This is a genomic window from Gallibacter sp. Marseille-QA0791, from assembly GCF_965119705.1.
GTDB classification, from domain to species: domain Bacteria; phylum Bacillota; class Clostridia; order Peptostreptococcales; family Anaerovoracaceae; genus Lentihominibacter; species Lentihominibacter excrementipullorum.
On the sequence record NZ_CBCPMH010000001.1, the window covers coordinates 1 to 56559 of the forward strand.

58 protein-coding genes and 1 pseudogene (1 of these 59 only partly in view) are annotated in these 56559 nt (G+C 49.3%); 44 read left to right on the forward strand and 15 right to left on the reverse strand.

Annotation, left to right across the window (positions count from 1 at the left end; genetic code table 11):
- From ACQY69_RS00005 to ACQY69_RS00015, 3 genes are all read left to right on the forward strand, one after another.
- Window positions 1–852: replication initiator protein A (locus tag ACQY69_RS00005; protein ID WP_428257549.1), on the forward strand; the 852-nt coding region annotated here is incomplete at its 5' end.
- On the forward strand, window positions 849–1691 hold the full coding sequence (locus tag ACQY69_RS00010; protein ID WP_002596233.1) for an ATP-binding protein: 843 nt from the start codon (window positions 849–851) through the stop codon (window positions 1689–1691). The genes ACQY69_RS00005 and ACQY69_RS00010, both read left to right, overlap by 4 nt.
- A gap of 14 nt (window positions 1692–1705) precedes the next feature.
- The gene (locus tag ACQY69_RS00015; protein WP_002596234.1) at window positions 1706–1900 is read left to right on the forward strand and encodes a transposon-encoded TnpW family protein; all 195 of its coding nucleotides are present in this window, start codon (window positions 1706–1708) and stop codon (window positions 1898–1900) included.
- A 64-nt stretch (window positions 1901–1964) separates the two neighbouring features.
- Here ACQY69_RS00015 and ACQY69_RS00020 read toward each other — a convergent pair whose 3' ends face one another.
- Window positions 1965–2165, reverse strand: coding sequence for a hypothetical protein (locus ACQY69_RS00020; protein WP_002596235.1), 201 nt, complete (start codon window positions 2163–2165; stop codon window positions 1965–1967).
- Window positions 2166–2390: 225 nt separating this feature from the next.
- Here ACQY69_RS00020 and ACQY69_RS00025 point away from each other — a divergent pair, with 225 nt between their 5' ends.
- From ACQY69_RS00025 to ACQY69_RS00065, 9 genes and pseudogenes are all read left to right on the forward strand, one after another.
- On the forward strand, window positions 2391–4007 hold the full coding sequence (locus ACQY69_RS00025; protein ID WP_002596236.1) for a recombinase family protein: 1617 nt from the start codon (window positions 2391–2393) through the stop codon (window positions 4005–4007).
- Window positions 4008–4094: 87 nt separating this feature from the next.
- Window positions 4095–4190 (forward strand): annotated as a pseudogene (locus ACQY69_RS00030) (Maff2 family mobile element protein); the annotation flags it as partial.
- Window positions 4191–4209: 19 nt separating this feature from the next.
- On the forward strand, window positions 4210–5079 hold the full coding sequence (locus ACQY69_RS00035; protein ID WP_428257552.1) for a VirB6/TrbL-like conjugal transfer protein, CD1112 family: 870 nt from the start codon (window positions 4210–4212) through the stop codon (window positions 5077–5079).
- A 45-nt stretch (window positions 5080–5124) separates the two neighbouring features.
- Window positions 5125–5565: a PrgI family protein gene (locus ACQY69_RS00040; protein WP_428257553.1), complete on the forward strand. Its 441-nt coding sequence runs from the start codon at window positions 5125–5127 to the stop codon at window positions 5563–5565.
- Window positions 5477–7912, forward strand: coding sequence for a VirB4-like conjugal transfer ATPase, CD1110 family (locus ACQY69_RS00045; protein ID WP_428257555.1), 2436 nt, complete (start codon window positions 5477–5479; stop codon window positions 7910–7912). The genes ACQY69_RS00040 and ACQY69_RS00045 overlap by 89 nt, the downstream gene beginning before the upstream one ends.
- Window positions 7909–8868, forward strand: a complete 960-nt coding sequence (locus tag ACQY69_RS00050; protein ID WP_428257556.1) for a DNA-methyltransferase — start codon at window positions 7909–7911, stop codon at window positions 8866–8868. Before ACQY69_RS00045 ends, ACQY69_RS00050 begins: the two co-directional genes overlap by 4 nt.
- A gap of 344 nt (window positions 8869–9212) precedes the next feature.
- On the forward strand, window positions 9213–11069 hold the full coding sequence (locus ACQY69_RS00055; protein WP_428260971.1) for a CHAP domain-containing protein: 1857 nt from the start codon (window positions 9213–9215) through the stop codon (window positions 11067–11069).
- A 30-nt stretch (window positions 11070–11099) separates the two neighbouring features.
- On the forward strand, window positions 11100–11381 hold the full coding sequence (locus ACQY69_RS00060) for a DUF4315 family protein (protein WP_428257558.1): 282 nt from the start codon (window positions 11100–11102) through the stop codon (window positions 11379–11381).
- Window positions 11371–12108, forward strand: a complete 738-nt coding sequence (locus ACQY69_RS00065) for a DUF4366 domain-containing protein (protein WP_428257560.1) — start codon at window positions 11371–11373, stop codon at window positions 12106–12108. The genes ACQY69_RS00060 and ACQY69_RS00065 overlap by 11 nt, the downstream gene beginning before the upstream one ends.
- A 194-nt stretch (window positions 12109–12302) precedes the next feature.
- Here ACQY69_RS00065 and ACQY69_RS00070 read toward each other — a convergent pair whose 3' ends face one another.
- Window positions 12303–13439, reverse strand: coding sequence for a DUF3800 domain-containing protein (locus ACQY69_RS00070; protein WP_428257561.1), 1137 nt, complete (start codon window positions 13437–13439; stop codon window positions 12303–12305).
- A gap of 75 nt (window positions 13440–13514) precedes the next feature.
- Here ACQY69_RS00070 and ACQY69_RS00075 point away from each other — a divergent pair, with 75 nt between their 5' ends.
- The 4 genes from ACQY69_RS00075 (at window position 13515) to ACQY69_RS00090 (ending at window position 19565) form a co-directional block, all read left to right on the forward strand.
- The gene (locus tag ACQY69_RS00075) at window positions 13515–15620 is read left to right on the forward strand and encodes a DNA topoisomerase 3 (RefSeq protein ID WP_428257562.1); all 2106 of its coding nucleotides are present in this window, start codon (window positions 13515–13517) and stop codon (window positions 15618–15620) included.
- A 131-nt stretch (window positions 15621–15751) separates the two neighbouring features.
- A complete protein-coding gene (locus ACQY69_RS00080; RefSeq protein ID WP_428257563.1) occupies window positions 15752–18994 on the forward strand; it encodes an antirestriction protein ArdA in 3243 nt (1080 codons plus the stop codon).
- 2 nt (window positions 18995–18996) lie between these two features.
- Window positions 18997–19203, forward strand: a complete 207-nt coding sequence (locus tag ACQY69_RS00085) for a transposon-transfer assisting family protein (RefSeq protein WP_428257564.1) — start codon at window positions 18997–18999, stop codon at window positions 19201–19203.
- Entirely contained in the window at window positions 19200–19565 is a 366-nt protein-coding gene (locus ACQY69_RS00090; RefSeq protein ID WP_428257565.1) for a cysteine-rich VLP domain-containing protein, read from the forward strand. Before ACQY69_RS00085 ends, ACQY69_RS00090 begins: the two co-directional genes overlap by 4 nt.
- Before the next feature lie 169 nt (window positions 19566–19734).
- On the opposite strand, the gene ACQY69_RS00095 is transcribed toward ACQY69_RS00090, so the two are convergent.
- The gene (locus ACQY69_RS00095) at window positions 19735–20217 is read right to left on the reverse strand and encodes a hypothetical protein (RefSeq protein ID WP_428257567.1); all 483 of its coding nucleotides are present in this window, start codon (window positions 20215–20217) and stop codon (window positions 19735–19737) included.
- 216 nt (window positions 20218–20433) lie between these two features.
- Between ACQY69_RS00095 and tnpB the strand changes: the two genes are divergently transcribed.
- From tnpB to tnpC, 3 genes are all read left to right on the forward strand, one after another.
- Window positions 20434–20943 (forward strand): IS66 family insertion sequence element accessory protein TnpB, encoded by a 510-nt coding sequence (gene tnpB / locus ACQY69_RS00100; RefSeq protein ID WP_428257568.1) that lies wholly within the window; start codon window positions 20434–20436, stop codon window positions 20941–20943.
- 77 nt (window positions 20944–21020) lie between these two features.
- A complete protein-coding gene (locus ACQY69_RS00105) occupies window positions 21021–21437 on the forward strand; it encodes a hypothetical protein (protein ID WP_428257569.1) in 417 nt (138 codons plus the stop codon).
- Complete coding sequence (gene tnpC / locus ACQY69_RS00110; RefSeq protein WP_428260973.1) at window positions 21374–22324, forward strand: IS66 family transposase; 951 nt, start codon at window positions 21374–21376, stop codon at window positions 22322–22324. Before ACQY69_RS00105 ends, tnpC begins: the two co-directional genes overlap by 64 nt.
- Window positions 22325–22806: 482 nt before the next feature.
- Here the strand turns inward: tnpC and ACQY69_RS00115 are convergent, their stop codons facing one another.
- The 4 genes from ACQY69_RS00115 to ACQY69_RS00130 all read right to left on the reverse strand — a co-directional run bounded on the left by ACQY69_RS00115 (window position 22807) and on the right by ACQY69_RS00130 (window position 26097).
- Window positions 22807–23748, reverse strand: a complete 942-nt coding sequence (locus tag ACQY69_RS00115) for a DDE-type integrase/transposase/recombinase (protein ID WP_428257570.1) — start codon at window positions 23746–23748, stop codon at window positions 22807–22809.
- Between the two features lie 105 nt (window positions 23749–23853).
- The gene (locus ACQY69_RS00120) at window positions 23854–25197 is read right to left on the reverse strand and encodes a relaxase/mobilization nuclease domain-containing protein (protein ID WP_428257571.1); all 1344 of its coding nucleotides are present in this window, start codon (window positions 25195–25197) and stop codon (window positions 23854–23856) included.
- On the reverse strand, window positions 25158–25487 hold the full coding sequence (locus tag ACQY69_RS00125; RefSeq protein ID WP_428257573.1) for a plasmid mobilization protein: 330 nt from the start codon (window positions 25485–25487) through the stop codon (window positions 25158–25160). Before ACQY69_RS00125 ends, ACQY69_RS00120 begins: the two co-directional genes overlap by 40 nt.
- Before the next feature lie 256 nt (window positions 25488–25743).
- Window positions 25744–26097, reverse strand: a complete 354-nt coding sequence (locus tag ACQY69_RS00130) for a helix-turn-helix domain-containing protein (protein ID WP_428257574.1) — start codon at window positions 26095–26097, stop codon at window positions 25744–25746.
- Window positions 26098–26288: 191 nt separating this feature from the next.
- Here ACQY69_RS00130 and ACQY69_RS00135 point away from each other — a divergent pair, with 191 nt between their 5' ends.
- The 21 genes from ACQY69_RS00135 (at window position 26289) to ACQY69_RS00235 (ending at window position 44612) form a co-directional block, all read left to right on the forward strand.
- Window positions 26289–26870: a TetR/AcrR family transcriptional regulator gene (locus ACQY69_RS00135; protein WP_428257576.1), complete on the forward strand. Its 582-nt coding sequence runs from the start codon at window positions 26289–26291 to the stop codon at window positions 26868–26870.
- Window positions 26871–26872: 2 nt separating this feature from the next.
- Complete coding sequence (locus tag ACQY69_RS00140) at window positions 26873–27637, forward strand: nucleoside phosphorylase (protein ID WP_428257578.1); 765 nt, start codon at window positions 26873–26875, stop codon at window positions 27635–27637.
- 19 nt (window positions 27638–27656) lie between these two features.
- Window positions 27657–27842, forward strand: a complete 186-nt coding sequence (locus tag ACQY69_RS00145) for a cysteine-rich KTR domain-containing protein (protein ID WP_428257580.1) — start codon at window positions 27657–27659, stop codon at window positions 27840–27842.
- A gap of 83 nt (window positions 27843–27925) precedes the next feature.
- Window positions 27926–28750: an MBL fold metallo-hydrolase gene (locus ACQY69_RS00150; protein ID WP_428257582.1), complete on the forward strand. Its 825-nt coding sequence runs from the start codon at window positions 27926–27928 to the stop codon at window positions 28748–28750.
- A gap of 87 nt (window positions 28751–28837) precedes the next feature.
- A complete protein-coding gene (locus ACQY69_RS00155) occupies window positions 28838–29035 on the forward strand; it encodes a hypothetical protein (protein ID WP_428257584.1) in 198 nt (65 codons plus the stop codon).
- A 616-nt stretch (window positions 29036–29651) separates the two neighbouring features.
- Window positions 29652–31046 (forward strand): group II intron reverse transcriptase/maturase, encoded by a 1395-nt coding sequence (gene ltrA, locus ACQY69_RS00160; RefSeq protein ID WP_428257586.1) that lies wholly within the window; start codon window positions 29652–29654, stop codon window positions 31044–31046.
- A 548-nt stretch (window positions 31047–31594) separates the two neighbouring features.
- The gene (gene ltrA, locus ACQY69_RS00165) at window positions 31595–32878 is read left to right on the forward strand and encodes a group II intron reverse transcriptase/maturase (protein ID WP_428257588.1); all 1284 of its coding nucleotides are present in this window, start codon (window positions 31595–31597) and stop codon (window positions 32876–32878) included.
- 360 nt (window positions 32879–33238) lie between these two features.
- Window positions 33239–33763 (forward strand): RNA polymerase sigma factor, encoded by a 525-nt coding sequence (locus ACQY69_RS00170; protein ID WP_428257590.1) that lies wholly within the window; start codon window positions 33239–33241, stop codon window positions 33761–33763.
- Window positions 33747–34001, forward strand: a complete 255-nt coding sequence (locus tag ACQY69_RS00175; RefSeq protein ID WP_428257591.1) for a helix-turn-helix domain-containing protein — start codon at window positions 33747–33749, stop codon at window positions 33999–34001. The genes ACQY69_RS00170 and ACQY69_RS00175 overlap by 17 nt, the downstream gene beginning before the upstream one ends.
- Before the next feature lie 402 nt (window positions 34002–34403).
- Window positions 34404–34610, forward strand: coding sequence for an excisionase (locus ACQY69_RS00180; RefSeq protein ID WP_428257593.1), 207 nt, complete (start codon window positions 34404–34406; stop codon window positions 34608–34610).
- A 148-nt stretch (window positions 34611–34758) separates the two neighbouring features.
- Window positions 34759–35958, forward strand: a complete 1200-nt coding sequence (locus ACQY69_RS00185) for an integrase DNA-binding domain-containing protein (RefSeq protein ID WP_428257595.1) — start codon at window positions 34759–34761, stop codon at window positions 35956–35958.
- 163 nt (window positions 35959–36121) lie between these two features.
- Complete coding sequence (locus ACQY69_RS00190) at window positions 36122–36586, forward strand: low molecular weight protein-tyrosine-phosphatase (protein ID WP_428257596.1); 465 nt, start codon at window positions 36122–36124, stop codon at window positions 36584–36586.
- Entirely contained in the window at window positions 36583–37356 is a 774-nt protein-coding gene (gene pgeF, locus ACQY69_RS00195) for a peptidoglycan editing factor PgeF (protein ID WP_428257598.1), read from the forward strand. The genes ACQY69_RS00190 and pgeF overlap by 4 nt, the downstream gene beginning before the upstream one ends.
- Window positions 37357–37552: 196 nt before the next feature.
- Window positions 37553–37810: a hypothetical protein gene (locus ACQY69_RS00200; RefSeq protein ID WP_428257600.1), complete on the forward strand. Its 258-nt coding sequence runs from the start codon at window positions 37553–37555 to the stop codon at window positions 37808–37810.
- Window positions 37811–37875: 65 nt separating this feature from the next.
- Window positions 37876–38610 carry an ABC transporter ATP-binding protein gene (locus ACQY69_RS00205; protein ID WP_428257602.1) on the forward strand — a complete coding sequence of 245 codons (735 nt, stop codon included), beginning with the start codon at window positions 37876–37878 and terminating at the stop codon, window positions 38608–38610.
- A 12-nt stretch (window positions 38611–38622) separates the two neighbouring features.
- Entirely contained in the window at window positions 38623–39549 is a 927-nt protein-coding gene (locus ACQY69_RS00210; protein WP_428257604.1) for a SufB/SufD family protein, read from the forward strand.
- Window positions 39550–39588: 39 nt separating this feature from the next.
- On the forward strand, window positions 39589–40344 hold the full coding sequence (locus tag ACQY69_RS00215; protein WP_428257606.1) for an exodeoxyribonuclease III: 756 nt from the start codon (window positions 39589–39591) through the stop codon (window positions 40342–40344).
- Window positions 40345–40564: 220 nt separating this feature from the next.
- Entirely contained in the window at window positions 40565–40867 is a 303-nt protein-coding gene (locus tag ACQY69_RS00220) for a metal-sensing transcriptional repressor (RefSeq protein WP_428257607.1), read from the forward strand.
- Window positions 40868–40882: 15 nt separating this feature from the next.
- A complete protein-coding gene (locus tag ACQY69_RS00225; RefSeq protein WP_428257609.1) occupies window positions 40883–43438 on the forward strand; it encodes a heavy metal translocating P-type ATPase in 2556 nt (851 codons plus the stop codon).
- A gap of 59 nt (window positions 43439–43497) precedes the next feature.
- Window positions 43498–44322 carry a delta-lactam-biosynthetic de-N-acetylase gene (gene pdaA / locus ACQY69_RS00230; protein WP_428257610.1) on the forward strand — a complete coding sequence of 275 codons (825 nt, stop codon included), beginning with the start codon at window positions 43498–43500 and terminating at the stop codon, window positions 44320–44322.
- Window positions 44323–44450: 128 nt separating this feature from the next.
- Entirely contained in the window at window positions 44451–44612 is a 162-nt protein-coding gene (locus ACQY69_RS00235; RefSeq protein ID WP_428257612.1) for a hypothetical protein, read from the forward strand.
- Between the two features lie 491 nt (window positions 44613–45103).
- Here ACQY69_RS00235 and ACQY69_RS00240 read toward each other — a convergent pair whose 3' ends face one another.
- Genes ACQY69_RS00240 through ACQY69_RS00250 form a run of 3 tightly spaced genes read right to left on the reverse strand, consistent with a single transcriptional unit; the run spans window position 45104 to window position 47850 of the window.
- Entirely contained in the window at window positions 45104–46462 is a 1359-nt protein-coding gene (locus ACQY69_RS00240; RefSeq protein ID WP_428257613.1) for a PFL family protein, read from the reverse strand.
- 26 nt (window positions 46463–46488) lie between these two features.
- Window positions 46489–46752 (reverse strand): ACT domain-containing protein, encoded by a 264-nt coding sequence (locus ACQY69_RS00245; RefSeq protein ID WP_428257615.1) that lies wholly within the window; start codon window positions 46750–46752, stop codon window positions 46489–46491.
- 33 nt (window positions 46753–46785) lie between these two features.
- Window positions 46786–47850 (reverse strand): elongator complex protein 3, encoded by a 1065-nt coding sequence (locus tag ACQY69_RS00250; RefSeq protein ID WP_428257617.1) that lies wholly within the window; start codon window positions 47848–47850, stop codon window positions 46786–46788.
- A gap of 89 nt (window positions 47851–47939) precedes the next feature.
- Here ACQY69_RS00250 and ACQY69_RS00255 point away from each other — a divergent pair, with 89 nt between their 5' ends.
- Window positions 47940–49196, forward strand: a complete 1257-nt coding sequence (locus ACQY69_RS00255) for an immunoglobulin-like domain-containing protein (protein WP_428257618.1) — start codon at window positions 47940–47942, stop codon at window positions 49194–49196.
- Between the two features lie 2 nt (window positions 49197–49198).
- Here the strand turns inward: ACQY69_RS00255 and ACQY69_RS00260 are convergent, their stop codons facing one another.
- Entirely contained in the window at window positions 49199–51313 is a 2115-nt protein-coding gene (locus tag ACQY69_RS00260) for an FtsX-like permease family protein (protein ID WP_428257620.1), read from the reverse strand.
- Window positions 51300–52058 (reverse strand): ABC transporter ATP-binding protein, encoded by a 759-nt coding sequence (locus ACQY69_RS00265; protein WP_428257621.1) that lies wholly within the window; start codon window positions 52056–52058, stop codon window positions 51300–51302. The genes ACQY69_RS00260 and ACQY69_RS00265 overlap by 14 nt, the downstream gene beginning before the upstream one ends.
- Before the next feature lie 181 nt (window positions 52059–52239).
- On the opposite strand from ACQY69_RS00265, the gene ACQY69_RS00270 reads away from it, so the two are divergent.
- The gene (locus ACQY69_RS00270; RefSeq protein WP_428257623.1) at window positions 52240–52944 is read left to right on the forward strand and encodes a LytR/AlgR family response regulator transcription factor; all 705 of its coding nucleotides are present in this window, start codon (window positions 52240–52242) and stop codon (window positions 52942–52944) included.
- Between the two features lie 35 nt (window positions 52945–52979).
- On the forward strand, window positions 52980–54269 hold the full coding sequence (locus ACQY69_RS00275) for a sensor histidine kinase (RefSeq protein WP_428257625.1): 1290 nt from the start codon (window positions 52980–52982) through the stop codon (window positions 54267–54269).
- A gap of 67 nt (window positions 54270–54336) precedes the next feature.
- On the opposite strand, the gene ACQY69_RS00280 is transcribed toward ACQY69_RS00275, so the two are convergent.
- Window positions 54337–55080: a DUF6873 family GME fold protein gene (locus ACQY69_RS00280; protein ID WP_428257627.1), complete on the reverse strand. Its 744-nt coding sequence runs from the start codon at window positions 55078–55080 to the stop codon at window positions 54337–54339.
- 122 nt (window positions 55081–55202) lie between these two features.
- On the opposite strand from ACQY69_RS00280, the gene ACQY69_RS00285 reads away from it, so the two are divergent.
- Window positions 55203–55874, forward strand: a complete 672-nt coding sequence (locus ACQY69_RS00285) for a uracil-DNA glycosylase (RefSeq protein WP_428257628.1) — start codon at window positions 55203–55205, stop codon at window positions 55872–55874.
- Between the two features lie 17 nt (window positions 55875–55891).
- Here the strand turns inward: ACQY69_RS00285 and ACQY69_RS00290 are convergent, their stop codons facing one another.
- Window positions 55892–56209, reverse strand: coding sequence for an AzlD domain-containing protein (locus ACQY69_RS00290; RefSeq protein ID WP_428257630.1), 318 nt, complete (start codon window positions 56207–56209; stop codon window positions 55892–55894).
- Window positions 56209–56559, reverse strand: partial view of an AzlC family ABC transporter permease gene (locus tag ACQY69_RS00295; protein ID WP_428257632.1) — the 3' portion only. It continues 348 nt past the right edge of the window; the window shows 351 of its 699 coding nt (coding positions 349–699); its start codon lies beyond the right edge, outside the window — the gene reads right to left on this strand; it ends in the stop codon at window positions 56209–56211. Before ACQY69_RS00295 ends, ACQY69_RS00290 begins: the two co-directional genes overlap by 1 nt.

Here is a 56559-nt window from a genome sequence, read left to right on the forward strand (position 1 = left end):
GTGGGTGTCAAAGGGTACGCGATACATTTATCCTTTTCCCCCGGAAACGGCGTTTTAATGCGTGACAATACGCCAAAATCAACCCGAACACAGGGAGGTGATCCTATCGCTGATTATATCAGGGCAGACACGCGGCTGCCCGCCTATCTGCCGTATCCCCGTTTCCTGCTGAAAATGGAGATTTCACAGACCGCCAAGCTGCTGTATTCGCTGCTGTTAGACCGTTCCACCCTCTCCCAGAAAAACAAGTGGCTGGACGACGAGGGCAGGATTTATATTATCTATCCCATCGCGGAGATAGCAGAAATACTGGATAAAGGCAGCACCACCATCAAGGGGGCGCTTAATGAACTGGACACGGCGGGGCTGTTGGAACGGGAACGGGGCGGCTTCTCCGCACCGAACCGGCTTTATGTCAAAGTACCGCCAGTGCCACAGGTACAGTTTTCAGACCAACTGATGGCCGGAAGTCCGCCCCTCATAGAGCCGGAAAACCGTCCTACTGATGGTCAGAAAACCGACCTTATGATGGTCGGAAAACCGTCCCCTAACCAAACTACTATAAACAACCTTACAGAGAGCCAAACAAAGGGAGTGAGTGGGGGGCCGTCCGCGCCCTATGGCCGATATGGAAATATTTTTCTGTCACAGACCGAATACGACGAGTTGCAGGCAGAGTACCCTGACAGGCTGGAACGGTTCATCGAGGAAATGAGCCGCTACCTTGCCGCCAACGGGAAAAGCTACCAGAACTATGCCGCCGCCCTGCGGATATGGGCGGGGAACGACAAAAAGGAAGCCCCTAAAAAGGGCATACCAGACTACTCATGCAAGGAGGGCGAGAGTTTATGAAGAATGAAATCAACGCGGTTTTGGAGAATATGACGACCACCATCCCGGAGCCGGAGGACTACACCGGCGAGGACGGTTTACTGTACTGCGGCAAGTGCCGCAAGCCGAAAGAAGCCTATTTTGCGCCGGATAAGGCCGCTATCTTCGGGCGCGACCGCCACCCGGCAGAGTGCGACTGCCAGAGAACCGCCCGCGAGGAACGGGAAGCCGCCGAAAAGCGGCGCAGACACCTTGACACCGTGGAAGAACTGAAACGCCGGGGCTTTACCGACCCCACCATGCGGGACTGGACTTTCGAGAACGACAACGGCAGGAACCCGCAGACCGGGCTTGCCCGCCGGTATGTGGAGCATTGGGAAGATATGCGGACAGACAATATCGGCTGCCTGTTCTGGGGCGGCGTAGGCACCGGCAAAAGCTACCTTGCAGGCTGTATCGCAAACGCCCTCATGGAGAAAGAAATCCCCGTCCGCATGACGAACTTTGCTCTTATCCTCAATGACCTTGCCGCCAGCTTTGAGGGGCGCAACGAGTACATTTCCCGCCTTTGTCGTTATCCGCTGCTGATCCTTGACGACTTCGGCATGGAACGCGGGACGGAATACGGGCTGGAACAGGTGTTCAATGTGATTGACAGCCGTTACCGCAGCGGCAAGCCGCTGATCGTCACGACCAACCTTACGCTGGACGACCTGCACAACCCGGAGGACACCGCCCATTCCCGGATTTATGACCGCCTGCTTTCCATGTGCGTCCCGGTACGCTTTACCGGCGACAACTTCCGGCAGGAAACCGCCAAGCGGAAAATGGAGAGCATGAAGAAACTGATTACCGACTGAAAGGAGTATTGCCTATGGCAGATAACAAGCAGCACGACACCCGCACCACCCGCCGCCCTGACTGTGTGACGGAAATCCGCATGGGCAATTCCGTCCTTGTCGTGTCCGGCTATTTCAAGAAAGACACCACAACCACAGCCGCCGACAAAATGGCGCGGGTACTGGAAGCGGAAGCCGCTGCTACACAGGAGCCGACTTATCCGGCGTGAACCGGGGCATGGAAAAGCGGCCATGCCAGGGAGCATGACCGCTGGAACGAAAATCGGAAGTGCTTTAGCAATTCTTAATCTCATTCTCTATAAAATAATTTGCAATTTCAAAGGCTTTTATTCTTCTCTTTGCCAATGTGATTTGTGATTTATAACGCTCGGAATTATCCTTTGATTCAAATGTTTTTACTGTTTCTCTTAGCTTGTGCAGAGTTGAATCAATTTGCCTTTTGGCCGCGGTTAATTCATCTATTGTATACTTCATGTTTTCTCCTTTAACTTCTGATTTTTTTGTTAAATCAGAGTATACCACGGAGTTATGAACTTTTCTACTGCAAATATGGGACGACAACCCATACCATAAAAATCGGAAAATTGAAAAGCTGTAAAGAAGCAAATTTAACGCTTTTGCCGCTGTACAGCCCCCGCCGTTCCGTGGTACAATGAAACCACGGAATAGTGGGGCTGGCTGTCGGAAACGGAGGATTTTATGTTAAGACAAGCCACCCAAAACCTCATTACCGCCCTTTATCCGAGATTGTCCCACGAGGATGAATTGCAAGGCGAGAGTAATTCCATATCGAACCAAAAAAGGATACTCGAAACCTACGCAAAACAGAACGGCTTTACCAATCTGCGCTGGTACACCGACGACGGTTTTTCCGGCGCGAACTTCCAGCGGCCCGGATTTCAAGCCATGCTTGCGGACATTGAAGCCGGGAAAGTGGGTACGGTCATCGTCAAGGACATGAGCCGGTTAGGGCGAAACTACTTGCAGGTAGGGTTTTACACGGAAATGCTGTTCCCTCAAAAGGGTGTGCGTTTTATCGCTGTCAACGATAATGTGGACAGTGCCAGCGAGGGCATGGACAACGATTTTACCCCGCTGCGAAATCTGTTCAATGAATGGCTGGTGAGAGATACGAGCAAGAAAATCAAGGCAGTGAAAAAGTCAAAAGGCATGAGCGGCAAGCCTGTTACCAGCAAGCCGGTTTACGGCTATGTGATGGACGAGGACGAGAATTTTATTATAGACGAGGAAGCCGCCCCGGTGGTGCAGCAGATTTACCAGCTTTGCCTTGCCGGGAACGGCCCGACCAAGATTGCCCGTATGCTGACGGAGCAGCAAATCCCCACGCCGGGGACGCTGGAATATCAGCGGACAGGCAGCACCCGCCGTTATCACCCAGGCTATGAGTGCAAATGGGCGACCAACACCGTCGTTCATATCCTCGAAAACCGAGAGTACACCGGATGTCTGGTGAACTTCAAAACGGAAAAGCCTTCTTATAAGGTCAAGCACAGCATAGAGAACCCCGTCGAGAAGCAGGCCATTTTCGAGAACCACCATGAGCCGATCATCGACAAGGAAACATGGGAACGGGTGCAGGAGTTACGCAAACAGCGCAAACGCCCGAACCGCTACGATGAAGTGGGGCTGTTCTCCGGGATTTTGTTCTGCGCCGACTGCGGCCATGTGCTGTATCAGCAGCGGTATCAGAACAAAGACCGCAAACAGGACTGCTACATCTGCGGCAGCTACAAGAAGCGCACCCGCAACTGTACGGCGCACTTTATCCGCACCGATCTGTTGACCGCTGGTGTCCTGGCAAATCTCCGGCAAGTGACCGAATACGCAGCCAAGCATGAGAGCCGGTTTGTGAAACTACTTGTCCAGCAGAACGAGATCGGCGGCAAGCGAAAGACCGCCGCAGCCATCAAGCAGCTTGAACAGGCGCAGGAACGCATTTCTGAAATCAGCCGCATTATCAAGCGGCTGTATGAGGACAATGTAAACGGCAAAATCAGCGATGAGCGTTTCATGGAACTGTCGGCTGACTACGAAGCCGAGCAAGCGGAGCTGAAAAAGAGAGCCGCCGCCCTGCAAGCCGAACTGGACAAGTCACAGGCAGCTACCGTCAACGCCGAGAAATTTATGGGCATTGTCCGCAAGCACCTTGCCTTTGAAGAACTGACCCCCACTCTCTTGCGGGAAATGATCGAGAAAATTGTGGTGCATGAGTGCAGCTATGATGAGAACGGCACCCGCAGGCAGGACATTGAGATTTATTACAGCTTTGTCGGCAAGATTGACTTGCCCGAATAACCGCCCGACCTATCCGACACAATGGCCAAGTGTCGGATAGGAACGGCAAAATTTTTTGCACTTCTATTGCTTCTTTATCACACATAAGCAAAAAGCCAGGGCATGAAACAGCTCATGGCGGGCGGCGGCGTTGCCCTTATCGGTATGCTCCTTGTACCGCAGCTTGCAGGGCTTTTCGGATAAGCCGCAGGAGTAGCCGCCTATGCAGAGCATACTTGACGCGATTAACGAATGGATAAAGGGTATCTTAATCGGAGCCATTAACGGTAATCTGTCAACTATGTTCGGGGACGTAAACGAAAAGGTAGGCACTATCGCAAACGAGGTAGGCAAGACCCCGCAAGGGTGGAACGCGAATATCTTCTCCATGATACAGAACCTTTCGGAGAATGTAATCGTCCCCATTGCGGGGCTTGTCATTACCTACGTTCTATGCGTGGAGCTTATCAGCATGGTAACGGAAAAGAACAATCTGCACGACATTGACACATTCATGTTTTTCAAGTGGTTTTTCAAAGCGTTCGTTGCCGTCTTTCTGGTAACGCATACCTTTGACATCACTATGGCAGTCTTTGACATGGCGCAGCACATTGTTTCCGGCGCGGCGGGGGTAATCAGCAGCGACACGGCTATCGACGCTGCCGAAGCCCTTGCTTCCATGCAGGAGGGGCTTGAAGGAATGGAAATCCCCGAACTTCTCTTACTCATGCTTGAAACAAGCCTTGTGAGCTTGTGCATGAAAATCATGTCCGTACTGATAACGGTTATCCTTTACGGCAGAATGATTGAAATTTACCTATACTGTTCGGTATCGCCTATCCCATTCGCAACCATGACAAACCGGGAATGGGGACAGATAGGGAACAACTACTTAAAAGGGCTGTTCGCCCTTGGCTTTCAAGGGTTTCTCATTATGATATGTGTCGGCATTTATGCCGTCCTTGTAAACGACATGATTATCGCAGACAACCTACACAGCGCGATATTCTCCCTTGCAGCCTATACGGTTATCCTCTGCTTTTCCCTGTTTAAATCCGGCGCACTGGCAAAATCAATCCTCAATGCACACTAACACAGAAAACGCGGGGAGCTTCCCCCGCAGAAAGGAGGTTTTCACTTGGCGTATGTACCCGTACCAAAAGATTTATCCAAAGTCAAAACAAAAGTCGCTTTCAACCTTACGAAGCGGCAGCTCATTTGTTTTGCGGCAGCCTTAGGCGTAGGCTTGCCGCTTTTCTTTTTGCTCAAGGACAGCGCAGGGACGAGCCTTGCAGCTATGGCTATGATTGTCGTCATGCTGCCCTGCTTCCTCTTTGCCATGTATGAGAAACACGGGCAGCCCCTTGAAGTGATTGTAAAGAACATCATACAGACCCAGTTTATCCGTCCAAAGGAACGCCCCTACCGGACGGAAAACCTATACGCCGTCTTGGAACGGCAGAGAAAACTTGAAAAGGAGGTATCAGCGATTGTCAAAAAGACAGGCAGCACAGGCGCGGGCAGCCGCCCCCGCAAAGAGAAAAAGGAAGCTGACCCGCGCCGAAAAGAAACAGATTGAAAGCATTATAAGACAGGCAAAGGGCGACGGGAAAACCCACACCGCGCAGCAGACCATTCCCTACTTGCAGATGTACCCGGACGGTATCTGCCGGGTAACGGATAAGAAGTATTCAAAGAGTATCGCGTTTGAGGACATCAACTATCAGCTTGCAGGCAGCGACGATAAGACCGCTATTTTTGAAAACTGGTGTGACTTCCTCAACTACTTTGACGCAAGCGTGAGCGTGCAGCTTTCCTTTATCAATCAAGGCACACAGCGGGAGGAAGCGGAAAAAGCCATTGACATACCCCCGCAGGACGACGCTTTCAATTCTATCCGCAGCGAGTACGCGGGTATGCTGAAAAATCAGCTTAGCAAAGGGAACAACGGGCTTGTGAAGCACAAGTATATCACGTTTTCCGTGGAAGCCGACAACCCGGCGGCGGCAAAATCCCGCCTTGCCCGCATTGAAACCGACATACTCAACAATTTTAAAGTGCTTGGCGTGACCGCCCGCCCCATGAACGGGCAGGAACGGTTAAAGGTGCTGCATGGGGTATTCCACCCGGACGGGGAGCCGTTCGCGTTTTCCTATGACTGGCTTGCCCCGGCAGGGCTTGCCACAAAGGACTTTATCGCCCCGTCCTCTTTCCGGTTCGGGGAGGGTAGGTATTTCCGCATGGGGCGTAAAATCGGCGCGGTTAGCTTCCTTGAAATCCTTGCGCCGGAACTGAACGACCGTATGCTTGCCGACATTCTGGACTTGGAAACGGGCGTAATCGTCAACTTACATATCCGCAGTATCGACCAGACGGAAGCCATAAAGACCATTAAGCGGAAAATCACAGACCTTGACAAAATGAAGATTGAGGAACAGAAAAAGGCTGTCCGTTCCGGGTATGACATGGATATAATCCCGTCCGACCTTGCCACGTTCGGCAGCGAAGCGAAAAATCTCTTGCAGGATTTACAGAGCAGGAATGAAAGAATGTTCCTCTTGACCTTCCTTGTGGTAAATATGGCAGACACGAAGCGGAAACTGGAAAATGACGTTTTCGCGGCGGCGGGTATCGCCCAGAAATATAACTGCGCCCTTACCCGCCTTGACTATCAGCAGGAAGCAGGCTTGATGAGCAGCGTTCCACTGGGCGAAAACCTTGTCCCTATCCAGAGGGGATTGACGACGAGCAGCACCGCGATTTTCATTCCCTTTATCACGCAGGAGCTTTTTCAGACCGGGGAAGCCCTCTACTACGGGCTGAACGCACTTAGCAATAACATGATACTCTGCGACCGGAAGCAGCTCAAAAACCCGAACGGGCTTATCCTTGGAACACCGGGAAGCGGGAAATCCTTTGCGGCAAAACGGGAAATGACAAATGCGTTCCTCATTACCGACGACGACATAATTATCTGCGACCCGGAAGCCGAGTATTTTTCCCTTGTGCAGCGACTTAACGGACAGGTGGTGCGGCTCTCCCCGGCGGGAAAAGGCATGGACGGCAAGCCCCAGTATGTGAACCCTATGGATATAAACCTCAATTACAGTGAGGACGACAACCCGCTTGCTTTAAAAAGCGACTTTATCCTTTCCCTCTGCGAGCTTGTCATTGGCGGCAAGGAGGGCTTGCAGCCTGTCGATAAGACCGTCATTGACCGGGCGGTAAGGAACGTGTACCGACCGTTTCTTGCCGACCCCGACCCGGCGAAAATGCCTATCCTTGGCGACCTTTACAATGAACTTTTGAAGCAGCCGGAGCCGGAAGCGGCGCGGATTGCGGCGGCATTGGAGCTTTACGTTTCCGGCAGCCTTAACGTGTTCAACCACAGGACGAACGTGGAGCTTTCCAACCGCCTTGTCTGCTTTGACATTAAGCAGCTTGGGAAGCAGCTCAAAAAGTTAGGTATGCTCATTGTGCAAGACCAGGTATGGAACCGCGTTACCGTCAACCGGGCAGAGAAAAAAGCAACGCGCTACTACATGGACGAATTTCATCTTCTCTTGAAAGAGGAACAGACCGCCGCCTATTCCGTGGAAATCTGGAAGCGGTTCCGTAAATGGGGCGGCATACCGACCGCAATCACGCAGAACGTAAAAGACCTTCTGGCAAGCCGGGAAGTGGAGAACATCTTTGAAAACAGCGATTTTGTCCTCATGCTCAATCAGGCGCAGGGCGACCGGGCTATCCTTGCAAGGCAGCTCAATATTTCCCCGCAGCAGATGAAGTACGTTACCCACACCGAAGCGGGCGAGGGGCTTATCTTCTATGGGAACGTGGTGCTGCCCTTTGTAGACCGCTTCCCGAAGGACACGGAGCTTTACAGGGTAATGACGACGAAGCCGGAGGAAGTGGGCGAAGCATGAACGGACTGAAAGCAGACACCATTATCAACCGGGACGCACTGTATGCCCTGCGGGAGCTTCCCTCTGAAAGCGTCCATTGTGCCGTGACAAGCCCGCCCTACTACGCGCTGCGCGATTACGGGCTTACCATGCAGATAGGGCGCGAGGACACGCCGGAAGAATATATTGAACGGCTGACCGAGGTTTTCCGGGAACTGCGGCGGGTGCTGCGCCCGGACGGTACGCTCTGGCTGAATATCGCAGACACCTACTGCGGCACAGGCAGCAAGGGCGGCTATACCGACCCAAAATACCCACAGGGCAGGAACGGGCAAAGTGTGTCCGTCGCAAGGAAAACAGCAGGCTGCAAGCAAAAGGATTTAATCGGTATCCCGTGGCTCTTAGCCTTTTCCCTGCGCGCTGACGGGTGGTACCTGCGGAGCGACATTATCTGGCAGAAAGAAAACCCCATGCCGGAGAGCTGTAAAGACCGCCCGACCCGCTGCTATGAACATATCTTCCTGCTTACAAAAGAAAAGAAATACTACTATGACGCTGCGTCCATAGCTGAACCCATTTCCCCGAAAACGGCGGCGCGGTACCGCATGGGGCGCAGCATAAACAGCAAATACGCCGCAGAAGTCCCCGGACAGGGAAAAGTGCAAGGACTGAACAAGGCAAGGCGCGGCGGCTACTACGACGACGCGCTCATGCCGACCACAAGGAACCGCCGGGACGTTTGGACTATCAATACCGTTCCCTATAAGGGCGGGCATTTTGCCGCGTTTCCCCCGAAATTAGCGGAAACGTGCATACTGGCGGGCTGTCCGAAAGGCGGCATTGTCCTTGACCCCTTTTTCGGGAGCGGTACGACCGGGCTTGCAGCGAAAAGCCTTGACCGCCACTATATCGGCATTGAGATTAACGCAGAGTATTGCGTCCTTGCAAGGGCGCGGATTGGAGGTGGAAAGACATAAAACAGTATAAGCCCCGCGATAAAATCACTCAGAAAATGACCCGTGACGGGCTTGTGGAGGTAAACGAAACCAGACAGACCGCCGAACGGGTAAGCAGCCGGGAACGGGAAGCAGACTTTTCCGGGAAGAAAGAGCCGGAAGCCCCGCAGGGGAAACCCCACAGGCAGAAAATCCGGCATGACCCACGGGAGCAGCCGCAGGCAGAACCGCAGAAGCCGCAGGAGCCGGACAACCAGACGGCGCAGGAAGCGGCGCAGCCGTTTCCCGCTTCCCCCGACGCTTCCCCGCTGCCCCATGCGCCGGGAGCTGTCCCGAAGCAGGACACGGCAGCCGCCGAGCGCGTCATGGAGCATATCGACGCAGCCCATACCCGCAAGGCAAGCAAAAGGGCGGTAAGGAAAGCACAGGAGGAAGCGGCGGCACAAACGAAGTCGTCCCGTTTGCAGTTTACCGAAGAAGAACTTACCACCCCGGAACTGGAAAAGTACATTGAGAAATCCAACCGGGCAGCCGACCGCCTGGACGCGGCAAAAGCAGCTATCCCGAAACAGAAAAAACTTGTCAAGGAGCGCACCTTTGACGAAGCCACCGGAAAGGCAAAGACCCGCTTACGCTTTGAGGAACGGGAAAAGCCCATGCCCGGAAGCAAAAGCCATAAAAACCCGCTGTCCCGCCCCGCGCAGGAAGCGGGTATTTTCGTCCACAACAAGGTACATTCCGTAGAAAAGGACAATTCCGGCGTGGAGGGCGCACACAAATCCGAAGAACTGGCGGAAAAAGGCGCGAAATACGGGGCGCGGAAAGTGAAACAGGGCTACCGCAGCCACAAGCTCAAACCCTACCGGAAAGCGGCAAAGGCAGAGAAAGCGGCGTTCAAGGCGAACGTCAACTTCCAGTACCACAAGACGCTCCGCGACAACCCACAGCTTACGAGCAATCCCCTTTCCCGCTTCTGGCAGAAACGGCAGATTAAAAAGCAGTATGCAAAGGCAGCAGGGGCAGGCAGCGCAAAGGGTATCAAAGCCGCAGCGGAGAACACCCGGAAAGCGGCAGCCAAAGCCGCCGAGAAAACAAGGCAGACCATAGCGTTTGTGGCAAGGCACCCGGCAGGCGTTTGTATCGCCATAGCCGCGCTGCTCCTGATTATCCTTGTCTTTGCGGGGCTGTCGTCCTGTTCCGCTATGTTTTCCGGGACGATAAACGGCGTTGTGGGGACTTCCTACACATCAGAGGACAGCGACCTTGTAGCGGTGGAAAACAGTTATGCCGCTATGGAAAATGAGCTGCAAAGCGAGATTGATAATATCGAACGCACCCACCCCGGCTATGATGAATACCGCTACGACCTTGACACAATCGGGCATAACCCCCATGAATTAGCGTCCTATCTGACCGCCCTTTTGCAGAGCTATACCCCACAAAGCGCACAGGCAGAAATCGAGCGCATTTTTGGCTTACAGTACACCCTGACGCTGACCGAGGAAGTGGAAATCCGCTACCGGGAGGAAGAACGCACTAACACATGGACGGACGAGGACGGCAACGAGCATGAGGAAACTTATACGGTTCAAGTGCCGTATGAGTACCATATCCTCAACGTGGAGCTGACGAACAAGCCCATTTCCTCACTTGCGGAAGAACTTCTGACCCCGGAGCAGCTTGAAATGTTCCGCGTCTATATGGAAACAAGCGGCAATAAGCCGTTGATTTTCGGCGGCGGTTCCCCGGACACTTCCGCGTCGGAGGATTTAAGCGGCGTACAGTTTGTAAACGGCACACGCCCCGGAAACACCGCCCTTGTAGACCTTGCGAAGCAGCAAGTCGGGAACGTGGGCGGCTATCCCTATTGGAGCTGGTACGGCTTCAATTCCCGCGTCGAGTGGTGTGCCTGCTTTGTGTCATGGTGTTACAACCGGGCGGGCGTGAGCGAACCGAAGTTTGCCGCCTGCCAGTCGCAGGGTGTCCCGTGGTTCCAGTCGCGCGGGCAATGGGGCGCAAGGGGCTATGAGAATATCGCCCCCGGCGACGCTATCTTTTTTGACTGGGACTTGGACGGCAGCGCAGACCATGTAGGCATTGTCATAGGCACAGACGGGAGCCGCGTCTACACCGTGGAGGGCAATTCCGGCGACGCCTGCAAGATAAAAAGCTACGACCTGAATTATCAGTGTATCAAAGGGTACGGGCTGATGAACTGGTAAACCGACTAAAAATGAAAGGAGAAATTTTTTATGGCTATGAACAAGATTGAACGTATCGACCGGGAAATCCAGAAAACCCGCGAGAAAATCACAGAGTACCAGAATAAGCTGAAAGGCTTGGAAGCACAGAAAACCGAAGCGGAAAACCTGCAAATCGTACAGCTTGTGCGGGCTATGAAGCTGACCCCGCAGGAGCTTAACACAATGCTTTCCGGCGGCGGTATTCCGGGCATGGAACCCGCGCCGGACTATGGCGCAGGGGAAGCCGCAGACTATGACGAGGGACAGGAGGACGCAGAACATGAAGAATAAAATCACACGGACACTGACCGCCTTTTGCGCCGCCCTGCTCCTTATGGGCGGCTTTTCCGTTCCCGCTTTTGCACAGACCCCGGAGGACACACCCGACGTAACCAATGACAGCGGCGTTGTTGTGGAGGAACCGCAGGAAGCCGAACCCCTCACGCCGGAGGGGAACGCCACCCTTGTAGATGATTTCGGCGGGAATAAGCAGCTTATCACAGTGACGACCAAAGCCGGGAATTACTTCTATATCCTCATTGACCGGGACGACGAGGGGGAAAACACCGTCCATTTCCTCAATCAAGTAGACGACACAGACCTTTCCGCTCTTTTGGAGGACGGGGAAGCCACAGAGGAAACGCCTGCCGTCTGCACCTGTACGGAGAAATGCGAAGCCGGAGCCGTCAATATGAACTGCTCCGTATGCTCTACTGACCGTACCCAGTGTGCGGGCGCGGAAGCCGAACCAGAGCCGGAGGAACCGGAAGAACCGCAGGAGGAAGAAAGCGGCGGCAGCATGGGACTACTGCTTATCGTCCTTGTGCTTGCCGGGGCAGGCGGCGCGGCGTTCTACTATTTTAAGGTACTGAAACCGAAGAAGGACGCGGCAAAGGGAAGCGACGACCTTAGCGATTATGACTTTGACGACTACGACGAAGAAACCGAGGAAGAACAGCCGGAAGAACCGGACGGCGGGGAGGAAGCAGACGAGGGACAGGAGGATAAGGAAGTATGACCCTGTTCACAGACAGCCCCTATGAAAAGATGATGATACAGAAACCGGAGGACAGGAAGCGGGACAAATCCCCGCCCGCTTCCTTTTCCCCGCGCTGCGCGGGCTGCCCCTATAGGGGGGCAGTCCCCTTGTATTGGGTACTGTATAAAACAGGTTCAACAGAAAAAGGTAACTGAGCGTGAAAATTTAAAAGCCTAATTTATCAAAGCATTTCGTAGAATAAAACTACTAATATCATGTTCTTCTATGCTTTCTGTTGAATTTAAGAGTAGTTTGCTTAATCGTTCGGATTTTATAATGAGTTGAGCCAATACACGCAACGCTTTTCGTTGCCTATCAGAGAGTATTGTAAACAGTTGGTGAGCTTGATATATATCAATGCTATTCGTATATGTGTAGTATTTACCTAATAAACCGACAATACAATCTGACACTTGGACAAGAGGGTTATTTATAGAATTAACAAACTCATAATTTTCTAATTTGCTTTCACCATTATAAAATTCATACTCTGCAAATATTTCTTCAATTTTATATTCATTATCGAAAATGTGTTTAGCATGAGGGAAAACGCCTATTGGACGTGTATAAAAGGAAAAGTAGTTTTCAATAACGGTCTTTTCCATATTCCCTTGTAAAAAAGAAAGCTCTTTTTGTTTTCGTGCAGCTTTTACACCTTGTCGAAGTATTTCTAAATCAAACGGAATATCTACACATGAATTATCAATATACCCTAATATGTGAGTATAAAAATAATCAATATCTTTACTACTGACATTTGGGTAATTACAGCGAACAAGCAGACTATAAAAATCCCGATAATTTTTTCGCACCAATTTATATAACTCATTTTTCATTTGGTAGATAAACGGAATATAACCCGGTTCATCTATGCTATCTATAATATCGACTATCGCAAAATATAGATTATTGACATTTGAGAAATGAATATATAAATCACTGTCGTAAAGCCATTGCAAAAAGAAAAGTACCTTTTCTTCATTTAGACATTCTAAAAATGATTTTGCTTTGCTTATATGCTTGAATTTCATTTCCTTAGCAGACTTCTGTAATCGTAGTTTGGTTTTTAGGCTATCTACATCGGCCGTTGATTTATCTCCGAAGTACATTACACCACCTAAAACAAAATCACTATCTATTGGTGCGTTGAAGTCATTTTCATCTAACCATAATTTACGGATGTTATTGGATTCATCATAATAAAAGGTACATTTTCGATTGTCAAACACCTTTAACTCATTACTTATATCTTGAAAATCATCACTCATTAGTAAAAGGCGAAAAATGCTTAAATCCATTTTTTTTGCCACATTATCACTCCTTATGTTTTTTCCTATTATACAACCTTTATTAACGTATCACCATAACCGGAAGGAGGATTTTTATTGACTTCACATATCTTAGTAATCGCTGAAAAGCCCAGTGTGGCGCAGTCTATCGCCGCTGTCCTTGGCGCAAAGGAGAAAAAGGACGGCTTTATTGAGGGGAACGGCTACCTTGTTTCATGGTGTGTCGGACACCTTATCGGGCTTGCGGAAGCTGCCGCTTATGGGGAGCAGTACCAGAAATGGAGCTATGACAGCTTACCCATTCTGCCGCAGGAATGGAAATACACTATTGCCGCCGATAAGAAAGCGCAGTTTGACACCCTCAAAGACCTCATGCACCGGGACGACGTTTCCGAAGTCGTCAACGCCTGCGACGCAGGGCGCGAGGGGGAATTGATTTTCCGTTTTGTCTACAACACCGCAGGCTGCAAAAAGCCCATGCGCCGCCTTTGGATTTCCTCAATGGAGGACGAAGCTATCCGGGACGGCTTTTCCCACTTAATGGACGGGCGGGACTATGACCCCCTCTTTGCTTCTGCCCTATGCAGGGCAAAGGCTGACTGGATTATCGGTATCAACGCCACCCGCCTTTTCTCCTGCCTTTATAACCACACCTTGAACGTGGGGCGCGTCCAGACCCCCACCTTAAAAATGCTTGTTGACCGGGACGCTGCCATTACTACTTTCAAGAAAGAAAAATACTACCATGTGCGGCTCATGCTCTCCGGCGCGGAAGCCGTAAGCGTCCGGCTCCCCGCCGCTGATGAAGCGCGGGAACTGAAAACAGCCTGCGAAGCGTCGCAGGCCGTGTGCGCTTCTGTCGTGAAAGAGCAGAAAACCGCAGCCCCGCCGAAGCTCTTTGACCTCACTTCCTTACAGCGGGAAGCGAACCGGATTTTCGGCTATACCGCAAAGCAGACCCTTGACCTTGCACAAGCCCTCTATGAGAAGCGGCTCCTTACTTATCCGAGGACGGACAGCGCATTTCTTACCGACGACATGGGCGACACGGCGGCGGGTATCATCACAATGTTATGCGGGAAGCTCCCCTTTATGGAGGGCGTTGCCCTCACGCCGGAAGTGCCCCGGCTTTTAAATAGTAAGAAGGTGTCCGACCACCATGCAATCATTCCCACTATGGAGCTTGCCAAAACCGACCTTTCCGGGCTGCCGGAAACAGAACGGAATATCCTTACCCTCGCCGGGGCAAGGCTTCTCATGGCTGCCGCCGAACCGCACACCTTTGAAGCGGTCACGGCGGTTTTTGAATGTGCCGGACAGACCTTTACCGCTAAGGCAAGGACGGTACTTTCCGACGGGTGGAAAGGCTTGGAACGCCGCTACCGGGCGACCCTCAAAACAAAGCCCGACCCGGAGGACAGCGAGGAAAACGGGCTTCTCCCCGGTACGCTCTCCTTTGCCGAAGGGCAGACCTTTGACAGCCCCACGGCAAAGGTAACGGAGCATGACACCACGCCGCCGAAGCCACACAATGAAGCGTCCCTGCTCTCCGCTATGGAACGCGCCGGGAATGAGGAAACCGACCCGGACGCGGAACGTCGGGGGCTTGGAACGCCTGCGACCCGCGCCGCCGTCATTGAGAAGTTAGTCAAGGGCGGTTTTGTAGAGCGCAAGGGAAAGCAGCTTATCCCCACAAAGGACGGTATCAACCTTGTATGCGTCCTGCCGGAAGCCCTCACTTCCCCGAAGCTGACCGCCGAATGGGAAAACAACCTGACCCAGATAGCAAAGGGAAAGGCAGACCCGGACGCATTTATGGGCGGTATCGAGGAAATGGCAAAGGGGCTTGTGAAATCCTATCCCTTCCTTTCCGGCGAGAAAAAAGACCTGTTCAAGCCGGAACGCGCCGAGCTTGGCAAATGCCCCCGCTGCGGCTCCCCGGTCTATGAGGGGAAAAAGAACTATTATTGCAGCAGCCGGGAATGTACCTTTACCATGTGGAAGAACGACCGTTTCTTTGAGGAAAGGAAAGTAACCTTTTCCCCGAAAATCGCCGCCGCGCTCCTAAAGGACGGCAAGGTAGCCGTGAAAAAGCTCTATTCCCCGAAAACAGGCAAGACCTATGAAGGAACCGTCCTTTTGGCTGATACGGGCGGGAAGTACGTCAATTACCGGGTGGAGCTTCCGAAGAAACAAAAGTAACGCAGCAAGCATAGGAAAGGGGTACCCTTTCCGTAAAATCCCCGCTGTCCCTTACCGGGAACGACGGGGATTTTTGCTTGTTGGGAAGTATCCCAAACCCTCTATGAACCGCGCAGAAAGGAGGTTTTTGCATGGCAAGTTTGCGCGAAGCGATAAAGGAACAGCAGAAAGAATTACAAGGCGGTAACGCATGGGTGGCGTTCTGGAAAGAGGGGCGTTCCTGGCACAGCGAAGCGTTCCACCTTGATATGGGCGCGACCCTCTACCCGGAGGACGAATGGCGGCTGCGGGAAATCGAAGCGGCAGACCCCGCCGCTATCGTACTGAACGGATATTTGAGCGAGAACATGACCCTTGACGAGCTGACGACCTCTATCCGTTACCACTACGAACACCGCATGAACGGCATTACCGGATTTATCACGGAGTACAGCGACCGCTTATCCCCGGAGGAAATCGAGGAAGGACGGGCAGCCGCCCACGCCGCAGGACTTCCCTTTTCCGAAAAGCCGTTCCGGGACGGGGAAGATTTTGACCCTTATGTATATGACGGCAGCATGAGCATGGAGGACTACGAGCTTATGCACCGCATGATTGAGAAAGAAAGGAGTGAACGAATGGACGAACCGATTTTAAGCGGGTACCTGTCCAACCTTGGCGCATACACCGGGGGCAGACCCGCCGGGGAATGGGTAACATTCCCTACCACCACGGAACACATGAAGGAAGTCTTTGACCGTATCGGCATTGACTTGCAGAATAAAGAAACATGGCATTTTACCGAATTTCAGTCCCCTATCCCCGGACTGGCGGCGAAGTTAGGGGAACACGAACACCCGGACGAGCTGAACTATTTAGGGAAGCTCTTGGAAATGCAGTTTGACGACGACCGGGAGAAATTTGCGGCGGCTATCGCCCTTAACGACCACGCTTCCAGTGTGGAGGAACTTATCAACCTTGCACAGAACCTTGACTGTTACTGGATTTACCCGTCCGTCCACAATGAGGAAGAATACGGGCATTACCTTGTTGATGAACTGGAAGAACCGGAGCTGCCGGAGGAAGCCAAAAAATATTTCATGTATGAGGAATACGGACGGGACGCTTCTATCAATGACGGGGGCGCATTTACAGAATGGGGTTACGTCTACAACAACCGGAACACGTTTACAAGGTGGTATGACGGGCGGGACGTACCGGAGGAATACCGGGTAACGCCTGCCCCGCAGGAACCGGAACGCCCCGACCCGGAAAAGGTGGAAATGGACGCTGCCCCCGCAGGGCAGACCGCCGCGCAGCCAAAGGAGCAGGCGCAGGAGCCGCGCCCGGTTATCCCCATTGTCCTTACGTCCGAAAAACCCGCCGACAAGCTCAAAGAGATTACCGACCGTCTGGAACAGGGGATAACGGAGCTGTTTGAAAGCGAGCGTTACAAAGAATATCTGCGCGTCATGTCGAAATTCCACAATTACAGCTTTAACAATACGCTGCTTATCGCCATGCAGAAGCCCGACGCTTCCCTTGTGGCAGGCTTTTCCTCATGGAAAAATAACTTTGGACGGAACGTGATGAAAGGCGAAAAGGGAATTAAAATCATAGCCCCGTCGCCGTTTACGGTAAAGCAGGAAGTGGAGAAAACCGACCCGCAGACCGGGAAGCCCATTATCGGGAAGGACGGGAAGCCCGTTACCGAAGAAAAGGAAATCAAGGTACCTGCCTACAAGGTGGTATCCGTCTTTGATGTGTCCCAGACCGAAGGGCGGGAGCTGCCGGATATAGCCGTGGACGAACTGACCGGGGACGTTGACCGCTTCAAAGACTTTTTTGCAGCACTGGAACAGGCTTCCCCTGTCCCTATTGGCTTTGAGAAAATCGAGGGCGGCGCACACGGCTACTACCACTTGGAGGAAAAGCGGATTGCCATTGACGAGGGCATGAGCGACTTGCAGACCCTTAAAACCGCTATCCATGAAATCGCCCATGCGAAGCTCCACGACATAGACTTAAACGCCCCGAAAGAGGAACAAAAGCCCCGCGTTGACCGCCGTACCCGCGAGGTGGAAGCGGAAAGCGTCGCCTATACCGTCTGCCAACACTACGGGCTTGATACGTCGGACTATTCGTTTGGGTATGTCGCCGGGTGGAGCAGCGGAAAGGAGCTTGCAGAGCTTAGGGGTTCCCTTGAAACAATCCGCAATACTGCCGCCGAAATGATAAACGCCATTGACGGGCATTTTGCGGAGCTTCAAAAGGCACAGGAGAAAGAAAAGGCACAGCCGCAGCATGAGGACAATCCTCCGGAGCAGCCGGAAGCTGCCCCGCAGGAGAAAGCCGCCTTTACCCCCGAAACCATTTACCGGGTACGCCGCAACCCATACAGCGACAGGGAAGAAAACGCCTATCTGCTGCAAGCCTATGTCACACAGGAGAACGGGCGGGCAAAAATGGGCGAAGTGCTTTTCCGGGGGACACCGGAAAAATGCCGGGAACTTCTGGGACAGTTAAACGCCGGGGAGCTGACCGAGGGACAGGTAAAGGAACTGTACGCAAAGGCACAGGAGCAGCCGGAAGCAGGAAAAGACGACACTTTTTCCATTTACCAGTTAAAGGACGGGGACGGAACACGGGACTACCGTTTTGAGCCTTACGACCGCCTGCAGGCGGCGGGGCTTGCCGTTGACCGGGCAAACTATGAGCTTGTCTATACCGCGCCCCTTGCGTCGGGAACGTCCCTTGACGACATTTTTACCCGATTCAATATCGACCACCCGAAAGATTTCAAAGGACACAGCCTTTCCGTTTCTGATGTCGTCGTGCTTCATCGGGACGGACAGGACACCGCCCACTATGTAGACCGTGGGGACTTTAAGCAGGTACCGGAGTTTTTGCAGGAGAAGCAGCCGCAGCTTACCCCGGACGAATTGGAAACAGGCGAGAAAATCCGGACACCGCGCGGGACGTTCTATGTAACGTGCATGAGCCGGGAGCAAATGGAAGCAGCGGGCTATGGCGTTCATCATCAGTCGGACGACGGGAAATATCTGATTATGGGGAACGGGACGCGAGCGTTTGCCGTTGCCGCCGAGCAGGAAAACCCCTTAAAAGCCGCCGAGCAGACCACAGAGCAAAACTATAACATGATTGACGGACGGATAAACAATACCCCGACCGTTGACGAACTGGAAGCAAAGGTTAAGGCAGGGGAAACCATTTCTCTTGTTGACCTGGCTAATGCGGTCAAAGCGGATAAGGAGCGCGGCAAGGCGGCAAATCCAGAAAAGAAGCCCTCTATCCGGGCGCAGCTTGCCGCAGCCAAAGAGAAAACCGCCCCGAAAAAGGCGGCAAAGACCAGACAGAAAGAAATGGAGGTATGAGCATGACACAGTTTACCGTGGAAGAAATGAACCTTTTGAGCATTTACCATGAGGGGAGCCGTGAGCAGCTTAGGGAGAACATGAACGCTGCGCTGCCTTACATGGACGCGGAAATGCGGGAACTTGCAAAGCGTACCCTTTCCAAAGTGGACGCACTGACGGAAACGGAATATGCGGAGCTTGCCGTCTATGCCGCTGATGAAACATGAGCGCGGTCAAGCGGCTCACGCCGCCGCAAAGCCGGAAAGTCAATGCCCTTGTAAAGCGGGAGTGCTGCAACTGCGATAACGGACATTGTATTCTGCTTGACGACGGGGAGGAATGTGTCTGCCCGCAGCTCATTTCCTATTCCCTGCTCTGCAAATGGTTCCGTATCGCCGTACTTCCCGGCGACAAGCTACTCTATGCGGAGCTTTACCAGACCGAGGACAGGAAGAAGTGTACCGAGTGCGGCGCGTTCTTTGCTTCAAAGTCTAATAATGTCAAATACTGCCCGGACTGCCGGAAGCGTATCACGAACCGGCAGGCAGCGGAGCGCATGAGGAAACGCCGCGCTCATGTTACGCGATAAGGGCGAAAACAGCCTTAATTTGTGCGGCTCTCCGGGCAGAAAAACAGCGCAGCCGATACAGATTACCTTTTCCCTCAAAAATGGGGTTCTACTGCGTAACAAAACCATAGCAGTACCCACACAGACGCGGGGCGCGGTTAGCCTTTCCCGGCTTTCCGCGCCCCGTTTTTTAATCTACATCGATAATAAATTGATTAAAGCCATTTTTTTTACAATAATCATTATGATACTTTGCTAACCATTGATACTTGGGAAATACCCGTTCATCTTTAAGGTATTTCTGATAGGCTTTAAAAATTGCATTTTTCTGTTCTTTTAAACAAGATGAAAAATGCTCTATTTTGGTATGTTCCGGCATATCCGAATCGCGTATCAAACTATGACCTAAAGAAAGATAGTCAAGATAATATATTTCATTCTCTTGAGCTATACCCCACAATATAGGAGAGGGCTTTAATTCGTTGTCTATTACAATCCTTGGGTATTTTGCAACGCTACTTTCTAAAGTATATGCTTTGACTAATCCAGAACCAAAAACAAAGTGTAAATTTTCGTCGTAGTATAAGTTTCCTGCTGTTATTCCACCTCTAAAAAATATATCTTCTTTAGTATATCGTACAAGAAATTCACTTAATCCGTATAACAAATTCATATAAAGGTTATCCTTGTCGATTTCATTTTTATAAGGGGCAAAGAAAAGAATATTATCTGAAAAAAGCAGTGACCTAAATCTTGACAAATGTAAATTGTCATTTTGTTGGTCTATATAAATGTGCCTTTTTTCGTAAGGGTCAAAACATAGGCACATTGAAAAAAAGAGAACAAGGTAGTATGCTACTAAGTAGCAACTACAGGAGGAATAGCACATATGTGGCGAACATCGGATGAGTGGGAGAAAATAATCAAGGAAGCGTATACAAGTGACCTTCCCTTAAAAAGATGGTGCCTGGAACACAATATAAAAGATATTACCTTTAGAAAGGCCCGGGAAAGGCTCCTTCGAGAAGGGAAATTACGATTTATGGAAGAAAAAGTCCTGTTGCCCATAGATGAGAGTAGGAAGTGGGTACGATTGCCATCAGAAAACATCCGGGCAATTCTCGTTTTAGAACCTATCAGAGGGAATCTGTCTATGGAGTCCATGGCATCTATCATAGCGTTCGATCTGGATCTGCCCCTGATACCGGGGCAGATATTCTTCTTCATAGAAAAGAAATGGAAACAGATCTATGCGCTGAAGATATGCAAGAATGGATATTGCCTTTTCAGCAGAAAGCTCGAATACGGAACATTTTACTGGCCAAAATCTCACAGTTACGCCCGTGATTTCATGTACAGATATGAATATGACAGGCTTCTCAAAACCATTGAAAATTAATATGGAAGGATCCTTAAAACCATGGAATAGTCCTTAAAATCATTGAAATTTCAATGGTTTTTTGATATAATAAAGTCATGAAACAGATAGATCTTTCATCCATGACAAAAGCAGAATTGGAAAAATATGCACTGGACACCTCAAGAAAACTGGATGAGGTTTCAGCAGAGCTTGAATATTACAGAAAGATGTTTCGCCTTAGTCAGGCTAAGAGGTTCGGAAGAAAAAGCGAAAAGTCTTTAATAGATGACGGGCAGCAGGAGTGCTTTTTTAATGAAATAGAGAAAGAAGCCGATCTGAGGTTGCCGGAGCCAAAAGCGGAGAAAGCATGTCCTGTTCGCAAGATTAAACGAAAGGGAAAGAAAGACGCTTTTATCAGTGCCTTAAGAAAAACGGATCCTGTAGAATATGTGCTTACAGAAGAAAGCATATATACAGCTGCAGGAACTGTGAAAAAAACGGAACCGAAGCTACGATCATCGCCTCTCCAATGACGAGATCTCTGCTTCGTGGAAGCATTCTGTCACCGTCACTTGGTGCATACGTCATAACAAGGAAATATGAAAACCGTGATCCTCTGGATAAGATATCTAAAGATCTTAAGCGCTATGGTGTAAACATCAGCAAAGCAACCCTTTCAAACTGGATGATACTTCTTACGCAGAATTATCTTAAGGCTGTTTACGACAGGATGTACGAGAAGCTCCTGTCATATGATATCATCCAGGCTGACGAGACGAGCCTGTCGGTGCTGAGGGATAAGACGCGGGAAAAGAGCTACATGTGGATGTTCCGAAGCGGAAAGGGTATATCACCTATCGTGCTTTATCATTATGCGGATGGCTCTCGTGCAGGCTATGTCCCGGAAACATTCCTTAAAGAATATCACGGATACCTGCAGACAGACGGATATCAGGGCTACCTGAGTGTGAATGATGATATCATCCACGTAGGCTGTCTGGCCCATGCGAGGCGGTATTATGCAGACGCGCTAGAGGTGTTAAATGATAAAGGAAGTCCCGGGGCCTTAAAGATAAAGGAAGGGATCGTATGGTGTGATAAGCTGTTTCTTTTAGATGCCAAGTGCCATGAATTATCTACCGAAGAAGAACGAAGTGAATTCAGAAAGACCACGATGCGGAAGGTATTTGAGGGCTTCTTTGCGTGGGCGGAAGAAGAATCACAAAAGCCACTTCCCAAGGGGCTTTATCTTAAAGCGCTGAATTACACGATAAACCAGAGGAAACCATTGATGAATACCCTCCTTGATGAGAGGCTTGAGGTTTCCAATAACAGGAGTGAACGTGCGATAAAGCCGTTTGTGATACTGGCTGTTCTGCAATACGCCAAGAGGGGCAAAGTCAAGCGCAATTCTGTATAGCATTGTGGTAAGCGCCATAGAAAATGATCTGCTGCCATTTGAATATCTGAGCTATCTGCTTGACCAGCTCCGTAGGATCGATCTGAATGATAAAGAAGCCATAGACAGCCTTATGCCATATTCAGAGCAGTTACCTGATGAATGCAGAAGAAAAGAAAACGAATAAAGAAAAAGTCCCCTTGTTCACATCTCTGTGAACAAGGGGATTGTTTTACCTTGTGCCTATGTTTTGACCCTTACCTTTTTTCTATAAAACGAGATAAATTAGATATTATACTATGGATTTTATCCAGATAATAATTTTCCATCTGCTTGTCTTTACAATTTGATATTATATTTGAATATCCCAATATATCTAAGAATAATACAATATGATTTTGAACTTCCATAAGGCTCCACCTGCTCCTAATATAATAATTAGAATTATAGCATGATATTTTATAGTTTTCTATATTTTATCTAAAGAGCTTTTTTTCGTTCTCTTAGTTGTCAAGACATTTGTTACACTTTGAGAAATACTCCGCTACTACCTGATCAGGGCTTTTGAAGTTCAATACCGTCTTCGCTGTGCTGTTATATTTCTTCTCGTGTCTCGCTACTTTCTTCTTAAGCTCTTTCTCACTTGTGAATACTTCTCTGCCATACAGGATCTTCCCGTCTTCTCTGTGACTTCTCTCTACCTTCCCATTCTGCCATGGCGAATACGGTCTCGTCCTCTTAAGCTCCATATTCAGCTTTTTTACCGCTTTTTCAAACGCACTGTCCTTTTCCGTCTTATCATCGTCATTTACGAATTCCGGCCCGTTGTCTACCTGGATAGTCTCTATCTTGAATCCCATTCTCTTTCTCAGGCTCTTTATGAATTCCTTTGTCTCGTATGTGCTCTTCTCTTTTACTATCTTCAGCACTCGCTTCCGGCTGTATTCATCTATCGCCGTTATCTGATAATACTTATCTCCGTAACACGGGAACCTTATACATTCCTGAGGTACATATTTGATATCTACCTGCACCTTCTCTCCCGGGTATGTCCCCTGCATGTTCTCATATTTCGTATAGCTTTTCTTCTTTCTCTCTACTTTTCTGTATCCCCTGTTTCTTATCTGTCTGCACATGCTTTCAAAACTTCGGCTATATCCTCTGCTTTGACATCTTACATATACTTCTGCAAGACCATATCGTCCGTTTCTTCTAAGCATGTTCTTTATCAGCTTCAGTTCTTCTTCCGTATGCGCGTTCGGGCTGCGCTGAGGCCTCCTGGACCTCAGCGCAAGGCTCTGAACGCTTCCATCGTACTTTTCCAGTTGTCTATATACAAACTGCCTGTAGGTATGATATCTCCTTGCAGCCTTTGTTACGCCATGTTTTAAAGCATATTCACATAAACGCTGGCGAAATCTCATTTCTTCGGTTATACTTTTCATGAGAGATACTCCTTACTGATACTTGTTTTTTTGGTTGAAAACTATTGTATCAAAGTATCTCTCTTTTTTTATTTATTTCTGTAACATATGTCTTAGCACATTACATTATCTAAAGAGCTTTTTTTCGTTCTCAATCTCCCTTGGCTGCCGCAAAATGCTGTCTATGTTCTGTCTGATAACATCATATTCCTTAACCTGTTTTTTCAGCTTCCCATAGTCGGCGCGGAGGACTTCTTTCTGCTCTTGCAGCTTTTCATATTCCGCTTGCAGGGCGGCAAGGTTCGGCAGCTTGGAAATGCCAGCCGCTTTTAATGCCTTCGCCGCCGCTTCATGGAGAATGACAGTTCCTTCATGGGCTGCCCGGTATCGGTCTTTGTTCCTTGCTTTCCGGTAGGTATCATAGGCAGGCTTTGTCTTTTGGAACGTGGAAACATTCTTGATAAGCACCGCCATATCCGCAAGCCGCTTTTCCACTTCCTTTAGCGCGTCGTCTGCTTTTTCGCTTTCTGTCTGGATTTCCCTTATCTTTGCGATTAAATCCTCATACTGGCTTATTTGATGTTCCGTAAGAAAATTGAGCGTCTTTGCCGCCTGCTTCAGATTGTGGATTTTCGCCCACTGTTCATAGCCCCGGCTCTGCGCCGCCTTGATACTGTTCTCAATGTCGATAAGCAGGGACACACCTGTTTCACGCTTGGGAGCTTTGGCGGCTCTGGCACGCTTGCCCTCTATCCGTTCCCTTATGGCTTCCTCTGTATAGTCTGCGCCGAGGGTTTTCAAGCGGGTAAACCGTTCCTGCCCCGGAGCGCGGCAGGAAACGTATTTCCCCGGCTTTATCTCATAGCCTGCCGCTTGCAGCCGTGAAAGCAATTCTTCAAAACTGGATACCTGCGGGATAAGTGCGTCCACGGCGATTTTCAGCTTGCCTTTCCAACTGGTTCCGGTTTTCTCCGCGATATATTCCGCATAGCCTTTTCCCTTTCCGCCCTTTTGCGGGGCGACGACGGACAAGCCGTTTTCCCGGCACAGCCTGTCGCTCATGTTGCGTATGCCGTAATAGCTGCGCTTATTGGAATTATACTTGTGGTAGTCTACGAAATTAACAGCACAGAAAATGATGTGGTTATGAACGTGTCCCTTGTCTATATGCGTGGTAAGGATGTATTCGTATTTTCCCTTTGTTACCGCGTCGGCAAGCTGTTTTCCGATTTCATGGGCTCTCTGGTAATCTACTTCCCCCGGCTCAAAGGACTGTATCAAATGGTGGGCGAGGTTGTTTCCCCGGTTTAACGCCTGCGCTATAGTAAATTCAAATTCAATGTCTGCCGTTTCCGGCGAGCAGCCAAAGGAGGACACAAGCATTTTCCCGTCCGTTTTGTCCGGGTTCTGGATATAGTCAAGGGCTTTCTTCAACGTGCTTTTAATAGGCTTAATCTTTGTAACCGCCATATCTCCGCAAGCACCCCCTTTATTTCCTCTATGTCCTCTTGGTAGACGCTGCCCGTGGCGTTGACGCGCCGCGCTATCTGGTTGATGTTGACACCGATTTTCTGTATCTCCGCTGTCATGGCTTTTATATCAGTGTGGTCTATCTGAATGATGTACCCGTCGATTGCCATTTTTCGAAGATAGGCTTCCATGTTCCGGGTGGGGACGAGCTTCATTTTCTGCTCAATCAACGCCCGTTCTTCCTCTGTTACTCTGAATTTGATTTGCACCGTCCGTTTCCTGCCGTCCATGCGTTCACGCTCCTTTCCGTTTTTTAGAGGGTTTGGGACACTTCCCAACAAGCAATTTTTGACCGACGCGCGGCAGCGCAGGAGGGCGAAAATACGGAAAGGGTACCCCTTTCCTATGCTTGCTAAGAAACTTTTTCCCTTTATCCCTACTACGGAAGAAACCTTGATTTTGCCAAACTTACGCAAAAGAAAAACGCTGCAATCTGCAAAGATTACAACGTTTCCTAAAATCCATATTCAATTTTGCAGGACATTCTCATTCGTCCTCTTTTTCGACTTTCGCTATCTCTTTTGCGGTGGCTGTTACAATCCGAAGCCCCGTATCGCTTATGCCGTCGAGCAGCGCGTCAAGCTGCCGCCGCTGCGTGTTCTTTTCGGCGGGCTTATCTGAAAGGAACTGGTCTACGGATATATTGTAACGGAGCATAAGCTCGAAGAAAATCTGCAAACTGGGGTGTTGCCCGTTATTCTCTATATTCGCAAGGTAGCGGGGAGAAATATACATTTCGTCGCACACTTTCTTGCGGCTTTCCTTCCTGCCCGTTCGCGCTGCCTTTATCGCTGCTCCAAAAGCCTTGAAGTCATATTTTGGTACTGGTCTTTTTGCCATATTCATTCACCCAGTTACATTTTACTGTTCCTCTTTTCTCTTGGATATGTTTACACACTTCCTACTATGCACTAAAATAATTCCATATATTCTTTCGCTTGGCATTAGCACGAAAATTGAGATTGACAAAGCGACACGCGTGTCTTATAATTGTTTTAGCGACACAGATGTCGCAGAACGGAGCGGTTACAATGGGAAAAAAAGGAAACGAAACAAGAAGGTTTATTTTAGAAAAGGCTTTGTCCTTATTTGCAAAAAAGGGATTTAAAAATGTTACAATGAAAGACATTTGCATTGAAACCGGATTAAGTAGAGGCGGGCTTTATAGGCATTACGAAAGTACACATCAAATTTTTTCTGAAATTGTAGATATTCTTATGAGTAGACAAGATAACGAACTTTCCGAAAAAATGAAAAATGGAGTTCCTGCACCTATAATACTTGATGAAATTTTAGAACGATATAAAAAAGAAATGTTAGACGGTTCTGGTTCTTTAAGTATAGCAATACTAGAATTTTATAGTGAAAATCAATCGGATAACAATGATAATATGCTTTTTAAACAGTACCTCTATTCAAAAGATATGTGGAAAAATTTTATATCTTACGGAGTGGAACGAGGAGAATTTAAAAATGTTGATAGTGAAGAAATTATTGACTTAATTATTTTTTCTTATCAAGGGGTGCGAATGTTTACAACTATCTTACCGATTGATGAACAAATACCCGAACGGATAATCACTCATATGAAAAGGACACTTTTAGGAGGTTGATTATGGCAACTGTTTTTAGAAAATTTTCACATGAAGAAGTGGCGTTTATTAACCCAAAAGATACTACAAGACAAGACCCAAATTTCCCAGAGTTATGTGTATCTACATTTTCTGAAAAAATTATAAACAAGTTTACTTCTATAAAAAATGTAAAAGTAATAGGGTGGCTCTATTCTGCAAATGGGAACATCCCTATTTATGAAATATTGTATAAGAATACCCGAATTGCTTTTTTCTTATCTAGGGTTGGTGCGCCTGCATGTGTTGCGGGTATAGAGGAAGTCATTGCGTTAGGGGCAAAGAAGTTAGTTTTATTTGGCAGTTGTGGAGTATTAAATGAAGAAGTAGCTAATGGAAAAATCATAGTCCCAACAGTAGCAATTCGTGATGAAGGTACAAGCTACCATTATATAGAAGCGGCTGATGAAATTTTAGCTGACGAAAAATCGGTTGAAACATTAACTAAGTGTTTAAAAGAATGCGGTTATCCTTATGTAAAAGGAAAAACATGGACAACTGACGCTATTTACCGGGAAACAAAATCTCTAATCAGTGAGCGAAAAGCTGCGGGGTGTATTGCGGTTGAAATGGAATGTGCTGCTGCTTTAGCCGTAACTCAATTCCGTAAACTGCCCTTTGCACAGTTCTTATTTGGAGCCGATAATTTGGATACAGCTCAATGGGAACCGCGAGATTTGGTTGAATACGGATTGTCAAGCGCAGAAAAATATTTAGCACTGGCATTTGAATGTGTACTTGAATTATAGATTAAGAGAGGTGGTTGAAATGGGCGGAGAATGGATATTGTGTCCTGTATGTGGAAATAAGACGCGTTTGAAAATACGACCAGATACAATACTTAGAAATTTTCCTTTATACTGTCCAAAATGCAGACAGGAAACATTAATCAATGTTTGTAAATTGAATATTTCAGTTATCAAAGAGCCAGACGCTAAGACGCAGAGCCGATAACGCAACAATAAAATGTGGCTGTTATCGGTTCTGTTTTTCTATATGTGCAAGATAATAATTATTATTTGGAGGTGCTTACCGATATGAAATTAAAGATAGTTGGAAGCGGAGGAATGTTTCAAATACCTAATCCTTTTTGTAGGTGTCCGATTTGTGAAGAAGCACGCATAAAAAGGGGAAAATATGAACGGTTAGGGCCGAGCATTTACATTGAAGATATTCAAATGCTTATTGACACACCGGAAGATATTGGTGTTGCCTGCGATAGACAAGGTATTTCCGAGATAAAATATCTTTCTATATCACATAAAGACCCAGACCATACGAGGGGTATGCGAATTGTAGAGCCTTTAGGTTATGACTGTATAGCTGATAAAGGTACTCCTATACAGTTTATAGCGTTGCCGGAGGTTGTAGACGATATTAACGCATGGAACGGGGACGGCTTATATTATTACCAGAATATTCTTCACTGTATTTCAATCACTAAAACTGATTATATCAAAATCGGAAATATTGAAATCCATTTAGTGAATAATAAAACTCACCGTGGCAATATGACTTTTTACGTCATATCAGATAGAAATAAAAAGGTTATATATGCTTGTTGTGATGTGAAGCCATTTGTGCATAATGAATTATACTTCGACGCAGATATTTTAATTATTGGTCTTGTTTCTGATGACGGAATATTGAAAGGGGGAAATCTTCTTAAAAATGCTCCATTCAAAGATGATATGTTTACCATTGACGAGATAATGGCAATCAAGCAAAAATATAGGATAAAACAAGTTATTGTTACGCATATTGATGAATATTGGGGCAAATCTTATTCTGATTATCAAAAGATAGAAAAAACTTTAGATAATATCTCTTTTGCCTATGACGGTATGGAAATTTTATTATAGCAATATGTAAACCAATGAATTATTATGGCTTTGTTCGCTATGGCACTTAGCTATTGGCTAAATTGCAATTTTAAAGGAGGCAGAATTTTGGAATTGAAGAAAACAATTAGAAACTTGTTGCTAGCAATTTTAGTGTTAAGTACATTAGCTTTGTCTGGATGTATTTACTCACATAATTATGACGAAAATGGAGATGAAATGAATAAAGAACAAGTAGATGAAGCTATGGATAATATAAGAGAAAGTATTGAATCCGAAATCAATAATTCTCTTTCTTCGGACTGAAAAAACACATTTGCCATTCTACCTCTTAGAAATATGTTATGGCGTAAAAAAGATATATAAAGCACTATCACTGCCGGACGACCGCAAAAGAAAAAAAGCCGTCGCACAGCAGTTCTTTTCCTACGCCTGATTACATTACGGCGGCTTTGAATACATCAAGGCCGCCGTTTTCTTGTTGTGCGCCTGGCGGCGCACGTTTCTAACGGGTGAAAGTCCCGAATCCGCCCGGTAGTGGGAAGGATATAGCCGAAGGCAAGGGTGTTGCAGGTGACTGCAAATCTGAAGGAAGCCGGGTGTGGGGAAGCTACTAACCCACGGGCAAATCTCCGGTCTGACGAACAGAAATCGCATATTAGGCTATGCATGAGGGTAAGTCTGCAACACACGATGAAGCCCGATAGCTACACGGAATCATGCATGGTAAATGCGGCAGATAGATGGAGAGAAAGAAACGTGTGGTACCCAGGGAGGTCTGTGTGAGACGCCCTGAAAAGGGTAACCGCTATCGTAAGGTGGCGCTGAGCACACAGAAGTCAGCAGAGGTCATAGTAACTGAGAAGCGAAGGACCGAATCAATAGGAGTCTTAAGTACAACCTGGAAAGGAGGAATGAGCAAATGAGTGCAGAAAACGAGAAAGAAAGCTGCTCACAGAGAGATAGCGCGGAACGTAAAGGGTATGTGAGAGCGCACCGTTCATTTAACCGGATATGGAAGGAAAGAGACAGTGCAGAGCCGGACATCTTAGGTAAGATACTGGAAAGAGATAACATGAACAGAGCTTACAAAAGAGTGAAGGCAAACAAGGGAGCGCCGGGGATAGATGGAATGACCATTGAAGCGGCACTGCCATGGCTTAGGGAACATAAAGACGAGTTGATAGGAAGAATCAAAAGAGGGAAATATACCCCCTCACCCGTAAGACGAGTCGAAATTCCAAAGCCGGATGGAGGAATACGAAAGCTTGGTATTCCTACCGTCATCGACCGAATCATCCAGCAGGCAATAGCACAGAAGCTGATGCTAATCTACGAGCCAATGTTCTCGGACGGAAGCTACGGCTACAGGCCGGGACGGAACGCAAAAGATGCAATAGAGCGAGTAAGGGAATACGCCGAGGAGGGATATCGCTATGCGGTGAGTCTCGACTTGAGTAGGTATTTTGACACACTGAACCATGAGATATTACTGAACAGGCTGCGTAAGGAAGTCAAAGATGAGAGGGTCATCCAAATCATCAAGAGATATCTTAAAAGTGGAGTGATGGAAAATGGAGTGGTCATGGACACGGAAGAAGGCTCTCCGCAAGGAGGGAACCTGTCCCCGCTGCTTGCTAACATCTATCTGGACGAATTCGACAAGGAATTCGAAAGGAGAGGTGTACCGTGTGTGCGGTACGCTGACGATATCGTACTACTTGCAAAGAGCGAGAGAGCGGCTAAACGGCTATTGGAAACAAGCACTTCATACTTGGAAAACAAGCTGAAGCTGACTGTCAACAGAAAGAAGAGCAAAGTGGCCAGTGTGTATGCGATTCGAAATTTTAAGTTCCTCGGCTTCGCATTGGGAAGGAACGGAAATGGTACATTCATTCGAGTTCATCCGAAGTCGTGGAAGAAGATGAAAGCCAAACTGAAAAGCCTGTCTTCCCGCAGACATGTTCAGAGCGTAATACCGGCACTGTGCAAAATCAGAGAGTATATGCGAGGATGGCTTAACTACTACGGAATCGCAGCGATGAAGCAAGCAATCGAAGAACTGAATGGATGGCTATACCACAGAATACGCATGTGTATATGGAAGATGTGGAAAAAGCCGAGGTCGAAGATGAAGTATCTGATGAAGCTTGGGATACCGAAGCATTATGCCTTCATGGCGGCTAACAGCCGCAGAGGGCATTGGTTTACATCGGCAACCAGCACAGTAAACAGAGCCTTATCAAAAGAAATACTGGTACGCAAAGGCTTTTATGATTTAGCCGATGCATACCAGCAGATGCACGTCAACTATTGAAACCGCCGTATACGAGAACCGTACGTACGGTGGTGTGAGAGGACGGCGGTTAGTCACCGCCTCCTACTCGATCGCCCGCCATGGGCGGGCTCTAACGGGTGAAAGTCCCGAGTGCGCGTAGGCAACGACGAAGCACATAGCTGAACAGCAAGGGTGTTCACCGTGAGGTGAAATCTGAAGGAAGCTGTAGGCAAACCTCTGACCTGACGGACAGAAACCACATATAAGGCTGGGAAATACGGATAAGACGGCAAGAAACATCGAAGTCCAAAAGTTGCTGGAAGTACCAGTAAATGTGGCAGGTATATGGAGGGAAAGAGTCCGCACCTTAAGCGGGGAGGTCTCACAGGCGGTCTCATTAGCCGTAGTAACAACGAACTGTGAGAAGTCAGCAGAGGTCGTAGTAGTGAAGAAGTTCCTGTAATGGGGATGGAGCGAAGGACCGAACAATCAATCAGTTGAAGTACGTTCCACTTCGTAGCCGGAGCAAACGCCTGTCGATGACATCAAAGGCGGCAAAGGCAAAAGGGGCAGAAAGGAAACAACGCATGGACACAAGAAGTCTCATGGAGCAGATAGTGAGCAATGATAACCTCAATGCAGCATATCTGCAAATCGTCAGAAACAAAGGAGCGGCAGGCGTAGACGGGATGACCGTTGAAGAGCTTGGCGCATATCTTGCGGAAAACGGCGAAAACATCAGGAAGCAGGTGCGGACAAGGAAGTACAAACCGCAGCCAGTTAGACGGGTGGAGATACCAAAACCAGATGGAGGGACAAGAAACCTTGGAATACCAACGGTAGTTGACCGGTTTGTACAACAGGCAGTAACACAAGTACTCACGCCAATCTTCGAGGAGCAGTTTCACGAGCATAGTTATGGATTCAGACCGAATCGGTGTGCGCAACAGGCAGTGCTGAAAGCATTAGAGATGATGAACGATGGGCATAGCTGGATAGTGGATATCGACCTTGCAAAGTTCTTCGACACGGTAAACCATGACAAGTTGATGACGATTTTCGGACGGACAATAAAGGACGGAGACGTTATCTCAGTGGTAAGGAAATTTCTGGCCAGTGGAGTGATGATCGATGACGAGTATAAAGATACAGTTGTCGGCACACCACAGGGAGGGAATATATCGCCGCTGTTGGCAAATGTCATGCTGAACGAGTTGGATAAAGAGCTTGAGGCAAGAGGGTTGGATTTCGTGCGCTATGCGGACGATCTGATTATCATGGTAGGAAGTAAGCAGGCGGCGGAGAGGGTAATGAAAAGTGCTACCCGATTTATTGAGGAAAAGCTGGGATTGAAAGTAAATGCTGAAAAGAGCAAGGTGGACAAGCCCAAAGGAATCAAGTATCTCGGATTTGGATTTTACTATGACCCATTAGCCAAAGGATATAAAGCCAGACCGCACCCGAAAGCAGTAGCGAAATTCAAAGCACAGATGAAGAAGCTGACATGCAGGAGCTGGGGAGTGAGCAACAGTTACAAAGTGCAGAAACTGAACCAGCTTATCCGAGGATGGATAAACTACTTCAAAATCGGGAGCATGAAGGGATTATGTGAGCGTTTGGACAGAAACATACGCTACCGTCTGCGGATGTGTATTTGGAAGCATTGGAAAACACCGCAGAATAGGGCAAAGAACCTGATGAAGCTGGACGTACCCCGCTGGGCGGCATACAAAATTGCCTACAGTGGAGACCGTTATGCGAGGCTTGCGCATAACGGCTGGGTACATAAAGCGATAAGCAATGAAAGACTAACCACATTTGGGCTAGTCTCCATGAGTAATTACTACGCCGAAAGGCGTGTCATATGTTAAGTTGGTTGAACCGCCGCTTGCGGAACCGCATGAGCGGTGGTGTGAGAGGTCGGAAATTCCCCAATCAGAGGAATTTCCTCCTACTCGATTTTCAAAAATGAGAATACGGAGGGTGTGTTAAAGTCGCCCTTTTTTGAGGATACGGCGGTATCAAGGAGGTATCGCCATGTCCTTTTTCTATGCCCCAAATCCCCCTAACTTATCAAAAAAAGCCCGTCCACCACCGCAGGATATTACGGCTATAAATATGAACTATCAAATCACCTAAATACTTTTAATATTTCCTTTGCGCCTGTCTGCGTTTTGCAGACGGGCGCATTTTGCTTTTTCAAAATTTTTTTGAAAAAGTCTGCTCCCCAGTTGGCAAATTCTTTGGCGCGTCCGTCGAGGGTTCGCGAAAGGGGACAAATAAGCCCACCCCCTTGGGTACGGAAAGGGGGTGAGAACATGGAACCTAACCGCACTGAATGGCAAAAACGCTGCACGTTCAACGGCTTTTGCAAAACGGTATTGAGGAATGAAGCTATCGACGCTATCAGAGAAAGAAAATACCGTAGAAAGCATGAAGTCACTTTTTCTGAACTGTCGCCACAGGAAGAAAATCAGCTTTATACTTGCGACCAGTATTTCGCGAATGATGAAGCTGAAAAATCCTTTTTTGTGGCAGGAAGGGAAATCACGGCGAAAATGCTTGCCGACGCGCTGCACTCTCTGCCAGAAGAAAAACGTCAAGCTGTACTGCTGTATTACTTCTTTGACATGAGCGATAAGGAAATCGCGGAACTGATGAAGATACCGCGCAGCACAGTACAGTTTCGACGGACAAGCTCTTTTGAACTGCTGAAAAGATTTTTGGAGGAAAAAGCTGATGATTGGAAAGATTGATATTAACAATCCCGACGAACGCGGCTTATTGCCTTATCCGGTCATTTTAGCCGCGACAAAGGGCGACCCCGACGCTATGAAAATCGTTATGCAGCATTACGCAAGTTACATAGCCTATCTGTCTACCCGGAAAGTCCGTGATGAATACGGAAATGTTTACTATGGCATAGATGAGGATATGCGCGAACGTCTGCAAGCAAAGCTCATGCGGGTTGTTCTTGATTACAAGTTAGATTGAGGTTATACGGGAGCGTTTCCCCTTTCCGCTTCCGCGCTTAATCAAAACTTATCCCTGTTCCTTGACAAAGAAAGCGGCGCAAGATAACGGCGGCGCAGTATAGGGCAAATCGGATACATTCGATATATGGGGAGCCGTTGGGCTGATACGCGACGACGAAAGGAGGGACAAACCGAGCGGGAAATATCAGCGTTCCAAAGCAGACTTGGCAACTCTGCCGCCATAATCCATATATCGGTATAATGATACTCCTTTACCGCCGTAGTCCGAGCGTTCAAAGCGTCGCAGGCAACGGGTAGAGCTTCGGCAGACCGCCGGAGGGGTGCAAGTCCCGTGGAGCTATGCTAAAAGCCGTCCGGTAAGCCCATTATATTTCATTTTGATATGAAAGGGGGACTTTCAATGACTGATGATAAACAGGTTCAAATAAAAGACAAGTTTTGCTTAACGATTGAAGAAGCGTCCGAGTATTTTAATATTGGCGAGAAGAAGTTAAGGAAAATCGTTTCTGAAAATCTGGACTCTGGTTTTATCATTCAAAATGGAGTGAAATTTTTAGTAAAGAGGAAACAATTTGAGAACTTTTTAAATGATTTAACATCAATATGATAAAGATGTAAGCAGTAGCAGTGCCGGATAGCTGTTTAGGCATTTCCGCTTTCAGTGCTGCTTAAATTAAGAATAGAAAAGGGGCTCTGCCTATGGTATAATTTAGTATATCACGGCAGGGCTCTTTTTGTATGAAAGGAGCATGGACATGAGCGGAAAAAGGCGGGACAGCCGAAATCGTATTCTCCGCAACGGAGAGAGCCAACGCCGGGACGGACGGTATGCGTATAAATATATTGATACAACCGGGAAACCACAGTTTGTTTACAGTTGGAAACTGGAAAAGACAGACAAGACCCCGCCGGGGAAACGGGACGACCTTTCTTTAAGGGAAAAGGAAAAATTGATATTGAAAGATATTGATGATGAAATTGTCCCACGCGGTGGAGAAATGACGGTGGAACAACTGGTTAGAAAGTACCTGTTACAGAAAACGGGGGTGCGGCACAATACAGAAGCAAATTATAACTTTGTCCTCAATATTATCAAGAAAGAAGAATTTGGTAAAAGAAGAATTGACAAGGTTAAGTTGTCTGACGCGAAGTGCTGGCTGATAAAATTGCAGAAAGACGGACGGGGTTACAGCTCCATTCACTCTATTAGGGGTGTCGTTAGACCTGCATTTCAAATGGCGGTTGATGATGATTTGATACGCAAAAATCCGTTTGAATTTCAACTTGCTACTGTTGTTGTAAATGACAGCGTGACAAGAGAAGCAATCACAAGAAAGCAGGAAAGGGCTTTCCTTGAATTTGTGGCGAACGATAAGCATTTTTGCAGATACTATGAGGGAATATACATTCTGTTTAAGACCGGGCTGCGTATCTCTGAATTTGTTGGACTGACACTTGCGGATATTGATATGAAGAATAGAAAAATCAGTGTCAATCATCAGCTCCAACGAAAAAGAAACATGGAATATGTGATTGAAGATACAAAGACCACTTGCGGGACAAGAGAAATTCCCATGTCTGATGAAGTGTATGAGTGCTTTGAGCGGATTATTGCCAACAGGAAGAAGCCGAGAGTGGAGCCTATGATAGACGGCAAATGCGGTTTCTTATATTTGGATAAGAACGATATGCCTATGGTGGCTCTGCACTGGGAAAAATATTTTCAGCATATCTGCGAGAAGTACAACAGTATTTATAAAGTACAAATGCCGAAAGTTACGCCGCACGTTTGCAGACATACTTTTTGTTCCAATATGGCGAAAAGCGGCATGAACCCGAAAACCCTACAATACCTTATGGGACACTCTGACATTGGAGTAACCTTAAATACATACACGCATATAGGTTACGACGACGCAAAAGAGGAACTGAAAAGGGTAGTAAATGCCGAGTAGTAAAATGGGGAAACAGCCCTTAATTTACTACTTTTTTTACTACTTTTGAGGGAAAAGATGTGCGAATTTATGCTACGATATGCCACGGACAGGAGGAAAGAGCGAACGAGGGAAAGTACCGATAAATCAAGGAAATACAGTAAATTCAAGGAGTTTTAGATAGATGATTAAAATACTTTTCGTTTGCCACGGCAATATCTGTCGCAGCACGATGTCCGAGTTCGTTTTCAAGGATATGGTTCGGAAGGCAGGATGTGCCGAGGATTTTTATATAGAGTCGGCGGCCACAAGCCGTGAGGAGATCGGTCACGATACCGACCCCAGGACCAAGAGAAAGCTGGAGCAGCACGGAATCCCGTACACGAAGCGGCGGGCGCGCCAGATAACGAAGAACGATTACGACAAATATGACTACATAATCGCCATGGACGATTCCAACGTCAGAGACATGAGCTACATCATCGGGGAGGATTCCGACAGCAGGGTGTATAAGCTGCTGCAGTTCGCAGGGAAAGCGCGGGATATCTCCGACCCGTGGTACACGGGTGATTTCGACGCCACATATGACGATATCATCGAAGGGTGCGAAGCCCTGCTGGAGCATTTCAGAGAGGAGGGCGTTATATGATGAATACCGGAAAAAGCGGCGGGCGCGTCAGCCATGAGAAGATAACGGGCAGCAGGTATATGGAAGTATTCACTCAGTTGCAAGGAGTTACAGGGTTCTTTTCGCTGAAAGACGGAGCGTCGGACGGCTATCCGTACAACAGGACGGACATCTTCGAGGAACTGGGACTGAGCGGGGCCGTTCCCGTATGGCCCAGGCAGATACACGAGGATACCATCGCCGTTATCGACAGCGTTCCGACAGGGCCTCTCGGCATTCCGGATACCGACGGGCTGATAACGGATCAGAGAAATGTCCTGCTGACGACGGTCCATGCCGATTGTCTTCCAGTGTATTTCTTCGATGTGAAAAGAGGCGTCATAGGGCTGGCCCATGCCGGATGGCGTGGGACTGCGGCATCCATAGCGGCTAAGACCGTGGAAAGGATGACTGAAAGCTTTGGGTGCGAAAGGGACGACATTTACATATATATCGGTCCGGGGATAAGCCGCTGCTGCTTCGAAACTGGGCGTGAGGTGTACGATGAGTTTGCGGGCAAATGGGATTTCACCGGAGACATCACCGATGAAAAAGTCAGTGGAGAAGGCGAGACCAAGTATTACATCGATCTGAAGGAGATGAATCGCAGGCAGCTTGTGGCGGCCGGGATTTCGCCTGAGAAGATAGAGGTCAGTGCTCACTGTACCTGCTGCGAGCCGGAGCTGTTCTGTTCATACAGACGTGAGGGCGGGACGTACAGGAGGATGGGCGCGGGGCTGTGCATGCTGTAGGCGCTATGCAGCCGATGAAAGAGCTGATAACGGGGAGAAATAGCAGTTTATGTGATTGCTATTTTTTCTGTGAGGGATTATAATGAAAACGTTGTTTGAATACGGCTTCGCCGAGAGGTAGTTTTCATTGCCGTTTTGCCCGAAGAGCGGTAGCGATTCACAAGGCAAAAGGGACAGCGTAGCCGAAGGCGGAGGAGTGAGCGAAGCGAACATTGCAACGCGCATCGACAAGCTTGCGCGTTATAATGAATACTATGATTGGACACGGCTTCGCCGAGAGGTAGTTTTCATTGAAACGCGCTTCGACAAGCTCGCGCGTTATAATGAATACTATGATTGGACACGGCTTCGCCGAGAGGTAGTTTTCATTGAAACGCGCTTCGACAAGCTCGCGCGTTATAATGAATGCTATGATTGGACACGGCTTCGCCGCAAGGAAGTAAATTTTCAATAACGGGGCGGCTCATACTATGTCGCGTACGACAAGATATACATAATAATGAGTGAAAGGAATTTCAAATGCTGAAGGTAGAAAATCTGTCTTTTTCCGTCAATGAAAAGGGGGCGGAGCTCAACATATTGTCGGACATAAGCTTCGATGTAAAGAAGGGAGAAATGCTGGTCATCACAGGACCTAACGGAGGTGGGAAATCGACTCTCGCCAAAGTGCTGATGGGTATAGAGAAGGCCGAGTCGGGAAAGGTGATCCTGGACGGCGAAGACATCACGGATTACGATATAGACGAGCGGGCGAAGGCCGGGATAGGGTTCGCGTTTCAGCAGCCGCCGCGTTTCAAGGGGATGACTGTGGACAAGTTGATATCGCTGGCGGCAGGAGAGCATAAGAGCGAGGCTGAATGTTGTGATCTCCTCAGCCGCGTAGGGCTGTGCGCACAGGAATATGTAAAGCGGGAAGTGGATAATACGCTTTCAGGCGGTGAGATGAAGCGGCTGGAGATCGCCACGGTACTGGCAAGGCCTCACAAGCTCTGCATCTTCGATGAGCCTGAAGCAGGCATAGATCTGTGGAGCTTTTCCATGTTGATACAGCAGTTCGAGGAGATAAAGAAAGACGAAAACCAGAGTCTCATACTGATATCCCACCAGGAGCGTATCATGCAGATGGCTGACAGGGTCATGGTCATAGAGGACGGGAAAGTGGCCGGTATCGGAAATCGGGCTGATATCCTGCCCCAGCTGATGAAGCAGGGACCTTCATGTTGTCAGTACCTGAAGAGATTTGAAGATATGTAGGAGGGGACTAAAGTGGCAGAACTCGATAAAGTAACACAGGCGATACTCAAATATATAGATGAGCTGGGATTCAAGCAGGAAGGCGCCTTCAACCTCAGGCATAACGGCATGGCCATGTGTCACGGGGACAGTGAACATGTGAAAATAGTCAGGAAAGAGGACAAGCCGGGGATTGACGTATATATCGACGGAGACGCCGACGGTGAGGAAGTCCACATTCCGGTGGTGGTGGACGCGTCGGGATTTACAGATAAAGTATACAACGATTTTCATATTGCTGACGGAGCCAATGTGGTGATAATCGCGGGATGCGGTATCCACAACGACGGCCACGAGGCCAGCCAGCACGACGGAGTTCACGCTTTTCATGTAGGAAAAGGGGCCAACGTGACATACAAGGAAAATCACTACGGCGAGGGCAGCGGCGATGGAGCCAGGATACTCAATCCGGTCACCGAGATATACATGGACGATGACAGCGTGTTCACTCTTGACACATCTCAGATAAAAGGCGTGGATTCTACTAAAAGAGAGACCCAGGTGGATATGGGAAAGAATGCCAAGCTGTTCGTAGTAGAGAAGCTTATGACCCATGGTGATCAGATCGCTGAATCAAACATGGAGGTAAGACTTAACGGCGCCGGCAGCTCGGCTCAGATCGTGTCCAGATCGGTGGCAAAGGAAAAGTCAAGCCAGATATTCCATCCGGCCGCGGTGGGCAGCAACAAGTGCAATGCTCACATACAGTGCGATTCCATCATCATGGACGAGGCCCAGGTCCGCTCTATACCTGAGATAAATGCAAAGCACCTGGATGCTGCCATAATCCACGAGGCGGCCATCGGCAGGATAAACGATGAGCAGCTGGTAAAGCTCAGGACGCTGGGAATGAAGGAAGAAGAAGCGGAGAACGTGATAATCGAAGCGTTCCTCAACTGACGTGATATCAAAGAGGATAGCTGACATGCAGGAGGCAGTATGAAACTGATTTCTTGGAATGTGAATGGAATAAGAGCGGCTATGGGCAAGGGCTTCCTTGACTTTGCGAAAGAGCAGGATGCCGATGTCCTCTGCATACAGGAGACGAAGATGCAGGAGGGGCAGGCCGAGGTGCCTTTGGAAGGGTATCATCAATACTGGTGCTCCGCCGAAAAGAAGGGATATTCGGGAACCGCAGTGTTTTCCAAGGCTGAGCCGCTGAGTGTCTCTTATGGCATCGGGATAGACAAGCACGACCATGAGGGCAGGGCTATAACGGCAGAATACGATGATTTTTATCTGGTCAATGTCTACGTGCCTAATTCGCAGGACGGACTCAAGAGATTGGACTACAGGATGGAGTGGGAAGATGATTTTCTGGCATATCTCAAGAAGCTGGAGGAAGACAAGCCTGTGGTGGCCTGCGGCGATTTTAACGTGGCTCACAGGGAGATAGATCTGAAAAATCCCAAGACTAACAGGAAAAACGCCGGGTTCACCGACGAGGAGCGGGCTAAGATGACTCAGCTTCAGGAGGCGGGGTTCACTGATACATTCAGATATTTCTATCCGGATCTGGAAGGCGTGTATTCCTGGTGGAGCTACAGATTCAACGCCAGGAAGAACAACGCGGGATGGCGCATCGACTATTTTCTGACGTCAAGGTCGCTGGATGATAAACTGAAAAAAGCGGAAATCCTGACTGACGTGTACGGAAGTGACCATTGCCCTGTGTTGCTGGAAATAGATGTGTAATACAGTTAGAACAGAAGAAGCTCAAGGCAGATCATCATAGCTTCGTTTTAAACAACGAGTTGGCGATCGGCCTTGTTTTTTTGTGGGAATTACCGCAGGCCGCAGCGGCTTTGTATGTTGTAAAGGAAAATATTTCTCGATAAAAGCTATTGACATATACAATACCGGGGTATACTATAAAGATGACTGAAAGAGTAAAGAAAGGACAGGAGGAAACAAGATGGAAAGCGAGAAGAATTGCTGTCACAGGACCAAGGAGCGTTCACCGCAGGAATACAAGAAGCTGGTGAATCGTCTCAGCAGGATAGAGGGACAGATAAGAGGGATAAAGAACATGGTGGAGGAGGACGCCTACTGCATCGATATCCTGGTGCAGGTGGCGGCAGCCAACGCGGCTCTCAACTCCTTCAACAAGGAGCTGCTGGCAAGCCATATCAAAACCTGTGTGGCCGATGACATAAGGAATGGCAAGGATGAGACCATAGATGAGCTTGTGATCACCTTGCAGAAGCTGATGAAATAAAGGAAGTGTATCATTGTGAAACAATATAAAGTTACGGGAATGAGCTGCGCTGCCTGTAGCAGCAGGGTGGAAAAGGCGGTGAGCAAAGTCCCGGGTGTGGAAAGCTGCAGTGTCAGTTTGCTTACCAATTCCATGGGCGTGGAAGGATCAGCATCTGACGATGAGATAATAGCTGCTGTCGAGGCGGCAGGATACGGAGCATCGGAAAAAGGTGGCTCTGGTGGCGCGGCAGATGGTACCGGAGCAGCCGTGGGGAACAGCGTGGCATTGGAAGACGAAGACATGTTGAAGGACACGGAGACTCCGGTCCTCAAAAAAAGACTGATAGCGTCGGTAGCCTTTCTGGTGGTATTGATGTATTTTTCCATGGGTACTATGATGTGGGGCTGGCCTGCGCCGGGATTCCTGGCCGAAAATCATGTGGCCATGGGGCTGTTGCAACTGCTGTTGTCGGCGGTCATCATGGTGATAAATCAGAAATTCTTCATAAGCGGATTCAGGGGCCTCATACATCTGTCTCCCAACATGGATACGCTGGTGGCTCTCGGATCGGGAGCGGCCTTCGTTTACAGCACTTACGCGCTGTTTGCCATGACAGACGCTCAGGTGGCCGGGGACAGCGGTGCGGTGATGGGATATATGCACGATTTTTACTTCGAATCAGCAGCTATGATATTGGCCCTGATAACGGTAGGAAAAATGTTGGAGGCCAGATCGAAGGGGAAGACCACGGACGCCCTGAAGGGCCTGATGAAGCTGGCCCCTAAGAGCGCTGTCGTGATCAGAGACGGCAGTGAGGTCCAGGTGCCTATACAACAGGTGAAAAAGGGAGACGTGTTCGTGGTGCGGCCGGGGGAGAACATTCCTGTCGATGGGATCGTCATCGAGGGTATGAGCGCTGTCAACGAGTCGGCTCTCACCGGCGAGAGTATCCCGGTGGATAAGATGGAAGGAGATGCCGTATCGGCAGCAACCATAAACCAATCGGGGTTCCTCAAGTGCGAAGCTACGAGGGTAGGCGAGGACACGACCCTTTCGCAGATAATAAAGATGGTCAGCGATGCGGCAGCTACGAAAGCGCCTATAGCTAAGGTCGCTGATAAAGTTTCCGGTGTGTTTGTGCCGGCTGTGATAGCTGTCGCGATCGTGACAATAATCATCTGGCTCCTGGTTGGCCAGACTGTGGGATTCGCTCTGGCCAGGGGTATATCAGTGCTTGTCATAAGCTGCCCATGCGCCCTGGGTCTGGCCACGCCGGTGGCTATAATGGTGGGCAATGGGATAGGAGCGAGACATGGCATACTTTTCAAGACGGCGGTTTCTCTTGAAGAAGCGGGAAAAGTGCAGGTGGTCGCTCTGGACAAAACGGGAACTATAACCAAGGGCGCTCCGAAGGTCACTGATGTGATACCGGCGCAGGGAGTTTCCGAAGACGAACTGCTGCGATATGCCTATTCGCTGGAAATAAAGAGTGAGCATCCGCTGGCGAAGGCTGTCGTCGAGGCTTCCGAGGAGCAAGGCATGGAGGCGCTGGATGTGGATGATTTCACTATATTGCCGGGCAACGGACTGTCGGCAAAACAGCAGGGCGCCGTTCTGACTGGCGGAAGTCTTACGTTTGCCGAAAAGGCCTTCGCTATCCCATCCGAAGTCATAGAAACGTCCGACAGACTGGCGCGGGAAGGCAAGACGCCGCTCTTTTTCGGGAAAGACGATCAGCTGCTGGGAATGATAGCGGTGGCTGACGTGATGAAGGAGGACAGTCCGCAGGCGGTAAAACAGCTTCAGGATATGGGCATAAAGGTAGTGATGATCACAGGCGACAACAGACAGACGGCTGAAGCCATAGGAAAGCAGGCAGGCGTAGATCAGGTCATCGCTCAGGTGCTGCCTGAGGGAAAGGAAGAGGCTGTACGTCAGCTCCGGAAGGAAAATGGTAAGGTAGCCATGGTAGGCGACGGTATCAACGACGCACCTGCTCTTACCAGAGCCGATATGGGAATAGCCATAGGAGCCGGGACGGATGTGGCCATAGATGCGGCTGACGTGGTGCTGATGAACAGCAGCCTGATGGATGTCCCGGCAGCTATCAGGCTCAGCAGGCTCACCTTGAGGAATATCCATCAGAATCTGTTCTGGGCCTTCATATACAACGTTATCGGCATCCCGCTGGCGGCGGGAGCGTGGATACATCTGCTGGGCTGGGAGCTGAACCCGATGTTTGCCGCAGCGGCCATGAGCCTTTCCAGCTTCTGCGTAGTAACCAACGCGCTGACTCTCAATCTCTTTGACGTAAGGGATGCGAAGCGCGATAAGAAAAGGAAAAATAAAGTGAAAAGCAATAAAAAGGAGGAAGAAACGATGGAAAAGACCATGAAGATCGAAGGAATGATGTGTCAGCACTGTGAGGCCACTGTCAAGAAGGCACTGGAAGGGCTGGATGGCGTCAGGGGAGCAAAGGTGAGCCACGAAGCGGGGACTGCCGTAGTGGACATGGATTCCAATGTGACCGATGATGTGCTGAAGAAGACTGTAGAGGATAAGGACTACAAAGTACTTTCCATAAATTGAACTTGAGAAATGTTATTTTTCTCACCTGATATCAATATAATATCTCAGGTGGTGATGTTATGATAATAATGGTGAGAAAAAAAGGGATGATAAGGATGGTGTTGATGACAGCTGCGGCAGTGTTATTTGTCGCGGCTGTTTTTGCAGGTATCGACGTGGCCAAAAACAAAACTGTGAGCACCATATCGGACGGGAATTGGGGACTCAGCTTCCAGGAAGAGGGGCAGCCGCCGGTAGCCAATGCTACGGCTGAGGAGCTGGCTGGATATAACGCGTTTTATGCTGATGATACCGATGAAAAGGTGATGTATATCACTTTTGATGCCGGGTATGAAAATGGCTATACGGAAAAGATACTGGATGTGTTGAAAAAACATCAGGTAAAGGCGGCGTTTTTCCTGGTTGGGAATTACATCGAAACCAGTCCTGAGCTCGTGAAGAGGATGGTGGAGGAAGGCCATCTGGTAGGTAACCATACATATACTCATCCTGATATGTCCTCTATATCGACCATTGGATCATTCGAGAAGGAGCTGAAACAGCTGGAAGAAAAATACCGGGAGGTGACAGGAAAAGAGATGAAGAAATATTATCGTCCACCTCAGGGGAAGTACAGCGAGTCCAATCTGAAGATGGCCAGCGATATGGGATATAAGACGGTATTCTGGAGCCTGGCTTATGTCGACTGGTATGAATCAGATCAGCCTACAAAGGAGGAAGCCTTCGAAAAACTGATACCGAGAGCTCATCCGGGGGCCATTGTTCTGCTTCACAGCACATCGAGGACCAACAGCGAGATACTGGATGAATTATTGACCAGGTGGGAAGATATGGGGTACGAATTCAGATCTGTTGAAGAGCTGGGGCAGGAAAGGGCATCGTGACGAAACGCTGATAAAAGACAGCAGGCAGACCTTTGCTGTAGATTTTATATAAACTGCTGTTAATTTACACGGGATTATTGTAAAATATATATTAAGAAATGATTTCAGCCTGCGGGAAGGAGGTCGTCATGCCATTACTGATATTGCTGGGGATAATTGTGGTCGTAATAGCCGCCGTCATATTCAAAGTCAACAAGATACAGTCTGACAGATATATCGAGATGGCAAAAAAGGCTAAGATGGCCGAGGACGCCGACGATTCGGAGGACGGTAACGATGAAAATAAATAGGTAACGGGAAAAGGTCTTCTTTCATATTATAAACCATGCATATGAAAGGAGATTTTTTTATGGCGAACTGTAATTGGCCGAATGGAAATTTGGCGTTTAATATAACCTGTGAAAATTGTGGAATTGCGAGGGGCTGCGATTGTGGCTGCGGCTGCGAGTCCGTAGTACCGGATTGCTGTACTTGCGACTGTTGTTGCACCAACGATTGCTGCACCGGTGATTGCTGCTGCGGATCTTCATCCAATAATACCGGAACGGCATGGACATCGGAGAGGTGTTGTCCTGCGTCGACTGATACCTGTGGTTGTAGCTGCGGCTGCAGTTGCGGCTGCGGTTGCGGGTACAGATAATAGGCTCAGCTGTTCGAGTGACAGGAAATGATGAACTGAAAAAGGCTGTCGTACCAACGAAAAATATCGTCGGGGCGGCAGCCTTCTTTTTATACAGGATCGGAGAGACCCGCATTGTCTCATGTATAAGCTGTTCAGGTATCAGTTTTTCAGGCTTTGCATCGGAGCGGGTATCCTGCCTCCTCTGTCTATCATCACAGCTGAGGATTTGCCGTTTACCTTCATGATAGGGCCTCGCCCCAGAAGGCCACCGAAATCCAGCATCTCGCCTTCCCTGTGCCCGATGGCCGGGATGACTCTCACTGCTGTGGTCTTGGAGTTGACCATACCGATGGCAGCTTCATCGGCTATGATCGCTGATATGGTCTCGGCAGGCGTATCCCCCGGCAATACTATCATATCCAGTCCTACGGAGCATACTGAAGTCATAGCTTCCAGTTTTTCCAGAGACAGGGTACCGTTAGCAGCGGCGTCGATCATACCTGCATCCTCTGATACGGGGATGAATGCTCCTGAAAGACCACCCACGTTGGAGGAGGCCATCACACCGCCTTTCTTGACCGCGTCATTGAGCATGGCCAGGGCGGCTGTGGTCCCATGGGTCCCGCACTGTTCCAGACCTATCTCTTCCAGTATGTAGGCGACAGAATCGCCTATGGCAGGAGTCGGAGCCAGAGACAGATCTATGATGCCGAAAGGTACGTTCAGCTTTTTCGACGCTTCGCTTCCGACCAGCTGTCCCATTCTTGTTATCTTGAAAGCAGTCTTTTTTATCAGGTCGGCCACCTCAGACAGGGAAGCCTCCTTAGGCATTTTAGACAGGGCGGATCTGACTACGCCCGGTCCGGAGACCCCTACATTTATTACGCAATCCGGTTCTCCGATGCCGTGGAATGCTCCGGCCATGAAGGGATTATCCTCAGGCGCGTTGCAGAAGACTACCAGCTTGGCAGCGCCGATGCATTGTCTGTCTTTGGTCAACTGAGCCGTTTCTCTGACCACATTGCCCATCATCTTCACGGCATCCATGTTGATCCCGGCTTTTGTAGAGCCTACGTTGACGGATGAGCACACGAACTCTGTCTCTGAAAGAGCACGGGGTATCGATTCTATCAGTTCCTTCTCTCCGGCAGCGAAGCCCTTGTGGACCAGCGCCGAATACCCTCCGATGAAGTTGACGCCTATATCTCTGGCTACGCTGTCCAGAGCTTTGGCGTATTTCACCGGGTCACCGCCGGATACTGCCGTCAGCAGAGAGATGGGTGTGACAGCGACGCGCTTGTTGACGATGGGGATACCGTATTTCTTTTCGATCTCCTCTCCGGTCTTGACCAGATCCCTGGCCTTATTGTATATTTTATCGTAAACCTTGCGGCATGACGCGTCTATGTCGGTATCACAACAGTCCATCAGCGAGATCCCCATAGTTATGGTCCTTATATCCAGATGTTCGTCCTGTATCATGGTTATGGTTTCCATGATATCCTTAGTGTTCAGCATGATTTCCTACCTCCTGTGTACATCCGTTATATCCTGTGCATGGAATTGAAGATGTCCTCATGCATCACGTGGACTGTCATGGTAGGGACGATCGTCTCGATACTGTTCTTCAGCTCTTCCAGCGAGCAGTTGAGTTTGCTTATATCTACCAGCATTATCATGGCGAAATATTTGTCAAGTACTGACTGGGTGACTTCGACCACGTTGGCATTGGCGTCAGCACAAGCGGTGCTCACTTTGGCCAGGATGCCGACCATATCTTTACCGATAACCGTAATAACTGCTTTCATAATATCCTCCTGATAATCGATCTTTTCACTGACTCAACATTTTACCACAATATAGTGACCGTCGGCAAGAGCAGGATCTGTCTTGTACCGTATCCTGAGATCCGGGTATTTTTCACTGAAATATCGCTTGTTCCTTTTGCTGTTTCCTACCATGTTGGAAAAGGAGCGCCCGCTGCTGCGAAATTCGTAGGTGGCGGGGCCGCTGCTCCCGGCGGATGTGTTGCCTCCGGCAGAAATGCTGCCGTCCAGCATTTCTATCAACTGCTTTTCCAGATCCTCTCTGGCGATAGCGCCTTCCACCAGCTGTCTGAAGGCCGGGTGGTAGGTGGAGCCTCGGATCTCGCCGCCTTCCGTTATCAGGTCTGTGCTCTTGAGGCCAACTCTGATGATGTTGATGCCCGCACCGTCAAGTATCCGGTACATCTCCTTGGTGATGTCCACTGCTTCCTCGGTGGAAAGAGGACTGTACCGTCCGTCCATGTACATGTTGTAGAGTTCCGTGTCGTTGAGGACTATGGTAGGATAGAGCCTGGCTATGGAAGGAGATATTTTCACCGTCTCTTCGGCGGAGAAGATACAGCGCTCCAGACTGTCCTTCGGAAGACCTATCATCAATTGGATGCCCAGCTCGAAGCCGTAATCTTTTATCAGCCGGCACGCTTCATATACGTCGTCTGTGGTGTGGCCCCTGTTGGAAGCGGCCAGGACTTCCGGGGAAAAGGACTGGACACCCAGCTCGATGGTATCGGCGTCAAAGCTTTTCAGGTTGTCCAGTATATCTCTGTCTATATAGTCGGGCCGGGTGGACATGTGTATCTTGTCTATCAGGCCCATGTCCTTGTATTCTTTGGCTACTTTGAGGAAGGCGGACTGCTCTTCCATGGGTATACCGGTGAAGCTCCCGCCGAAAAAGGCGACTTCTATGGTTTCCAGACCTCGCCCCTGCAAAGTAGGCAGGTACGTCTCTATCAAGTTTTTCACATCCTCAGGCCCGATGTCGGCGCCCCTGGCGGTGATAGCCTTTTGATTGCAGAAGACACAATCGTTGGGACATCCTTTGTGGGGGATGAAGACGGGGATCATGGCATGTGTTTTCATAGTTACATTTTATCACAAACATGGTATTATAGATATAACTGATTGAGAAGAAGTCGACATACCAGTAGCAGCATTAAAAGGTGTTTATCATGAAGGATTTTTTGTTGAAGGATTTTGGAAAGAGGAAGACGCTTATCACCGTTCTGATATTGGCGGTGATAGTGATCGGTATAATCGCAGTTGCCGTAGTTTACTACAATACCCAGTTTTCCCTCGCTCTGAAAGGAGAAAAGGAGATGACGGTGGGACTCAACTCTGTCTATCGGGAACCGGGAGTGGAGGCCGTCGCCAAGGGAAAGGATGCTTCTGATGATGTGGAGGTGAAAGGGAAGGTAGACACATCGACTCCGGGGACATATCGCCTCGTCTACAGATTGAAAACGCTGAAGATGGAGAGGAGTGTCACAGTCCTGGATGAGATGAATCCGAAAATAGTGCTGGAGGACGGGGATGTGCAGCAGACGGTCAGGCTGGGAGAAGAATATCAGGATCCGGGTTACAGCGCCTTTGACGAAAAAGGCGGCGATATAACCGACAGAGTCAAGGTCGTCGGCGATGATTTTCAAAAGGCCGGGAAAAACGAAATAGTCTATACTGTCAGCGACGATGAGGGCAACACCACCCGGGTGACGCGGGAAGTGACGGTGGAGGCCAATACCGATTATGATTCGCCGGGGCTGCCTATCTGTATGTATCACTACGTGTACGATGAGGAAAACCCGCCTGACGATCTGAATCAGCGTTACGGCAACTACATATCCATGCAGGACCTGGAGGAAGAGCTGGAGTGGCTCAATGAAGAAGGGTATTACTATCCCACGTGGCAGGAAGTGCGGGATTATGTGGATGGGAAGATATTGTTGCCTGAAAAGAGCATCGTGCTGTGCTTCGATGACGGGGCAGTAAGCTTCCTGGAAAACGGTATACCTGTGCTGGAAAAGTGCAAGGTGCCGGCTACCTGCTTCATGATAACTTCGGAGAACGGAGAGGGGAAGATAGAGGCGTACGGCAGCGAATACGTCATTTATGAATCCCATTCTCACAATATGCACAGAGCCGGCGGTAACATAGGTCATGGAGGGATATTTACCGCTCTTTCCGAGGGAGAAGCGCTGGAAGACTTGAAAAAATCCATCGATATTTGCGGCAGTGGTGACGCGTTTGCTTATCCTTATGGCGATTATACGGAGAAATGCCGGGATATCGTGGAAGAAGCAGGATTCCTGTGCGCTGTGACGACTCAATATGGGAAGGCATATCCCGGCGACGATCCGATGCTGCTGCCGCGGGTCAGGATGTCCATGGGTCAGAGTCTGGAGAGCTTCGAGTCGATGGTGAGTCCCTGATATCATCCGAGACCCAGCATCCCCGTCACGTTTTTCAACGAAAATCTGTAAAGCAGATACTGGTACAGGGCGGCGGCCAGAGCCACCAGGCAGCAGACTGCCATGGTCAGGAGCTCTGAGCTGTCCAGCCTGCCGTCGTTCATGTTGAGCAGGAGCAGCTCGAATGCCAGCATACCGACACATCCGATGATGGTGGGAAGAACGTATACCTTTTTTATCTGCTGGCGAAGCAGCATGCGCAGATAGATTCGGTCCGCTCCCAGTTTTCTCAGATCGGAGAGTACCGGCGCGTTGGAAAGTCCCACGCTGCGGCTCCTGGACCAGGAGATGATGCCCACTGCGGCCAGACATACGATTGCCACGTATACGAACAGCATCAGATATACAGCATAGCTGGCAGTGGCATAAGCTTCTTCCATCGGGATGAAATGCGGTTCGTACAGCCAGTCAGCTTCTTTGACCGGGTTATCGGGATCGTAGGTGAAGATGCCGTCGTAGCCGTATTCCTCGCCTGCCTCATCAGCCTGCATCTTGGCCCAGAAGTCGTAGCTGCCGGAGACCTTCATGTCTTCCGGTATGGAGCTTCCGAACTGACGGTACAGCTCTCTGGAAAACTCCAGCTCATCGCCTCCCCGGCTGTCGAAGAGCACCTGTGTTTCCTCAGGGAAGAGGGCCGTCCCGTCCATTATCCGCTGGAAGTCGGAGTCGTTGACTACCATGCGGGCTTCGTAGTCGAAGCCGCGGCCTTGGACCAGCGAAACGTATGTCAGGTTGCCGGCGTATTCCATAGGCATGAAAGTATTTGTCCTGTCCAGATAGACCTTATCCATATCGTCAAATCTGAAGAACAGGTTTTCCTGGGAGTCCGGAAGCTGTATCAGACGATACGTTCCCGGCTCGATATCTACCTGCTGGCCGCTGAGGTGTTGATAATCAGACGCGCTTATAAATTCATAGAGGCAGTGACGATCTTCGTAGATCTCTATCAGGTCGCCGTTATCATCGGTATCGTCTCTGTTCACTCCGCTGCCGACAGCCTGGATCATGGTAGCCTGCCGGTAGTTCTCCACGGTAACGCCATAGTCGGAGGCGATCTTTTCCACATCATCCTGAGTAATCGGATCCATGTCATCCGTATAGTAATAGCCGTACATGGACTCATAAGCCGACAGGCTGCTGCTCATGGCGGCGTTGTTGGTCGGCACGTAGAAGACAGCGAAGAGACCGCCCAAAAGCAGCAGTGTTATCACAAGCATGTTCCTGACGATGGAGCGGCCCTGGAATTTAAGCATACCGTAGGAGACGAGGTTGCTGTAATATCTCTGGGGATGTCTGCCCCGCTTGTGACAGGAGACGGAATAGACCAGCAGCTGGTATAAGCCCACCAGAGCCAGCAGATAGAACAGATTGGTCCAGGCTCCCAGGTAGTGTTTCGTCAGATTCACGACCACCGTCGGCATTACGAATCCCAGCAGGACACCTGCCAACAGGAAAATGATGCCCCTCACAAGATATGCGGAGGATACCATCTTTCTCAGGGGTTCCTGTTTTCGCTGCTCGTTGAGGATGTCCATGATGTTGCTGCGCTTCATGAACCTGGAAGTGAGCACCATCAGCAGTCCCATCAGTATCAGGGCGTATACTATGCTCAGGATGATGCCAGGCAGGGTGAAGGAAAAGGACTGATCCGTCACTTCCGACATCACAGCCTTGAAGGCGGTGCCGATGATCCATGAGAGGATACATCCTCCCAGAAGTCCCGCCGCCATGGAAAGGACGCCGCATCTTACGATGTCTGCCTTCAACGCTCTGCCCACATGCTTTTTATCGGCGCCCAGGGCGAGGAGCACTCCTGTTTCACGGCTCTTGTAGCGAAGAAAAAGTCCGGCTGCATAGGATACGAAGACGATGCAGCCGACGGCAGCCAGCGCGAATATCATGTAGACCTGTTTTCTGGAATCGCCGCCTTCAGGAAGGGTCTGCTGTATCAGCGGGCTCATCAGCATCATCAGATAGGATGTTATGAGCATCATGGCGAAACCTACGCAGAACAGCAGCTGACGGTACTGATTCTTGTTCTTTTTTCGGAGTTTTTCCCATATCTTACTGAGGGTCATTCGGATCACCACCGTTCATAGCCGATAATACACCAAGAAGCTGTTCCATGAAAGCGCGCCTGTCGCCTGTTCTGGAGATTTCCCTGAAGACCCTGCCGTCTTTCATAACGATGACTCTGTCGCAGAAGCTGGCCGAAAAGCTGTCGTGGGTCACCATGAAGATGGTGGCGCCCAGATGCTTCTTCGCGCTGGCAAAAGCTCCGATGACCGCTTCGCTGGACTTGCTGTCCAGATTTCCGGTAGGTTCATCGGCAAGGATGAGCAGCGGGTCGTTCATCAGCGCTCTGGCCACAGCCGCGCGCTGCTTCTGTCCACCCGATATCTCAGCAGGGTATTTATCCGCGATTTCGGAGATACCGAAGATCTTCAGAAGTTTTCCGGCCTTTTCCTCCACGGGCCTGTAGGAGGCATTCTTTATCACCTTCGGAACACAGACGTTTTCAAAGACGGTGAGCCCGTCCAGCAACATGAAATCCTGGAATACGAAACCCAGACTTTCGTTCCTTACCCTGGCTATCTGGCTTTCCGACAGTCCTGAAATATTGGTTCCATCCAGCAGTATCTCCCCTTTATCGTGGGGAATGAAGCATGAAATGCAGTTGAGCAGTGTGGTCTTTCCGCTTCCGGAAGGCCCCATAACTGCGACGAATTCTCCCTTTCTGACTTCAAAGTTGACGTCCTTTAGCACTTCGTATACGTTGCTTCCGGAGCGGTAACTCTTGTACAGATGATTCACTTTTAACATCTCGTTTCCTCCCTTTGATTTTATCCGGGGAATATTATAGAAAAAAGGTTTTCTCTTTTCGATACGTGACCATTACAAGTTTGACATCTTTTTCCGCAAGTTCTGTCTTTTTCGGTGAAATCGGCGACGGTCTGTAGTATCATTTAGAAAAGAAACGAGGGAGAAAGGCTCGGAAAACTGCATGCTCAATATTATCATTTGTGATGACGAAAAAGCCCTTCGCCGTGACCTGAAGCAGATACTGGAAACGGAACTGGGGCTCATGGGGATATCTTACCGGATAGTGGAATATTCATCCGGTGAGGAGGTATTAAGTGAATACAGACAGATACACGGACAGAAGATCTTGTATCTGGATATAAAGCTGGATAATATGAATGGGATGGAGACCGCAAGACAGATCAGGCAGTGGGATCCATCCTCCGTTATCATATTCGTGACAGTGTACCCCGAGTTCGTGTTTCAGGGATATGAGGTGCGGGCTCTCGACTACATCCTGAAGCCTTACGAGCGGGAGAAGATAACGGCCTCCTTTCACAACGCTCTTTCGATGCTGGACATGACGAAGGAGTCGTCTTTTTTTCTGGAAAACCGCAGAGGAAGTCTGCGGATATCTTTTGACAGGATAATGTATTTTTTCAGCGAGCGTCACAGAGTGCATATCGTCACGACAGACGGGGAAAAATCATTTTACGGAAAGCTGGGAGAGTTGGAAAGCAGTCTGCCCTCCTGCTTCGTGCGGATACACAACAGGTATATCATCAACATGAAGTATCTGGATTCGCTGGAAGCCAGTCATGCCGTGATCGGAGGCGAGCCGCTGCCGGTGAGCCGTTCCTACAAACAGGCTCTTTCCATCGCTTACGCCAGATATATGTTAGAATGAGGTGACAGATGTAAGAGCACTGCAAGGAGGCGACGATGTTTTCCACGGATTACCTTATCAATATACCTGTCTCTCTGATTTTGGTATACCTTCTCTACAGGATATTCAACAGCTGCCTGTCCATAAGGTCTCAGATATGGGCACGGCTGTCCTTTTCAGCCGTGTTGTTCCTCATGACTTCGCCCATAGTCCTTCCGGGGGAGCTGACGGGTTCCCTGGGGATACTGGCTCTGCTGACGGCGGCTGTGTTCCTGTTCTTTACCGACAGGCCCATCGTAAAGACTGCGGTCATCCTCATCGTCTACCCGCTGTGGGTATCCTTCTCTTATCTGTCCTACAACATCGGATACGTTATCTGGATGTACTGTTTCCGGCAGAATATGACGGAAACGGGAGAAATGCTGTTGATGCTCTGCTGCGCGCTGCTGAAGATACCGTTTCTGGTACTGGTGGAACGGCTGGCAGGGAAATGGCTGGCATCAGGAGAAGTCAGCTTTTCCTCCCGCATATGGGCTGTCATATCGTTGACCTGCCTGGCTTCGCTGCTGGGCATCATAACGCTGATATACCAGGTGGGATCCACCAGTACCTTTGTCATCTGGCCGGCCTGTATCGCCTGTATCCTTACATCTGTAGGAATATGTTACATCTGCGATCTCATATCCCGCAGCGTCAGGAGAGCTATGGAAGGGGACATGCTGAGAACGCAGCAGGCGTATTACGAGGATCTGAAACGGGAGCAGGAGGAAGTGCGTGGGCTGCGGCACGATATGATGAATCATCTGAGTGTGATACAGAGCCTCTTAGGGCAGAATGAGACAGCCCAGGCTCAGTCATATCTCAAAAGCCTTACACGTGAATTCTCAGCGCCGCTTCGCGTCTTCTGCGAAAACGATACGGTCAACGCGCTGCTCAACGCCAAGTATCGGCAGGCGGAGGAAAAGGGGATAGAGTGCAGTTTCATGATGGAGCTGCCGCAGGATGCGGGGATGGATATGGTGAGGCTCTGTTCCCTGATGGCAAATACACTGGACAATGCCATCGAAGGAAGCGAGAGGGTCGTGGAAAAGCAGCGCAGGCTCATAACGCTGAAAGGTCGCTGCGGCGGCGGATATTTCAGCTATTCCATAGAAAACCGCGCTGTTGCCGGGGAGGTGCTGCGGGAAAAGGGGAGGTTCGTCACCGCCAAGAAGGACAGCCGATTCCACGGCCACGGCCTTCGTATCATCAGCGATATAGCGGAGGAGCTGGGTGGGACAGTGGATATCTCTTTTTCAGGAGATATCTTTTCCGTCACGGCGTTGATACCGGCAGGAAAAGCGTGATGCCAGACGGAGAAAGGTCAGCTGAGAAAGGGTGACGGAGATGAGCCGTCGAGCAGGGTCTCCGGTATCATTCCGTCAGGATGCTGCCGATGTCCATCAGGGGAAAATCGCGGAAATATACGACTTCCGCGCCTCTGTTTTCGATGAAGTCCTTCATCTCATGGAGATCAGGATGGGCCGCAAGGTCGCCGTTGAAGACGATGATGCGTCGGGTCTGCGGTTCGCCGCCGGCGTCGGGTGCGGCGCTGTCTTCGAGGGTCAGATGTCCGGCACAGCCGCCGATGAAACCGTAGTCGAAGCCGGGCAGCAGGATGTGTCCCCTTTCGATGAGGAGCACCTGCGCGTCGGTGCCTTTCAGCGCGTTGGCGATGCCTTCGTCGGAAGTTATGAAGGAAGAATCGTCAACCGGCAGGCAGCAGCAGCGGGTGTAGCCCTGAGGGACGGAGATGGTGTGCAGCTTTCCGGCGGGGAAAGTCTTCGCGTGCCATTCCTGCGCCGCTTTCAGCAGTGCCCGGTCGGTGTACTTGAGATTGTGGATAAAATATTTCCCTGTACAGACAGCGTTATAGATGATATTTCCCGGGTAATTTTTTCCCAGCTTTGAGACATTTCCCATGAAAATGTGGGGGCCTTCCCACAAACCCAGCCGGCACATATGTATGTCGGCGTGGGTGGAAACAGCTTCATATACGGGAGAATGGTTTCCGTCAGGAGCGATGCCTGTCAGAAGTACTGGTTCGAAGTCCTTTGCCGAGAGAAAGTCTGTCAGGGATTTTCCTGCCAGAGCTGAGAGATATGCCTTTTTTTTCATGTAAAGCTCCTTTGTGTCGCGCGGATGGTGCGGGTTTTGGCAATGCTGCCGTCTCCGCCATGTCGTTTTATTATATCATGATTTCACTTGTTTTTATTTCCCGAAGTCAATATAATAGGAATATGGTCAATATAGGAAACAGCTGGGACAAGGTCCTGCAAGGAGAATTCGATAAAGATTATTATTTGAAGCTGAGGGAGTTCCTCAAGTCGGAATACGGTACCAGAGTGATATATCCCAATATGTACGACATCTTCAACGCCCTCAAGTTCACGCCGTACGAGGACGTGAAGGTAGTGATACTGGGACAGGATCCTTATCATCAACCGGGACAGGCTCATGGTCTCTGTTTTTCGGTGCAGAAAGGCGTCAAGGCGCCGCCTTCTCTCGTCAACATATTTAAAGAGTTGAAGAGCGACCTCGATATAGACTCGCCTTCTCATGGAAATCTGGAAAGCTGGGCCAATAATGGAGTATTGCTGCTCAATACAGTGCTGACGGTCAGGAGAAGCAGCCCTAATTCTCATGCCGGAAAAGGCTGGGAGATATTCACCGACAGAGTGATACAGCTTCTCAACGAGAGGGAAAAGCCGATGGTCTTTGTGCTGTGGGGCAGGAATGCCAAGAACAAGGAGGAGTTGATAACGAATCCGCGGCACTGCATTTTGAAGGGGGCGCATCCGAGCCCATACTCAGCAGCCAACGGTTTCTTCGGCGGCAGATATTTTTCGCGCGCCAATGAATTCCTGGTATCTACAGGACAGGAGCCGGTTGACTGGAGGATACCGGAGTAGGAGTCGGTCACAATAGGCTAGATTGCTGCCATCAGCAGCTCCGTTGCCAGTACGGCGGCGCAGGCTCCCACTGCGACAATGAGCAGGCTTTTCCTGCGGAAGGCCAGGAAAACCGCGACGACCAGACCTGCGACCGCGGATGTCATATTTCCCGTAGCGTACAGGATAGCGGGGAAAGTCATAGCTGTCAACACGGAATAAGGAATATAATAGAGAAAGGAATTGATGAACCTGTTCTCTATTTTTTTGTTGATGGCGGTGAAGGGAACGGCACGGATAAGGTATGTGACGCCGGCCATCACCAGCAGATACGGAAGGAAGCTCATAAAGTCCATCACTGCACCTCCTCATCTTCGACGGGGAACAGCAGCGCTCCGATGGCGGAGGAGGCGACGGCGCAGATGATGACGGCGAAGCCCGATGAAACGGCGGAGAAGGCTGGTATGTAGTACAACGCCGAGCTGATGGCGATGGAAATTGCCACGACTGCCAGCACGTGAAGGTTTTCCCTGGCTTTCGGGACGACGACAGCGATGAACATGCCATAGAGAGCGATGCCAAGGGCATTGGTGAGGATGAGGGGCATCACGCTGCCCAGTATGGAGCCGCACAGGGTGCCGGCTGACCATCCCAGTATGGGAAGGGCTGCCAGTCCCGCGAAGTATCGTCTGCTGAGGGGCGTATC

What these genes read in the sequence shown, in the direction of transcription:
- ACQY69_RS00055 (WP_428260971.1), top strand. Translation starts at nt 9,213, where the DNA reads ATGGAGCATATCGACGCAGCCCATACCCGCAAGGCAAGCAAAAGGGCG.
- ACQY69_RS00095 (WP_428257567.1), bottom strand. Translation starts at nt 20,217, where the DNA reads ATGAATTTGTTATACGGATTAAGTGAATTTCTTGTACGATATACTAAA.
- ACQY69_RS00220 (WP_428257607.1), top strand. Translation starts at nt 40,565, where the DNA reads ATGGAAAGCGAGAAGAATTGCTGTCACAGGACCAAGGAGCGTTCACCG.
- ACQY69_RS00120 (WP_428257571.1), bottom strand. Translation starts at nt 25,197, where the DNA reads ATGGCGGTTACAAAGATTAAGCCTATTAAAAGCACGTTGAAGAAAGCC.
- ACQY69_RS00215 (WP_428257606.1), top strand. Translation starts at nt 39,589, where the DNA reads ATGAAACTGATTTCTTGGAATGTGAATGGAATAAGAGCGGCTATGGGC.
- ACQY69_RS00250 (WP_428257617.1), bottom strand. Translation starts at nt 47,850, where the DNA reads ATGAAAACACATGCCATGATCCCCGTCTTCATCCCCCACAAAGGATGT.
- ACQY69_RS00025 (WP_002596236.1), top strand. Translation starts at nt 2,391, where the DNA reads ATGTTAAGACAAGCCACCCAAAACCTCATTACCGCCCTTTATCCGAGA.
- ACQY69_RS00185 (WP_428257595.1), top strand. Translation starts at nt 34,759, where the DNA reads ATGAGCGGAAAAAGGCGGGACAGCCGAAATCGTATTCTCCGCAACGGA.
- ACQY69_RS00175 (WP_428257591.1), top strand. Translation starts at nt 33,747, where the DNA reads ATGATTGGAAAGATTGATATTAACAATCCCGACGAACGCGGCTTATTG.
- ACQY69_RS00135 (WP_428257576.1), top strand. Translation starts at nt 26,289, where the DNA reads ATGGGAAAAAAAGGAAACGAAACAAGAAGGTTTATTTTAGAAAAGGCT.
- ACQY69_RS00180 (WP_428257593.1), top strand. Translation starts at nt 34,404, where the DNA reads ATGACTGATGATAAACAGGTTCAAATAAAAGACAAGTTTTGCTTAACG.
- pdaA (WP_428257610.1), top strand. Translation starts at nt 43,498, where the DNA reads ATGATAATAATGGTGAGAAAAAAAGGGATGATAAGGATGGTGTTGATG.
- pgeF (WP_428257598.1), top strand. Translation starts at nt 36,583, where the DNA reads ATGATGAATACCGGAAAAAGCGGCGGGCGCGTCAGCCATGAGAAGATA.
- ACQY69_RS00275 (WP_428257625.1), top strand. Translation starts at nt 52,980, where the DNA reads ATGTTTTCCACGGATTACCTTATCAATATACCTGTCTCTCTGATTTTG.
- ACQY69_RS00020 (WP_002596235.1), bottom strand. Translation starts at nt 2,165, where the DNA reads ATGAAGTATACAATAGATGAATTAACCGCGGCCAAAAGGCAAATTGAT.
- ACQY69_RS00255 (WP_428257618.1), top strand. Translation starts at nt 47,940, where the DNA reads ATGAAGGATTTTTTGTTGAAGGATTTTGGAAAGAGGAAGACGCTTATC.
- ACQY69_RS00060 (WP_428257558.1), top strand. Translation starts at nt 11,100, where the DNA reads ATGGCTATGAACAAGATTGAACGTATCGACCGGGAAATCCAGAAAACC.
- ltrA (WP_428257586.1), top strand. Translation starts at nt 29,652, where the DNA reads ATGAGTGCAGAAAACGAGAAAGAAAGCTGCTCACAGAGAGATAGCGCG.
- ACQY69_RS00010 (WP_002596233.1), top strand. Translation starts at nt 849, where the DNA reads ATGAAGAATGAAATCAACGCGGTTTTGGAGAATATGACGACCACCATC.
- ACQY69_RS00065 (WP_428257560.1), top strand. Translation starts at nt 11,371, where the DNA reads ATGAAGAATAAAATCACACGGACACTGACCGCCTTTTGCGCCGCCCTG.
- ACQY69_RS00130 (WP_428257574.1), bottom strand. Translation starts at nt 26,097, where the DNA reads ATGGCAAAAAGACCAGTACCAAAATATGACTTCAAGGCTTTTGGAGCA.
- ACQY69_RS00105 (WP_428257569.1), top strand. Translation starts at nt 21,021, where the DNA reads ATGAAACAGATAGATCTTTCATCCATGACAAAAGCAGAATTGGAAAAA.
- ACQY69_RS00190 (WP_428257596.1), top strand. Translation starts at nt 36,122, where the DNA reads ATGATTAAAATACTTTTCGTTTGCCACGGCAATATCTGTCGCAGCACG.
- ACQY69_RS00015 (WP_002596234.1), top strand. Translation starts at nt 1,706, where the DNA reads ATGGCAGATAACAAGCAGCACGACACCCGCACCACCCGCCGCCCTGAC.
- ACQY69_RS00260 (WP_428257620.1), bottom strand. Translation starts at nt 51,313, where the DNA reads ATGACCCTCAGTAAGATATGGGAAAAACTCCGAAAAAAGAACAAGAAT.
- ACQY69_RS00235 (WP_428257612.1), top strand. Translation starts at nt 44,451, where the DNA reads ATGCCATTACTGATATTGCTGGGGATAATTGTGGTCGTAATAGCCGCC.
- ACQY69_RS00090 (WP_428257565.1), top strand. Translation starts at nt 19,200, where the DNA reads ATGAGCGCGGTCAAGCGGCTCACGCCGCCGCAAAGCCGGAAAGTCAAT.
- ACQY69_RS00205 (WP_428257602.1), top strand. Translation starts at nt 37,876, where the DNA reads ATGCTGAAGGTAGAAAATCTGTCTTTTTCCGTCAATGAAAAGGGGGCG.
- ACQY69_RS00290 (WP_428257630.1), bottom strand. Translation starts at nt 56,209, where the DNA reads ATGGACTTTATGAGCTTCCTTCCGTATCTGCTGGTGATGGCCGGCGTC.
- ltrA (WP_428257588.1), top strand. Translation starts at nt 31,595, where the DNA reads ATGGACACAAGAAGTCTCATGGAGCAGATAGTGAGCAATGATAACCTC.
- ACQY69_RS00125 (WP_428257573.1), bottom strand. Translation starts at nt 25,487, where the DNA reads ATGGACGGCAGGAAACGGACGGTGCAAATCAAATTCAGAGTAACAGAG.
- ACQY69_RS00285 (WP_428257628.1), top strand. Translation starts at nt 55,203, where the DNA reads ATGGTCAATATAGGAAACAGCTGGGACAAGGTCCTGCAAGGAGAATTC.
- ACQY69_RS00140 (WP_428257578.1), top strand. Translation starts at nt 26,873, where the DNA reads ATGGCAACTGTTTTTAGAAAATTTTCACATGAAGAAGTGGCGTTTATT.
- ACQY69_RS00150 (WP_428257582.1), top strand. Translation starts at nt 27,926, where the DNA reads ATGAAATTAAAGATAGTTGGAAGCGGAGGAATGTTTCAAATACCTAAT.
- ACQY69_RS00240 (WP_428257613.1), bottom strand. Translation starts at nt 46,462, where the DNA reads ATGCTGAACACTAAGGATATCATGGAAACCATAACCATGATACAGGAC.
- ACQY69_RS00245 (WP_428257615.1), bottom strand. Translation starts at nt 46,752, where the DNA reads ATGAAAGCAGTTATTACGGTTATCGGTAAAGATATGGTCGGCATCCTG.
- ACQY69_RS00080 (WP_428257563.1), top strand. Translation starts at nt 15,752, where the DNA reads ATGGCAAGTTTGCGCGAAGCGATAAAGGAACAGCAGAAAGAATTACAA.
- ACQY69_RS00085 (WP_428257564.1), top strand. Translation starts at nt 18,997, where the DNA reads ATGACACAGTTTACCGTGGAAGAAATGAACCTTTTGAGCATTTACCAT.
- ACQY69_RS00270 (WP_428257623.1), top strand. Translation starts at nt 52,240, where the DNA reads ATGCTCAATATTATCATTTGTGATGACGAAAAAGCCCTTCGCCGTGAC.
- ACQY69_RS00050 (WP_428257556.1), top strand. Translation starts at nt 7,909, where the DNA reads ATGAACGGACTGAAAGCAGACACCATTATCAACCGGGACGCACTGTAT.
- tnpB (WP_428257568.1), top strand. Translation starts at nt 20,434, where the DNA reads ATGTGGCGAACATCGGATGAGTGGGAGAAAATAATCAAGGAAGCGTAT.
- ACQY69_RS00280 (WP_428257627.1), bottom strand. Translation starts at nt 55,080, where the DNA reads ATGAAAAAAAAGGCATATCTCTCAGCTCTGGCAGGAAAATCCCTGACA.
- ACQY69_RS00145 (WP_428257580.1), top strand. Translation starts at nt 27,657, where the DNA reads ATGGGCGGAGAATGGATATTGTGTCCTGTATGTGGAAATAAGACGCGT.
- ACQY69_RS00115 (WP_428257570.1), bottom strand. Translation starts at nt 23,748, where the DNA reads ATGAAAAGTATAACCGAAGAAATGAGATTTCGCCAGCGTTTATGTGAA.
- ACQY69_RS00265 (WP_428257621.1), bottom strand. Translation starts at nt 52,058, where the DNA reads ATGTTAAAAGTGAATCATCTGTACAAGAGTTACCGCTCCGGAAGCAAC.
- ACQY69_RS00035 (WP_428257552.1), top strand. Translation starts at nt 4,210, where the DNA reads ATGCAGAGCATACTTGACGCGATTAACGAATGGATAAAGGGTATCTTA.